Origin of the sequence: Gordonia sp. UCD-TK1 (genome assembly GCF_001691435.1) — a bacterium.
Lineage (GTDB): Bacteria > Actinomycetota > Actinomycetes > Mycobacteriales > Mycobacteriaceae > Gordonia > Gordonia hongkongensis.
Window position 1 is genome coordinate 1 of the sequence record NZ_LZMP01000028.1, and the last position, 49118, is coordinate 49118.

Below are 49118 nucleotides of genomic sequence, written 5' to 3' on the forward strand. Positions count from 1 at the left end.
CATCGACCCATGGTCGAACGGACGATTGCCTGGCTCACCCGCGGTAACCGGCGGGTGCCCTACCGTGGAATCGAACGCAACAACAACTGGCTGCACCACCGCGCCGCCGCGATCAACCTACGCCGCCTGATCACCCTCGGACTGACTACCACCAACGGCACCTGGACACTGGCCACCGCCTGAACCGCGGCACCGCCGCCCCACCTAGATCGATCACCACGACCACACCCCGGAACCGACACATCCCCGCAGCAGGAACCTCAACCCAGGCTGGACCCTAATTCAGCAGGCTCCTAATCCGAAAGGAGCGACCCCATTGCTCCCTGAGGTGTGAGGAGCGATAGCGACGAGCCACGAAGGGCCTGGTGAGACACGTTGCGGAGCCCTTCGTGGCTCGCTTCGCTCGCACCTCAGGGAGCAGGGGTAGCAGGCACTCCGACGTCAGCGAGCCGGAGTGAGGTGGCGGAGAGCTACAGGATCGGCGCCGGCGAGTAGCCCGCGGCGTCGGGGTACTGCCCGATGATCTTCTCCGCGGCCGCGATGACGTCGGCGACCTGCTGTTCGGCGGCACCGACGAAGGCCGTCTTGTCGGCCAGCAACGCGTCGAGCTGCGCGCGGTCGAGCGGGATACGGTCGTCGGCGGCGAGCCGGTCGAGGAGGTCGGGTTCGCGTCCCTCCTCCCGCATGGCGAGCGCGACCGCGACCGCGTTCTCCTTGATCGCCTCGTGCGCGGTCTCCCGCCCGACGCCGGCGCGCACCGCGGCCATCAGGACCTTGGTGGTCGCGAGGAACGGCAGATAACGGTCGAGCTCGTTGGCGATCACCGCCGGGTAGGCGCCGAACTCGTCGAGCACGGTCAAGAAGGTCTCCATCAGTCCGTCGATCGCGAAGAACGCGTCGGGCAGGGCCACGCGACGGACGACCGAGCAGAAGACGTCGCCCTCGTTCCACTGCGCGCCCGCCAGTTCGGCGGCCATCGAGCCGTATCCGCGGAGTACGACCGCGAGCCCGTTGACGCGTTCGCAGCTGCGGGTGTTCATCTTGTGCGGCATCGCCGAGCTGCCGACCTGACCGGGCTGGAAGCCCTCGGTGACCAGCTCGTGGCCCGCCATCAGCCGGATGGTGTGGGCCAGCGACRACGGCGCGGCCGCCAGCTGCACGAGTGCCGACACCACGTCGTGGTCGAGCGACCGCGGATAGATCTGGCCGACCGAGGTGAACGAGCGGGCGAACCCGAGGTGGTCGGCGACCCGGCCCTCGAGGTCGGCGAGCTTCACCGCGTCGCCACCGAGGAGGTCGAGCATGTCCTGCGAGGTGCCCATCGGCCCCTTGATCCCGCGCAGCGGGTAGCGGTCGATGAGTTCGCGCAACCGGGTGAGCGCGATCATCAGCTCGTCGGCCGCCGAGGCGAACCGCTTGCCGAGCGTGGTGGCCTGGGCGGCGACGTTGTGACTGCGTCCGGCCATCACCGTCGACGAGTAGTCGGCGGCGCGCGCGACGATGCGCGCGAGCACGGCCACCCCGTGGGCGTGGACGTGTTCGAGCGAACGCAGGATCTGCAGCTGCTCGACGTTCTCGGTGAGGTCGCGGCTGGTCATGCCCTTGTGGATCTGCTCGTGGCCGGCCAGGGCGTTGAACTCCTCGATCCGGGCCTTCACATCGTGGCGGGTGACCCGTTCACGCTCCGCGATGGATGCGAGATCGACCTGGTCGACGACGCGTTCGTAGTCGGCGATGGCGTCGGCCGGTACATCGATGCCGAGGTCGCGCTGCGCCTTGAGGACCGCGATCCACAGTCGCCGTTCGAGCTCGATCTTGGTGCTCGCCGACCACAGTTCGGCGAGATCGGCGGAGGCATAGCGGCTGGCCAGGACGTTGGCGATGACGGGCTTCGACACCCGGTCAGTGTAGGTCGCGGCCGTCGCGATCCTCAAAACCCGGAGAGGGCCGCGCACGCGCGGTCAGAATGCGATGCACGCTCCATTGGACCCGTAACCCTGTCGCACGCGGACGAACGTCGGCGCCGACACCTTCCCGTTCTGCACGGCATACAGATACTTGTCACCGGTCCGGTGTGGGACCCACGTGGTCGAGGCGAGAGCCCCCTGAGGCAGGTCGCGGCCGACGAAACGCGGCGGCAGACCCGCCTTGACCTCGAAGAACTCGACCCAGCCGGACGAGTTGACCGCCACGGTCAGCGGATAGGTGCAGCCGGTGCCGTAGACCGCCGAGGAGAACGGGATCGACGCATCGACCCGCCCGGCCGGCGCCGCCTGCGCCGTCGGGGCGACGAACGCCGTGGCCCCCATGACCGCCGCGCCGAGCGCGGCCCCGACTCCCACCATCCATCGTCTCGCTGACACGCGATCCCCTTCCCCGTCGGTGACCTGACGCCCCATCGTGTCATCGCCGCGTCCACCGCGCGGTGAGTTCGCGAGGTTCGGCCCGGGCGCTCCGTCCGGTCACTCCCGCGGGGCGAGGACGTCGACGACGTCGAGCAGCGCGTCGCGCACCGCGTCGACCGGTCGCACCGCCGTCTGGGACAACGCTCCCACGATGGCTCCGTCCTCGATGCCGATCAGTTGCGCAATGTGCGCCGGATCGGCGACCCGGTGCGACTTCACCAGGACCTCGCAGTGGTGGAACGCCAGCGATTGTCCCCGACTCGCGACGACCTCGCGCAGAAGCGGATACCGCGCCGCGAGCGCGATCATCTCGTACCGCGCGGACAGCTGCTGGAGGGTGGTGTCGGAGCCGACGAAGACGTCGGCGAGGGCACCCGCCGTCGCCGTGCTGCCCCGGTGCCGGCGCGGAAGGGCGTTGCAGCGGGCGGCGACTGCGGTCTCGTCGTGCGCGCACAGATTGGCGGCGGCCTCGGCCATCAGGTCGTCGAGGGAACCGAAGTAATAGGTGGTCGACGCCAGCGGTAGTTGCGCGCGCTCGGCCACCGCGCGATGACGCACTGCATCGAAGCCTCCTTCGAGCAGCAACTCGCCGGCAGCCTCGATCAGTCGAGACCGCCGCCGCGCACCCTTCGGTGTCGCCGCCGAGGTCATCATGGGAGTCAATGCTGCCAAAGGGCCGGTACCGTCGTATCGCTTTCACCAAAGCGATACACGCCCAGGCGGATTCCCGTATAAGCCCGCTGACCTCGGCGGAATGCCCGACGGCGGTCGACCGTCAGTCGGACGTCGGACAGAGGGGTACGACGACCACACCCGCGGTTACCGTGACCTCATGCAGTTCGACGGCCTCCATGCTGTCGCCGATTACGCGGCGCTCTACACCTGTCTGCGGCAGGTCGCGTTCGCCGACTTCCTGCGCGAACGGCTCGGTAGCTTCGAGTCGCGCTGCGACCCGGCGGAGCGGTCCGTCGTCTTCACCTCGACGGCCTCGTCCGACCCGGACGGGCAGCGCGACTGTGTCCGTTCACGTGCCACCCTGATCGCGGTCATCGAATCGGACGCGATCGTGTGGGGGTGGGCCCATCCCCGCGGCGAACCGGCGGGTCCAGCCGCCGCGCTGCGCGACGTCGGCGCCCGATTCGGCGTCGATGATTTCGCCGTTCCCCGGGTGTCGTTGCCGCCCAGCCTGTCTCGCGACCAGATCGCCGACTACCGGACAGAGGCGATCGACATCGTGGCCGCGGCCGCGGTCGAGAGCACCGGGATCAGTCCGTACTGGACGGCACAGCACGACGACGGGGATCTCGCGGTGTACCTCCTCGACGACGTCGCGCTGCCCGAACCGACCTTCGCCGACTTCGCCACCACGATGCCGACGGTGATGAGATCACTTGCGGTCAACGATCATCGGGTGGCGATCCACGGGATGGCCGCCCGCCGCGGCTGGCACATCAGCTGGCGCACCGGCTCCGACGGCGGCCGGTCGCCGATCTGCGACGTCACCGACGGCGAGTCGGTGGCGCACGTCGAGTTCGACCGGCGCGCGCGGCCCGTCGACTTCAGCTGTGAACTCGTCGGGCAGGCCTGAGACACTCGCCGTTCGCCCCACGCCGGCGTGCGGAACCGTGCGACGATCGGGACATGTCCCCCGACAGTCACGAGGACCCCGACATCACCCATCTCCGGCAGGCGATCGACCTCGCCGCCCGGGCCCGGACGCGCGGCGACCACCCGTTCGGCTCACTGCTCGTGGCGCCGGACGGCAGCGTGGTCGCCGAAGCGATAAATTCCGTGGACACCGCGGGTGACCCGACCGGGCATGCCGAGACGAACGTCGTCCGCGCGGTCGGGCACCTCGATCTCGACACGCGCGCCGAGCTGACGCTGTACACCAGCACCGAGCCGTGCGCCATGTGCGCCGGCGCGATCTACTGGGCCGGGGTCGGGACGGTCGTCTACGCGCTCGGCGAGGACGACCTGCGGGAGATGACCGGCGACGATCCCGCCAATCCCACGCTGGCGATGCCGTGCCGACGGATCTTCGAGGCGGGCAGTCGGCCGATCGTGGTACGCGGTCCGTTCGCGATCGACGCCGCACACGAGGTCCACGCCGGTTTCTGGCAGCACAGCTGAGAGGAATTCCTCACAACGGTGCGCGTCGGGAGCCATTCCGTTGCGGCGGGACGGGGGTCGGCCATTACCCTGTTGACTCGATGACCCGAGTGCCAGACCTCCCCAGCAATCCCGACGAACACGCCCGTGCGTTCGTCGGGCGTCGTGCTGTCCTGGCCGCCGGCCTCGGCGCCGCCGCCCTGGGGGTCGCCGCGTGCTCGGGGTCGACCCCGCCGACGTCGGTGGAGCCGCGCAAGCTCGAGGGCCGGGCCGACGACGAACTACCGGTCGAGGCGTCACCGCCACCGGTCACCGGCGGCCCGCCGCTGATCACCGGCAGCTTCCGCTCGGCGCGCATGGCCGGGCGTGACACGCGCTGGGCCGTCGCCCGGCCCAACGGGGTGACGGGCACCCTCCCCGTCGTCGTCGTGCTGCACGCACTCAACACCAACGAGAAGTCGATCTTCGGGCCGAAGCTCGAGATGCAGTCGGTGATGCAGCAGTACGTCGACGCCGGGAACGCGCCGTTCGCGCTGGCCGCCGCCGACATCGGGCGCAACTACTATCACCGACGCACCGACGGCGCCGACGGGGGCGCGATGATCCTCGACGAGTTCCTGCCGATGCTCGCGAGCAATCCGGACCTGGACCTGTCCACCGAACGCATCGGCCTGTTCGGATGGTCGATGGGCGGGTACGGCGCGTTGCGCCTGGCGGCCATGCTGGGTTCGCCGCGGGTCGCCGCGGTCGCGGTCAGCTCCCCCGCGATGTGGGCCGACCCGCGCAACTTCCCGCCGCGCGCCTTCGACGGCCTCGCCGACTACCAGGCGAACTCGCTGTTCGGGGCCCAGCCGAAGTTCGCGAAGATCCCGCTGCTGATCAACATCGGCTCGAGCGACCAGTTCTACACCTACACGCGGCAGTGGGCCGCCGGACTCCGGCCACCGGCGGCGTTCGGGACCGCGGCGGGTGGTCACACCAATCGCTACTGGCGCAGCGTCCTGCCCGAGCAGGTCGAGTTCCTCGGGCGGAACCTGGCGGTCTGAGTCGACCGTCGTTCCCTATTTCGTTCTCGCACAACCGATTTCGGTGATCGGGAATGGGACGAGGGAGCGAGACTCAGATGCTGATCCGGCCCTCGAGGGCGTTGCGGCCGATGTCGCGGCGGAAGTGCGAACCGGGGAGCTTGATGTTCGCGATCCGCGCGTAGGCCTGCTCGCGAGCTTCGGCAAGATCGGCGCCGGTGCCCACCACCGCGAGCACCCGCCCACCCGAGGAGACGACGGCTCCGTCGGCGTTGCGCGCGGTGCCGGCGTGCAGCACCCCGTCGGTGTCGGCACCGGTGATGAGGTCGCCGGTGCGCGGCTTGCCGGGGTAGTTCTCCGCGGCGACCACGACGGTGACCGCGGCCCCGTCGCGCCACTGCAGCGGCGGTAGGTCGGCGAGGGTGCCGGTGGCGGTCGCGTGCAGCGCCTGCCCGAGCGGCGATTCGAGCAGGGCCAGCACCGCCTGGGTCTCCGGATCGCCGAAGCGACAGTTGAATTCGACGACGGCGGGCCCGTCCGACCCGATCGCCAGACCGGCGTACAGCAGGCCGGAGAACGGGATGCCTCGTCGAACCATCTCGGCGGCAACGGGTTTGACGACCTCGTCGACGATGCGCGTGGTCATCTCGGCGGGCAGCCAGGGCAACGGCGTGTAGGCACCCATCCCGCCGGTGTTCGGTCCGGCGTCGTCGTCCCCGACGCGCTTGTGGTCCTGGGCGGGCAGCAGGGGCACCACGGTCTCGCCGTCGACGAGGCAGAACAGCGACACCTCCGGCCCGTCGAGGAAGCTCTCCAGCAGGACGGGGTGGCCGCTCTCGAGGCACTCGGCCGCGTGATCGCGGGCGACGTCACGGTCCGCGGTGACGACGACGCCCTTGCCCGCGGCCAGACCGTCGTCCTTGACGACCCAGGTCGGGCCGAACCGGTCGAGTGCGGCGTCGAGCCGGGCGGGATTGTCGACGATCTCGGCGTGGGCGGTCGTGACCCCCGCGGCCTTCATGACGTCCTTCGCGAAGGCCTTCGACCCCTCGATCTGCGCGGCCTCAGCACTCGGACCGAAGGTCGCGATGCCGGCCGCGCGCAGGGCGTCGGCGACCCCGAGGACCAGGGGCACCTCGGGACCGATGACCACGAGGTCGGCGCCGATCTCGCGTGCCAGCGCGACGACCGCGTCGCCGGAGACGGCGTCGACGGGATGGTTCGTGGCGATCGACGAGGTGCCGGCGTTGCCCGGGGCGACGTGCAGGTCGGTGACCGCCGGATCGTTCGCCAGACCGATGAGGAGGGCATGTTCGCGGCCGCCCGAGCCGATCACGAGTACGCGCACGTCCATGACTCTAAACGCCGGTACCCGTGACCGCCCAAACGGTGTCGGCGCCGGTCAGCTCGTGGGCTGGGTGAGGTCGTACAGGGTCACGCCGTCGACGGTGACGGCGGTGAAGTTCTCCTGCACCCAGGTGCTGATCTGCGACGACGGTTGCGACGAGTTGCCGCCCATGCCGCCCCCCATACCGGGACCAGAACCGCCACCGATGAAGTAGTGGATCTTCTTCGCGGCCACGAGCTGCTGGAATTCGGCCAGGGTCGGCGACGGATCGCTGCCGTTGAATCCGCCGATCGGCATCACCGAGTGTCCGGTCTCGAGCTGGTAGCCCGACGCCGACATCGAGCCCACGGCAGCTGCGACCCACGTGTACTCGTCGGCGTCGGCGGTGAGCCTGTCCACGAGCGCCGCCGACGGCGTCGAACCGCGGAGCAGTCCTCCGGCGCCGTCGCCACCGCGACCGCCCCCATCCTGTTGACCCATACCGGGCATCCCCTGCCCGGGTGCTCCCAATCCCTGCGGTGGCATGCCGGGCATGCCCCGTCCGCCGGGTCCACCCGGGCCACCTCGTCCACCCGGTCCACCGCCACCGGGACCGAATTCGCCCTCGACGCGCGGTCCGGCGGTGATGATGGATCCGCTCTTCTCGGTCGCGATCGTGTCGACGGTGTAGGCGACCGGCCCGGCCAGGCCGGCCATGATGGCCCCGATGAGCGCTGCGGTCGCCAAGCTCCGACGCTGGGCGAAGACCATGGCCACCGCGGCGAGCAGCCCCACGACGAGGACCGCGTATCGCAGCCACGGCACGAAGTCGGGTGTGCGAGCGAGCAGGACGAAGCCCCAGATCGCGGCGGCCGCGACGGAGATCCCGAGCGCGATCCGCACCCACAGCCGGTCCCGGTGCGACCAGCACACCGCGGCGCCGCCCGCGACGACCGCGGCGACCGCGGGAGCCAGTGCCGCCGTGTAGTACTGGTGGAAGATGCCGGCCATGAAGCTGAAGACGCCCATCGTGACCAGCAGCCAGAGCGACCAGACGGCCAGATACGCACGGCGCGGGCCGGTTCGGCGGGCCCTGCCGATCAGTACGAGCGCCACGGCGGCGAGGATCAGGCCGGTCGGGATGAGTGAGGCGATCTGACCGCCCTGCGCGGGTTCGAACATCCGCAGCCAGCCGGTCTCGCCCCACGCGCCGCCCCCGCCTCCGGGGCCACCCGGTCCACCGCCCATGCCCTCCATCGCGTTTCCCCCACCACCGGGGACGACGGCGCCGGTCTCGTTGCCGTTGAGCCGGCCCAGGCCGTTGTAGCCGAGGGTCAACTCGAGGATCGAGTTGTTCTGCGAGCCACCGATGTACGGACGCGACGACGCGGGCCACAGCTCGACGGCGAGAATCCACCAGCCGGCGCTGACGATCATCGCGCCGAGCGCGGCGAACAGTTGTCCGATCCGGCGCAACCAACCGCGCGGCCCGAAGGCGAGGTAGGTGACCGCCAGCGGCGGCACGATCAGCATGACCTGGAGTTGCTTGGTGAGGAATCCGAATCCGACGAACACGCCGGTCAGAACCAGCCATCGCCACCGTCCGTCCTCGAGTCCCTTCATCATCGACCAGACCGCGGCGATCATCAGCAGGATGAGCAGCGCCTCGGGGTTGTCGAAGCGGAACATCATCGCCGCGACCGGTGTCACCGCGAGGGTCACCCCCGCGACGATGCCGGCCCAGTGGCCGAAGTACTTCCGGGTGATCACGTAGAGCAGCGCCACCGAGGCGACGCCCATCAGCGCCTCGGGCACCAGGATCGACCACGAGTTGACCCCGAAGATCCGGGCGCTGAGCCCCGGAATCCACAGCGAGGCAGGCGGTTTGTCGACCGTGATGGAGTTCGCCATGTCCGACGACCCGAAGAACCAGGCCTTCCACGACTGGGAGCCGGCCTGGATGGCAGCCGAGTAGAAGGAGTTGGCCCACCCGTTGATCGACAGGTTCCACAGGTAGGCCACCGTGGTGCCGACCAGTAGCGCCGCCAGCGAGAGACGTTCCCAGATGGCACTTTTCGCCGGGGATCGCGTCACTCCTGACGAGTCCGCGGGCGCAACGGAGCCCACCGGGGAGACGAGGGTGGTACTCATGCGGCAACCTCCGTGTGGTGAGCGGGTGCCTTGCGGAACACCCAGCGGAGACCGACGAACCGGGTGAGCGTCGCCACCAGGTTCGCGATCACCAGGATCATCAGTTCGATGTGTTTCGTCGCGTCGGGGGCGACGGTGTGGAGAACGAACAGCGCACCCGAGGTGACGACCCAGCCGAAGAGGAAGACGCCGAGGCCGAAGAGCTGGTGGCGCAGGGCGTTGTCGCGTCCGCGGATGCCGAAGCTGAAGCGCCGGTTGGCGGCGGTGTTGAGGACCGCGGTGATCGCGAGCGCGACCACGTTGGAGACCTGGGCGCCCAGGAACGAGTGCAGCGCCAGGAACAGGACCGCGTAGGCGAGCGTCGAGGCCACGCCCACCACGCAGAAGCGGGCGAGCTGACCGACCATGCCCGCCGGCACGCCGTCGAGCTGCGGTCCCGCAGCCCGGTCCCGGCCGATCGAGGCGCGTAACTGGGCGATCGGGAGTCGACCCATCGCGAGCGCGAGACCCACGCGCGCACAGCCTTTCAGATCCGCGATCGCGGTCGGCACGATGTCGACGGTGCTGTCGGGGTCGTCGACCCAGTCCACCGGCACCTCGGCGATGCGCAGACCGATCTGTTCGGCGAGGACCAGGAGTTCGGTGTCGAAGAACCAGCCGGTGTCGGCGACGAACGGCAGCAGTTCGCGGGCGATCTCGGTGCGCATGGCCTTGAATCCGCATTGCGCATCGGAGAACCGGGCGCCCATCGCGGTGCGCAGCATCAGGTTGTACGAGCGGGAGATGAACTCGCGCTTGGGCCCTCGGACCACGCGTGCGGAGCGGTTGAGCCGCGTCCCGATCGCGATGTCGGAGTGCCGCGACACCAGCGGGGCGATGAGCGGCATCAGGGCGTTGAGGTCGGTCGAGAGGTCGACGTCGCAGTACGCGACGATCTCGGCGTCACTGTGCTGCCACACCGCGCTCAGCGCGCGTCCGCGGCCCTTCTGCTCGAGATGGACGACCCGAACGCCCTCGAGTTCACCGGCCAGCGCGACGGCGATCTCGAGGGTGTCGTCGGTGCTGGCGTTGTCGGCGACGGTGATCCGCGACGCGTACGGCACATGCGCGCGCAGGTGGTCGGCCAGGCGTCGCACCGACGAGGCGATGTCGTCCTGCTCGTTGTAGACGGGGACCACGATGTCGAGTACTGGATTGGACGTGGAGGTGTCGGCGAGGGTGTACATCTGCGCCGTGGCGCCCGGCGGTGCTTCTGGGATCATGCGGGCAACTCTCGGTTCCCAGCCTCGCGTCACCCTGCATGTGAACTGCCAGGTTCCTGTGAGCGTTTGGCCGCGCGCACGCCGCGGTGTGGACGGAGGGCGTCGGCGTGTCCGAGGGCGCCACTACATTGGGGCGCATGGCCGCAACCCTCGCCCCGGACCAGCTGACCGCCGCCAACCGCGTCATCACCAGCCTGGCCGGTGAGGGCGCCGCGCTGCGCGACGACCAGCTCCGGGCCGTGACCGCACTGGCCGGCCGGCCCGCCGATCCCACCGAGCACGGCGCACGCGTGCTGGTCGTCCAGGCGACGGGGTGGGGCAAGTCGGCGGTCTACTGGTCGGCGACCGCGATCATCCGGGCGGGTGGCGGGGGGCCGACGCTCATCGTGTCGCCGCTGCTGTCGCTCATGCGCGACCAGGTGGCAGCCGCCGCTCGCGGTGGGTTGTCGGCGGCGACGCTCAACTCGTCCAATGTCGACGAGTGGTCCATGATCGAGGCCCAGCTGCGCGCAGGCGACCTCGACGTGCTGCTCGTGTCACCGGAACGGCTCGCCAATCCGGGCTTCGGTCGCCGGGTTCTCGACGCCTTGGCCGGCAACCTCGGCCTGCTCGTCATCGACGAAGCACATGCGGTCTCCGACTGGGGCCACGACTTCCGCCCGGACTACCGCCGCGTCGCCGACGTGCTGCGTACCGTCAACCCGACGACGCCCGTGCTGGCCACCACCGCGACCGCCAACGCCCGTGTCACCGAGGACGTGGCGGCTCAGCTTGACGCCGGGGCCGGTGGTGAGCCCACGCTCGTCCTCCGCGGGCCGCTGGCACGAAAGTCGCTGCACCTCAACGTCCTCGACGGCCTGTCCCCGGTCCAGCGGTACGGGTGGGTCGCGCAGTCGCTGCCTTCGCTGCCGGGGTCGGGCATCGTCTACGTGCTGACCGTCGCCGACGCCGACCGCCTGGTCGAGGCGATCCGGGCCGTCCATGGCGACGCCGTCGCGGTGGCGGCCTACACCGGCCAGCTCGACGCCGACCGCCGCCATGAGCTCGAGGACGCGTTGCTGCGCAACGAGGTCAAGGCGCTGGTCGCGACGTCGGCGCTCGGAATGGGTTACGACAAGCCAGATCTCGGCTTCGTGGTGCATGTCGGGTCACCGCCGTCGCCGGTCTCCTACTATCAGCAGGTCGGCCGTGCCGGACGCGCCCTCGACGACGCCGTCGTGATGCTGCTGGCGTCGCAGACCGACGACCGGATCTGGGACCATTTTGCGACCGCGACCATCCCCGATCCCGACAAGATGCGTGACCTGCTCGCCGCCCTGGAATCCGCGGCGGAGCCGCAGTCGGTGGTGCAGCTCGAGGCCGCCACCCGCTTCCGGCGCACGCGTATCGAGTTGATGCTCAAGCAACTGGCGGTCGACGGCGTCACCGACCGGACCGCCGACGGGTGGGTCGTCACCGGCAAGCCCTGGACCTACGACGCCGAGCACTACGACGGCATCCTCGCCGTGCGCCGTCGGGAGGCCGACATCATGCGCGCCTACATCGCGGGCCGCACGTGCCTCATGCGGTTGCTGACCGAATCCCTCGACGACCCGCAGGCCGCGGACTGCGGACGCTGCTCGGTCTGCCGGGGCGCCCTCAGCGAAGGACTCCCCGATTCGGTCGACGCCGAGATCGTCCGCACCGTGACCTCGACGCTGCGTCGCAAGGCCCAGACCCTGGACCCCCGCAAGATGTGGCCCGGTGGCGAATTCGGGCGTCGCGGAAGAATTTCCGCCGATCTCCTGGCCGAGCCGGGTCGTGTCCTGGCCCATGCCGACGCCCCGGAGTGGGTCGAGGTGCTGGCCGCGGCCCGCAACGGCGACGAGCGCGCGCTCGCAGAGTTGGGCGACGCCGCGGTCGCGACGCTGGCCGCGTGGGTGCGCGACCCCGGCATCCGGGCCGACGTCATCGTGTCGCTCCGGCTGACCGGCACCGTCCTGGCCGAGACCCTGGCCGACCACCTGCGGAAGGTCGGGAAACGCGAGGGCGGCAGTTTTCCCGTGCGCATGGGCGATCCGCCCACCGACGCGACCGGCGCGGTCGAGGCCGCGTACTGGCGGGACCACCTCGGCGACCCACCCGACGTCGCGGGCCGCGCCGTGCTGCTCGTGGTCGACGCCAACGGCTCGGGCTGGCCGATCACCCTGGCCGCCGCCGCCCTCCGCGAGGCCGGCGCCACCGCGGTGCTACCGCTGCTGATCCACCGGACGGTGTGAGCCCTACGCAAACCCACCCCTTTTCGGCATACCCAGCACCCTGACGAGGGGTGGGTTCGCCGAAAAGCGGTGGGTTTGCCGACGGTCGGGTCAGTCGGCGACGTACTCGCCGTACCCGAGCGAGCGAAGGCTCGCGCGGATCTTCTCGGCCGCGGCGTCGAGGTCCTCGGGACGGGCGTTCTTGTTCGCGTGCGCGAGGTCGAAGGTCTGCATCGAGAGTGCCGGGAACACGTGGACGTGCACGTGCGGGACTTCGAGGCCGGCGATGAGCAGGCCCATCCGCGGCGCGTCGAAGGCGTCTTTCACCGCGCGACCCACGTTCTGCGCGACCGCGCTGAGGTGCGCGAACGCGGCGGTGTCCATCTGCTCCCAGTGGTCGACCTCGGCGCGGGGAACCACCAGGACGTGACCGGGCGTGACCGGTTCGATCGTGAGGAACGCGACCGCCTCGCCGTCCTTCCAGACGAATCGACCCGGGAGATCGCCATTGATGATCATGCTGAAGACCGATGCCATGGGCCGAGTCTAGGGGGTGCGGGCGTCGCCACGGTGACGCCGCCGGCGACGGCGAGTGTTGTCCCGGGATGTCAGGGGTCCATGACATTCTTTTCGGTGTGAGTGGGCCAGAATCATCCCGGGCAGGACGCACGTCCCGAGCCCTCGTCGGATCCAGCGACGTCCTGGCCCGCGCCCAACGGTTCCCCCGCCTCCGGTACATGGGCTCCAAATACCGGCTGCTGCCCCACCTCGAACGCACCTTCGCCGACATCGGCGGATCCACCGCGGTCGACGCCTTCTCGGGTTCCGGGGTGGTGTCCTATCTGCTGAAGGCGCAGGGCTTCGAGGTCGTCAGCAACGACTTCCTCAACTTCCCGCACATCATCACCCGCGCGTCGGTGGCCAATTCGAGTGTCCGGCTCGGGCCGGAACTGATCGAGGCCATCTGCGGTCCGCCCGCCGACGATCGGGACTACATCTCGCGGACGTTCGACGGGTTGTACTTCACCACCGAGGACCGTGCGTTCCTGGACTCCGCGTGGTCGCACATCGACGCACTGCGCGGTTACCGACGCGATCTCGCGATCGCCGCCCTCGTCCTCTCGGCTGCGCGCAAACAACCCCGTGGCGTGTTCACCTTCACCGACTCGACGCGTTACGCCGACGGTCGTCGCGACCTGACGATGTCGCTGCGCGACCACTTCCGTCTGCGGGCGGCCGCGGACTACAACGCCACCGTGTTCAGCAACGGACGCAACAGCCGGAGCGTGCAGGGCGACATCTTCGACCTCGAATTACCCTGGGCAGCACCGGACCTCGTGTACCTCGATCCTCCGTACGCCCCGCCGACCGACGACAACGACTACATCAAGCGTTACCACTTCCTCGAAGGCCTGTCGGCCTACTGGCGCGGCATGAGCATCATGGAGAACACGAAGACCAAGAAGCTGCCGAAACGCTTCACCCCCTTCGCCTACAAGCGGACCATCGAGGACGCGCTGCTGCGCACCTTCGAGCATTTCGAGGACGCCGGCGCCATCGTGCTGTCGTACTCGTCGAATGCGTTGCCCGGCAAGGACCGCATCGTCGACCTGCTCGGTAAGGTCAAGCCGTCGGTGGAGGTCATCGCGATCGACCACAAGTACAGCTTCGGCACCCACGCCGCCGCGACCCGCCGCGACGTGAGCGAGTACCTGTTCATCGGCCGGGACTGAGTGGACGACTCTCCACGATGAGCACCGCGGGCGACTTCGACGACTACCTGCAATCGTTGGGACGGTTGACGTCTCACGTCGACCCGACCGCGTCGACGCCGGAGGCCGAGCGGATCACGCAGGCCACGGCGCGTCTCGGCGAACTCCTCGACACCGACATCGCGGGACTGGCGGCGTGGGTGCGCGACAACCCCACCGATGTCCCTGTACTGGGGCTCGCCGTCGGGCTGTCCCAGGAGAAGCTGAAGAACGCCCTGCGCGACCGGTTCGACACCAGCGGCTGGCATGCATTGGCGCGCGCACAACCGGTCGAGCTAGTGACCTGGCTCGACACCGAGTTCGACCTGGTCCGCATGCTGCGCACCCAGCTGTCCCGCACGTTCACCTTCGCCGACATTCTCGTGGCCCGCGCCGGCACCCGCGCCACCGCCACCCGCGCGGGCGCATCGGGCCGGCGTATCGAGGACGAGATCGAGGACATCGCCCGCGACATCGGCCTCGACTACGTCACCCGCTCGCGGTTCGCGGGACGCAACGGCCGGACCGCGCCCGCCGACCTCATCGTCGGCGACCCGTCGTCGGCCGACATCGTGGTCGCGGCCAAGGGCTTCGACTCGACCGGTTCCAAACTCACCGACGCGGTCCGTGAGATCGAGGAGATGGCCGAGGTGCGGTTGCCGACCCAGCTCGTCCTCGCGGTGATCGACGGGATCGGCTGGAAGTCACGGCAATCCGACCTACGCCGCATCCACCAGCTGTGGGCCAACCGGCAGATCGACGGGATGTACACGCTCGTCGGACTCGACCGGTTCCGCGACGACGTCACCGAGTTCGCCACGTTGCGCCGGTTGATCTAATCGGCCTCCGCGAGCGGTAGGCGCACCCAGAACGTCGCTCCCACACCGGGGCTCGCGTCCACGCCGACGCGGCCGCCGTGCGCGGCGACCAGTGCCGCGACGATCGAGAGGCCGAGGCCGCTACCGCCGCCGGAGCCGCGATGTCGGGACGAGTCCCCGCGGTAGAAGCGCTCGAAGACGCGCTCGGCGTCCTCCGGCGAGAGCCCCGGCCCGGTGTCGGCGACGGTCAGCACCGCCTCCCCGGGGCTCGCGGCGTCGTCGACGCTCACCCCGACCGTGATCGAGGCGTCCGCCGGGGTGTGGTTCACGGCGTTGCCGATGAGGTTGCGCAGCACCTGGACCAGGCGGGGCCCGTCGCCGAGGACGACCGGCGGCCGATCGCCCGGGACGACGTCGAGCCGGATCTCGCGCTCGGCTGCGGCGACACGGGCGCTCTGCACGGCATCGGCGGCCAGACCGAGGAGGTCGACAGGAGTCGAATCCAGCGGCCGCTGCGCGTCGAGTCGCGCGAGCATCAGCAGATCCTCCACCAGCAGGTTCATCCGGCCGGCCTCGTCGTCGATGCGCCGCATCGCGTCGGTCACGTCGGGGACGCCGCCCTGTGAATAGAGTTCGGCGAATCCCTTGATGGACGTGAGCGGGGTCCGTAGTTCGTGGCTGGCGTCGGCGACGAAACGGCGCATCCGCTCCTCGGAGGCGCGGGCCTGCTGTTCGGACGCGGCCGTCGAGGCGAACGCATGCTGGATCTGGCCGAGCATCCGGTTCAGCGAGTCCGACAGACTGCCGACCTCGGTGTTCGGCGGCGCCGGCGGCACCCGCCGCGTCAGATTGCCCTCCGCGATCTCGTGCGCGGTCTCCTCGACCCGGCGGAGCGGGCGCAGACTCGTGCGCACCAGGACGTAGCTCAGCACCCCGATGAGCAGGACGACCAGCGCGCCGATCGCGAGCTGCAGCCAGATCAGCCTGCTGACCGTGTCGTCGATGTCGGACATCGGGGTGGCCACGATGGATCTGCCGAAGCTGTTGCTGTGCTTGATGACCCGCCACTGCGGACCGTCCCCGTCGACGGACGGGACGGTGACGGGTCCGGCGTTGTCACCGGTCAGTCCACTGAGGTCGGGCGCGTCGTCGAACTGGTTGTAGACGTTGTCGGCCGACATCCCGCCGGGTCCGTAGACGACGGACTCGACGTAGTAGGGCGACGGCGGCCGGCGGGGCCCGGGTGGGCCGGGGCCGTCGCCGAGGAGGCCACGGGGTTCGGCCCACGTGCGTACCGCGTTCTCCAGCCCCTCGTCGGCGCGGGAGATGAGGTCCTGCCGCATCGACGAGGTCACCGCGACACCGGAGGCGAGGAGTCCGATGGCGACGAGCAGCACCGTCAGCGCCACCATCGAGATCCGCAGTGGGACACCGCGCTTCCGCGTGCCGCGGCCGGTACTCGTCACCGTCGCATCAGTCACGGGGCTCACGCATCACGTAGCCGACGCCGCGGAGGGTGTGGATGAGTCGCTTGTCCCCGGTGTCGAGCTTGCGCCGAAGGTACGACACATAGGATTCGACGACGTTCACTTCGCCGCCGAAGTCGTAGTTCCAGACATGGTCGAGGATGCGCGGCTTCGACAACACCGTGCCCGCGTTCACCATGAAGTAGCGCAACAGCGTGAACTCTGTCGGCGAGAGGGCCACCAGCTCGCCCGCCTTGAACACCTCGTGGGTCTCGTCGTCGAGTTCGATGTCGGCGAAGGTGATCTTCGACGACGCGCGCTTCTGGTCGTCGAAACCGCTGCGGCGCAGCAACACCTGTAACCGGGCGACGACCTCTTCGAGACTGAACGGTTTGGTGACGTAGTCGTCCCCGCCGATGGTGAGGCCGTTGATCTTGTCCTCCACCGTATCGCGCGCCGACAGGAACAGGGCCGGCGCCTCGACCCCGTCGGCACGCAGCCGGCGCAGCAGCCCGAACCCGTCCATCCCCGGCATCATCACGTCGAGCACGAGAACGTCGGGTTTCGCGACGCGGCATCGGTCGAGGGCCGCCGGACCGTCGGCGGCGGTCTCGACCTCGTAGCCCTGGAACTTCAGCGACACCGACAGCAATTGACGGATGTTCTCCTCGTCGTCGACCACGGGGACCTTCGCGCCGCGCGTCCTGTTCTGTTTCGCCACTTCACTCACACGACCAGAGTCCCAGTCGGCCCTGGAACCTCACTGTAGGCACGCTGGGAGATTCCTGTGAACGCTGACCAGCGGGTTCTGCGCGGCCGGGGGTCACGCGTCGGGGTCACCGTACGCGGCGGCCATCTCCTCCGAACCGCGCCAGCGCGAGTAGGTCGGGCTCTGCGGCCAGCCGTCGGGCGAATCCTGCCACTCCTCCTGCCGTCCGTAGGGCAGGACGTCGAGGAGTCCGAAGGTGAATCCGAGTTGTTCCGTACCACGACCGGTCGAGTGCCAGGTGCGATACACGGTGTCACCGTCGCGGAGGAAGACGTTGAGGGCGAAGCCTTCGCCCGGGGCGGCGTCGACGTCTGCGGAGAAGGTCGTACCCGCCGACGAGTACCAGTCCATGCGGTTACCGACGCGCCGCTTGTAGGCCAGGATCTCGTCCATCGGCCCGTGCGTGATGATGACGAACCGCGCGTCGTAGTCGGCGAGGTAGTCGAGCCGAGAGAACTGGGTGGTGAACCCGGTACAACCCGGGCACTGGAACCGGGCGCCGTCGGTCCACATGTGGTTGTAGACGATCAGCTGTGAGCGTCCGTCGAAGACGTCGACGAGTCGGATCGGCCCGTCGGGCCCGGTGAGGACGTAATCGTCCATCTCGACCATCGGGAGTCGACGCCGCTGTGCCGCCACCGCGTCGAGCTCGCGGGTGGCCGCCTTCTCGCGGCGGCGTAGGTCGGCCAGCGCAGCCGCCCAGGTCTCGCGGTCGGCTACGGGTGGGAGTGCCCCGGTCATGACGATGCCTTTCGCTCGGTGGTGAGAACAGTCCACCGGGTCTGACCCGCGCCCGTGGCGGAATTCATCGGAAGGCAGCGCACACCGCTACGGAGCGGAGAGGGCGTATGTGCTCTGGAGCCGTCGGACGTGCTCGCGGACCTCGTACAACTCCCGACGCGCTGCTCGCTGCGCCTTCTCGCCACCGGCACCGGCCTGCAGCCGGTCCACGAGGGAGTCCGCGACGCGTTCCAGCTCTTCGACCAGCACCCGCGCCTGCGCCTGCGCGGCCGGGTCGATGGGTCGCCGTGACGGAACCATGGGTGTCATCGTAGGTTCTCCGATCGTTAACCGCCTACCGCCACCATTTCTGCCCATGGGGGAATCGAAGTTCGAGGCGGCCGGCCGGGCGCAGGCTGCGATGCTGCTCCGGGAGTTGGAGAGGCACGCTCACTTCCTCGCGGCGCGGATAGCGCAGGCGGGGCGTCGCAGCCGTGACATCACCGGCGAGATCACCGAGTTGAACGAGACCTACGAGATGATCGGGGCACTCAGATCGCACTATGGAGACCTGCGCTCACCGGCGACGACCGTTGACGTGGGCCGACGAGGAGCTCGAGATCGCCCCCGGCCGACCAGACGCTTGGCCGTCGACCGAGATTGAGTGTCGGTGGCGGCGAGATGAACTGTCAGTGAATCCATCCGTCGTGACAGTCGATGTTGTCGCATTCGCACTAAATTGTGTGCATGGATGCTAATGACGAGCGGCGTCAGATCAGCGAAGTACAGGACCGGCTGATCGGCCTCTACTCGCACCGACGACCCGAAGACGTCGCCGCCGCGGTCGAGCAGGCCTACGAGCACTTCAGCGGGACCGAAGTCCGCGACTTCGTGCCGCTGCTGGTGGAACGCCGCGCGAACAAGGCGCTCGGCGGCACCGACGTGATGGCCGACCCCACCACTGTTCCGCCGCACGTCGGGGAGTGATCCGGGCCGGGGTCGCGTCCGTGGGCGGTCCCTGTGGTCAGCAGCACCCGGTGGTCGCATTGAGTACCTGGCGCAGCGCTTCCAAAGACTCTGGCCTCGGGCGGTAATAGACATTCATCCCGCGACGTTCGGGGGAGACCATCCCGGCCTTACGTAGTTGACCCAGGTGATGGCTCGTCGTTGCTTCGGTGAGCCCGACCACGGTCGCGAGATCGCAGGTGCAGATCCCGTCACCGCCGTCGGCGAGCAGGATCGAGACCAGCCTGATCCGCACCGGATCGGCAAGAGCCTTGAGCCGCAACGCGATCTCGAGAGCCGTGGCGTCGTCGAGTGGTGCCGCCGATACAGGCGCACAGCAGATCGGTGCGCTGATGTCGACCATCGGCAGGGTCTTGGGCATGGTCCGATCCTACCGGCTGTATTGACATATGTCGAAAAGGTGGAATTCTGCAGGAACGTCATTATTCGACATATGTCTCACAGGTGAAGGTGGTTCCCCTCATGTCCCGCATGCAACTCGCACTCAATGTCGATGACCTCGATACCGCGATCGAGTTCTACTCCAAGCTGTTCGACACCCCGCCGGCCAAGCGAAAGCCCGGATACGCGAACTTCGCGATCGTCGAACCCCCGCTGAAATTGGTGCTCCTGGAGAATCCGGGTCAGGGCGGCACGATCAACCATCTCGGGGTGGAGGTCGAATCGAGCGAGACGGTGCATGCCGAGATCGCCCGACTGTCCGGCGAGGGCCTGTTCACACAGCAGGAGATCAACTCCACCTGTTGTTTCGCAACGCAAGACAAGGTGTGGGTCACCGGCCCGAGCGACGAAAAGTGGGAGATCTACACCGTGCTCGCGGATTCCGACACCTTCGGAACCAGCCCGAAGCTGTTGGCCGAGAGCGGTGTCGACGAATCCGCCGAGGGTTCGGTGTGCTGCGGCGGTAGCGCCACCGACCCCGCCGACGCTCGCACAGCCTGCTGCTGACCGAGCGTCGTCGTTCTTGTCGGTGGGTGGAACGCCACCGACCCACCACCGTTCTGAGACGCTCACCGCTCCAAGCGGTCGGCGAGGTCGCGGATGCGGGTGGTGATGTCGTCGCGGATCAACCGCATCCGTTCGAGGCCGTCGATGCCTCGATCGGAGGGTTCGTCGGTGTTCCACACCTCGACACTCACCCCGTCGGGCGGGGTGACCTCGGCGGTGCCGACCACCACGACCAGATCCGCGGCTCGCATCAGGTCATCCGTCAGCTGCCGCGGCTGATGTCCGACGGCGTCGGCGCCGACCTCGGCGAGCACCTGCGCGGACAAGTCATTGACCTGCCCGCCGATCTTCGCGTTGGTTCCGGCGGACGACGCCGCGATCCGGTCGGTGACCGTCACCGAGAGACGTTCGGCCATCACGGATTTGCCACGGTTGCTGACGCACACGAACAGCACATTGAGGGGGTCAGACATGGCGCGCGGGCTCCCCAGTCGAGTCGGGTGTTGCAGAGAACCGCTTCCGCAGTGCCAGGGACACATAGACCAGGGCGACGAGGACCGGCACTTCGATGAGCGGTCCGATGACCCCGGCGAGCGCTTGGCCGGAGGTCGCACCGTAGGTGGCGATCGCGACGGCGATGGCGAGTTCGAAGTTGTTGCCGGCGGCGGTGAACGCGAGCGTGGTGGTGCGCGCATACCCCAGACCCATCGCGGCGCCGAGCACGAACCCACCGCCCCACATCACCGCGAAGTAGATCAGCAGCGGCAGAGCGATACGCGCGACGTCCCAGGGCTGCGACATGATCTGCTCACCCTGCAATGCGAACAGGATGACGATGGTGAACAACAAACCGTAGAGGGCCCACGGCCCGAGACGCGGCAGGAACGCGGACTCGTACCACTCGCGGCCCTTGGCGCGCTCTCCGATACGACGGGTGAGGTATCCGGCCACCAGCGGGATGCCGAGGAAGATCAGCACCGACTTCGCGATCTGCCACGGCGAGGCGTCGATGGTCGTCTGTTCGAGGCCGAGCCAGCCGGGCAACACGGAGAGGTAGAACCAACCCAGCACGGCGAACATGATCACCTGGAATACCGAGTTCAGCGCGACCAGGACGGCAGCGGCTTCGCGGTCGCCACATGCCAGGTCGTTCCAGATGATGACCATCGCGATGCAGCGGGCGAGCCCGACGATGATCAGTCCGGTCCGGTACTCCGGCAGGTCCGGCAGCAAGAGCCAGGCCAGCGCGAACATCAACGCCGGGCCGATGATCCAGTTCAAAGCCAGCGACCCGAGCAGCAGGCGACGGTCGGCGGTGACCGAGTCGAGCCGGTCATAGCGCACCTTGGCCAGCACCGGATACATCATGATCAGCAACCCGAGTGCGATCGGCAGCGAGATGCCGTCGAGCTCGACGGCCGCCAGCGCGTTGCCCACTCCGGGAACACTGCGGCCCAGCAGCAGACCCACCACCATCGCGGCGCCGATCCACACCGGCAGGAACCGGTCGAGCATCGACAGCCTGCCCGCGACGGCGGTTTCCGTGACGTTCATCGTCCGGCCTCACACGAACGTGCTTCCCCCAGAACTGTGGCGAGACAGCCGAGCAGCCCCGACAGTTCTTGTAACGCACCAGTGTTCACGCGGTAGTACACCCAGGTCGCGCGTCGCTCGCTCGTCACCAGATCGGCTTCGCGAAGCACTCTCAGATGGTGCGAGATCGTCGGCTGCGAGAGGTCGAACGGTCCGGAGATGTCGCACACGCACGCCTCACCTCCCGGATGCGCGGCGATCTCGGACAACAACCGCAACCGGACCGGGTCCGCGAGTGCCTTCAACGCCGGAGCGACGGTCTCCGCCTCGTCGGTCGTCATGCCGCGGGAGACCGTCGCCAGCAGGTTCTGGTTCGACATTCATCAATATTGACAGATGTCGAACCAAGCGAAAGCGTCGACCTACAACCCTTTCGCATACGGCGCGGTGTAGCCGGTCTTCAGCGGTTCGTCCCCCAGCCACGCCGCGAGCTCCTCGGCCCGGGCATCGAGAGCCCGACGCGCTTCGGAGGACAACGGTTCGAGCGGGACGACGTCGATCGTCGAGTCGGCGCGGCGATACCAGCCACCGACGATGCGACCATCCCACCAGGCGGTCTGGCCACCGTTGCCCGCGGAGTCGAAGACCTGCGGCGCGTGGCCGCCGAGATAGAAGCCGCGCTCCTTGTAGCCCATGGTGGTCGGGTCGAGTTCCGGCAGGAGCACGGCCTGCGGTTCGACCGGCTCGTCCCCCATGCCGTCGGCTCCGGTGCCCTCGGGTAGATCGTCGGGCAGGACGTGGCCGACTCCGCCACCCTCCAGGTCGACCTGGACGGTCTCGAGTTCGGCCAGCGCCGCGCGCACCGCGGTCTTGGTCGACCCCAGCCACCACACCAGGTCCGTCTCGGTGCCGGGTCCGTAGGTCCGCAGCCAGCGTCCGATCAGCGCGCAGTGCCCGTCGTGAACGCTCATCGACGGCAGGTCCTCGCCGAGCCAGAGCGGCATGGACGTCCACGCCGGCCGCGACAGATGCCAGCGCAGCCGGTTGGGTCCGCGGACGATCGCCCCCTCGGCGTCGAGCATGTTGAGCACGCGCGGCCCCATCGGGGCGCGGCCCGCCCACGTGGTGCCCGCGCCGTGACTGATGTAGCCGTCGAGCGCGGGCAGACGCTCGCGGAGTTCGGTGGAGGTCAGCGACTCGCCACCGGCGAGTTCGGCCAGGACCGCCCGCCGCGCGGTCTCGATCCAGCCCTCCGGGTCGTCGAAGTCGGGACTGCGCCGGAGGTCGCGCAACATGTTGGTGCGTTCCGACGCCGAGATCCGCGGCCCGAGGGCTCCGACGGACTCGGCCAGGATGTCCCGCGGGAAGACGAACAACGTGCGACGCATCGCGAGGTGCTTGACGAGCGTCCGGTCGTCGTAGAGGGCGGCGTCGACCGACTCGCGCGAGAGCTCCGGATCGACCCGGGCCCATGCGGCGAGGTGGACGCTCGACGGTGTGGTCGCGTGCAGACCGACCATCGTGGCAGCGGCTTCTACGGAGTCGGCGGCTCGAGACGAGACATCGAGGTGTTGCCGGCGCATGAGGCGAGTGCGGCGTTGCGAGTCGGAGATCAACAGGCGGCTCATCGCACGGGCACCCGGGGTGGTCGCATGGACAGATCGTAGTGATCGACGCCGACAGCACGGGTGACCCGGCAGGCGAGGAGGGGACGCGGGTGCCGGAGACCGCCGACCCCCGTCGACCCGGTGTCCGGCACCCGCGCGGTCGTGTGGGCCGAACGACACACAGCCCCCGACGGGCAGTGTTTCGCGACACTTTCGGTGTGTCCTTCGACCGACGCAACCTGTACGCTTCCCGACCCCCGTCGAGTTGCGCCCCACCAGCAGACCCCACGAACGCGACCCACTCCACCCCCGTTCCGGAACCCGGCACATAAGCGCAGATCAAGCCGCTAACGGACTATCCGGACCGGACAGAACCGGTTCCGGATCCGGTGGCACGCCCGGTGATCCGCGGTCCGCGGTGTGGCCGTCACCACATCGGATCGCCGATGGTGGCGCGGCGGGATCGGCTATCGCATGATGGTGCGGTCGATCTGTCGGGGCGAGCACAAGGACAGCTGAGTGGATTTCGGTCAGGCACTCACGCGACTGTTCGTGCAAGCCGGCCGGCCCACGCTGCGCGCCGCGGCGACACGGGCCCGGGTCTCGGCGCAGCGGATCAGTGACTGGCGCAACGGCCGTCATCTCCCCCGCGACTTCGCGACCGTCGAACCGCTGCTCGTCTGGCTGACCGCACGCGCCGTCGCCGCCGGGGCCGACGACGTCCTGACCATCCCGCAGTGGCGGGAGATGTGGGACCGCCGGACGCCCGACGAGACCCCCACCGCCGAGCCGCCCGCACCGCAGCATGCCCGGCCGTTCCCCGGCCTCGCCACCCTGACCGCTGCCGACAGTCAGATGTACTTCGGCCGGGACGACGTCGTCAGCACCCTCGTCGATGCGATCCTGTCGGCCCGCTCCGGACCGCCGCCGCTGTCCCCCGCGTCGCGACTGGTGGTGGTCACCGGGGTCTCGGGATCGGGCAAATCGTCGCTGCTCCGTGCCGGCCTCGCCCGGGACGCACGATTGTCGTCGCCCCGACTCGGCGAGATCACCCCGAGCGGGCTCGTCATCGCCGACCCGGACGAGCCGGGAGCCACCGATGCACCGGCCGCGACGACCGGGGAAGCGGTCATCGTCATCGACCAGTTCGAGAACGTCTTCTCGCTCGAGGACCCGCTGCGGACCGAGACGCTGCGCGAGGTCCAAGAGCTGGCGTCCGACGTCGTGGTCGTGGTCGGCGTGCGAGCCGACTTCTTCAGTCAGTGCGTCGAGCATCCGTTCCTCGCCGATGCGTGGCAGCACCGCTGCGTGATCGTCTCGGAGATGACCCGCACGCAGTTGCGCGAGGTGATCACCGCGCCCGTCCGACTCGCCGGCGGCCGCATCGAGACCGGACTCGCCGACGTGATGATCACCGAGCTGTACGAGGCGTCGACCGGCGGTGACCGCGCCGGCCGCCTCCCGCTGCTGGCGCACGTTCTCCAGGCGACCTGGGCACGCCGCACCGGCAACCGCATGACCTTGTCCGGGTACCGGGCCACCGGCGGTATCGCCCGCGCGGTCGCCGACACCGCCGAGACGGCCTGGGCGGCGATCGATCCGCGTCATCGGGATCTCGCACACGCGGTCCTCCTCGCCCTGGTGCACGTCGGCCCGGCCGGCATCGCGCTGCGCGTGCCGCTCTCCACGTCGACCATCGCGAACCGGTTCCCGCCCGAGGTCGCGACCGTCATCGATGAATTCGCCCAGGCCAGGCTGCTCACGGTGTCCACCGACTCAGTGATGCTCGTGCACGACGTGGTGCTCACCGCCTGGCCACGTCTGGCCGAGTGGATCGCCGACGACACCGACAACCACCTCTGGCGACAGCAGGTCGACGCCGACACCGCGGCGTGGCTGGCCAACGGGCGCGGCCGGTCGTTCCTCTACACCGGGTCGCGCCTCGAGGACGCCAAGCGCCGGCGACGAACCCTGCGCAGCGATTACCTGCATCTGCTGAACAACGAGAACGACGCCTTCCTCGACGCGGCGGTCGCCATGCAGCAGCGGCGTCGCATCACGCGCGTCGGCGCGGTGTCGGTGATCGTCGTGCTGGCCATCGCGGCGTCCATCACCGCCGCCATCGGCTTCCGACAGGCCCACGAACTGCGCGAACAGCGCAACGCCGCCGAACGCTCGGCTCTGTTGTCGCACATCGACAGCATCCAGTACTCCAACCCGTCGCTGGCCGCGCGACTGTTGCTCGTCGCCCACGAGGTCTATCCCGACGACCCGACCGTCCAGAGCCGTCTGCGCGGCGCCGCGACGACGCCCCTGGTGGTCCCGCTGACCGGCCACACCGGCCCGGTCTACGACCTGTCGTTCAACCGGACGGGCACGCAGCTCGCGTCGGCGAGCGGCGACAGGACCGTGCGCGTCTGGGCCCGGTCCGGCTCGTCGGACTATCGGGAGGTCGCGGTCCTGCGCGGCTTCGGCAACTACGTCACCAGCACCGACTTCCACCCGACCCGGCAACTGCTGGCGAGCAGCAGCGGGGACGGTTCCGTCCGGATGTGGGACCTGACCGACGCACCGAACCCGCGGCTGGCGACGACGGTGTCCCCGGGCCACGGCACCGTCTACATGGTGCGGTTCGCCGCCGACGGGCGGACCCTGGCCGCATCGTCCGACGACGGCACGATCACGATGTACGCCGTCTCACCGACCGGAGCGATCCGGGAGACGGCCGTCCTGCGCGGCCACACCGCCGCGGCGCGCACCCTCTCCTTCAGCCCCGACGGACGCGTTCTGGCCAGCGGCGGCGACGACCGGACCGTCCGGCTGTGGACGACCGGCGAATCGCCGCAGCCGCTGGGCGGGCCGCTGACCGGCTTCCCCAGCATCACCCATGCCGTCGCGTTCAGCCCGGACAGCCGCTCGCTGGCGATCACCGGCGACAGTCCGAACACCCAACTCTGGGACGTGGCCGACCCGCTCGCACCCCGCCCGCTGAGCACGTCGCTGCCCAACAGCACGGCCGGGTCGTGGTCGATCGCCTTCGACGGTTCGGGTGCGCAGTTGGCCTCCGCCCGGGCCGACGGCCTGGTCCGGGTGTGGAACACCGCGAACCCGGCCTCGCCGATCCTGCAGTGGGCGCTGCAGACGACCTCCGAACAGGGCTCGGTGCGGACCTTCGCGGCCCGGTTCGACCCCAGCGGCCGCCAACTCGTCTCCGGCCGCTCCGACGGCACGATCGACGTCTGGAGCCTGCCCGGCCGAACCGAACCCGACCGGGGCGGGACCCTCACCGGCGTGGACACCGACGACGCGCAACGAGTCCTGGCGACGGTCGGCGCCGACACCACCCTGAACCTGTGGACGATGTCCGACGGCCTCACGCTGCGGTCGCGCACGCCCATCCAGCGCCGGGTCAACGACCATCCGCGGGTCAGCCTCAATGGCCCCGGCACCCTCGCCGCGACCGCGAACAACAACGGCGGGCTCGTCGAGCTGTGGGACATCACCGACACCGCTGCCCCGCGACGCGCCGCGGCCCTCGACGTCGCCACCCGCTATTCGTTCCCGGTCGCCTTCGCGCCGTCGGGCCATCTGCTCGCGACCGGAGACACCGACACCACCGTGGCGCTGTGGGACACCTCGGTGCCCGGCTCCCCGCGACGCGTGGGCGCACCGCTGCGCGGGCCGACCGACGTCATCCGCAATATCGCCTTCAGCTCCGACGGCTCGCGGCTCGCGGTCACCTCCGACGACAAACGCGTCTACCTGTACGACCTGACGTCGCCGGGCGCGGACCCGGTCGACGTCATCACAGCCGAGGCGCCGGCCGCCCAGGCCGTATTCGACGGCGATGTGCTGGTGGTCGCCTCCCGCGACCTCTCCACGTGGCGGCTCCCGCCGGCCGGCACGGACGCCGAACCCGAACTGATCGACCGGGAGGAGGACATGTTCGCCTCGACGGTGTCCGTCGCGCCGAACCGCCTCACGGTGGGTACCGCGACGCACGAGCTGATCAGTTTCGCCCTCGACGACGACGGCCGGCTCACCGACCCGCAACCGGTCGGGACGCTGCTCGCGACCACCGACACGACCACCACCTGGCAACTACCCGCCCGACTCCCCACCGACGAGGACATCATCTCCGGCGGCGACACCACCGGGAACGTCTACCTGCACACGCTCGATCTCGACGAGGCCCGCGACTGGATCTGCGCCAGCACCGCTCCCGTCACCGACGCCCAGCGCGACGCCTATCTCCCGCACATCGACGTTCGCGCGGACTGCCGTCGGGACTGAAGCTTGTTGCGAGACAGGTGACCTCGACACGCGGCGTCCTCGCTGCGCTCGGTCGACGCTGCTCGGCCAGCGGAGGGGCCCGACCCCGCTCCGCCTTTGAAAGCCCCCACCCGCTGGTTGAGCCGGCACCGAGCGCAGCCGCCGGGCCGAGCAAGCGACGAAGGAGCGCGTCGAGGTCGAGGAGCCGTGTCGAAGCCACTTGGTGACATCGACGACGCTACTCGGCCAGCAGGGGACCCTTCAGCGGAAGCCGAGCACCTCGTCGCCCCACGCCTCCCAGATGTCGCCGTCGAGGTTCTGCACGACCCGGTCCTCGGCGTCGATGCGCAACACCGGGCGATGGCCGGTGTCGTAGGTCGGCCAGGGATCCCCGAGCGCCCCGGCGTCCGGCTCCTGACCGTGTGCGAATGCGGTCCACCGTCGGATCATCCTCTCCGACACCGCTTCTCCCTGCTTACGTCCGCCGAGCAAGAACGTGATGTCCTTCGGCCCGTTGCCCAGATTCCCCCACACGTAGGGGACCTCGGTCGCATGGGCGGCCCCCAGACCGAGCAGCCGGAACATCCGCGTCGTCCAGTCGTAGCGGTACACGTAGACCGGCGCCGAACGCGCATGCGCCTCCGCGAGCCACAGCGTGGGCATGCGGAACGCCACGTCACGGGCCACGCCGAGTCCGGTGACCTTCGGGCGCAGACCGGAATACGCGGAGAGCACCTGCGCACGTTCGGGCAGGACGACGTCCGGATACTCCTTCGCCATCCCGGCGAACATGCGCTCGATGTCGGCGGTGGTGATCGGCATCAGCGGCGACTTCATGTACTTGAAGAGATTCGCCTCGTCGCGGTTGGTCCCGATGATCAGCGGCACCGGATGCGCCCGACCCGCGCGATAGACGTCGAGGGGATGTTCGGGCAGCAGATCGCCGTCGATGACCGGTGCGAACGCGATGGTCCCCGGCACCTCGGTGGGGACCTTCTCGAACAGGGTGGTGGTGATCGCCGAACAGGTCATGCCGTCGAGTTGTTCGAGACGCCCGACGATCTCGCCGGTGTCGAGTCCACCGGCGTCGATGCCGGCGGCCTCGAGCAGTTGGTCGGCGACCCGCGCGGCCCGGTCGGCGCCGTACATCGACGTCACGGGCGAACTCTGCGCGATGGCCCGGCCGAAGAGCCCGGCCGCGGCCGGCATGGTGAGCAGCGCGGTGACCAGTCCCGCGCCCGCCGACTCGCCGAACACCGTCACCTTGTCGGGATCACCGCCGAAGGCGGCGATGTGGTCGCGGACCCAGCCCAACGCCGTGAGCACATCACTGAGGCCGGCATTCGACTCGAACCGCGGGTCGATCGACGACAGGTCGGCGAACCCGAGCACACCGAGCCGATAGTTCAGCGTCACGACGACCACGTCGCCGGTGGCGGCGAGGTTCGAGCCCTCGTAGAACGGCTGGGCCCCCGACCCCAGGACGTAGGCGCCGCCGTGCAGCCACACCATGACCGGGAGTCCGACGGCGTCGTCGGCGTGCTCCGCGGCCCCCGGCGGGGTCCAGACGTTGAGGAACAGGCAGTCCTCGTCCATGACCACATCGGGACCGAGACGTACGGCGGGGTTGAGTTGTTGCGGGCAGACCGCGCCGAAGGTCGAGGCATCCACCACGTCCTCGGGCGCATCGGCCTCCTCGAGGGGAATCGCACGGCGCCAGCGCAACTCCCCCACGGGCGGGCGGGCGTACCGGATGCCCCGCCACACGTCGGCCCGTTCCCCGGCGACCCCGCGGAAGGTGCCGACCCGGGTCTGGGCCGTTGGGCGGGTCCCGTCCGGAGCCACGCCGTCGGTCGGGGACGTCGAGTTGGCGGAGGTGCCCGGTTCGTCGTGCTTCATCCGTCCATCGTGCACCGTGAACCCGTTCTCGTAATCCAGAACTCGGCCGTGTCTGCTGGGTATGGTGACCGCATGGAGCTACTACGCAACGTCGTAATCTTCCTGCACATCATCGGCTTCGCCGTGACCTTCGGCGGCTGGGTCACCCAACTCGTGGCTCGCGAGTTCCGGTTCACCCGCGTGATGGACTACGGACTGCTGCTGTCCCTGCTGACCGGGCTCGCGCTCGCGGCGCCGTGGCCGGCCGGTATCGAGCTGAACTACCCGAAGATCGGCATCAAGCTGGTGATCCTGCTCGTCCTCGGCGGAATCCTCGGCATGGGCAGCGCTCGGCAGAAGCGCACCGGCGAACCCGTACCGCGCGCCCTGTTCTGGTCCGTCGGCGCCCTGTCCCTGCTGGCCGCGGGCCTCGCCGTCATCTGGTAGCCCGGGCCCGCGAGCCGAACCGCGAGACGAACCCGCGAGACGACAGACGCCGCGCACCGGAACAGGTGCGCGGCGTTCGTGCGTGGAGCCCCCTGTCGGGATTGAACCGACGACCGCTCGCTTACAAGGCGAGTGCTCTACCACTGAGCTAAGGAGGCGCGCGGGGCGAGTATATCCGCCGGACCTCTTCCGCTTCATCCGCACCCGGCGGATCAGCGGCCGCCGATCAGCCCCGAATGGCCGCGACCGCTTCGATCTCCACCAGCTGATCGTCGTAGGCGAGGACCGAGACGCCCAGCAGGCTGCCGGCCGGCTTGTGATCGCCGAAGGCCTCGGTCACCGCGTCCCACGCGACCACCAGATCGGCCTGCAGGTGTTCGGCGACGAAGACGGTGACCTTCGCGACGTCGCGCAGCGTCGCGCCGGACTCGATCAGCGCGGCCTCGAGGTTTCTCATGCACTGCGCGGCCTGTTCGCGAACGTTCCCGGGTGCGACGGTGGCGCCGTCGTCGTCGATGGGGGCCGCACCGGCGGTGAAGACGAGACTCCCGGGACTCACCGTGGCACTGCGGGTGTGGCCGTCTCGCGGACCGTTGATCTGCACCGAGGACATGCCGCGATCGTAGACGAGTGGTCGCCGTCGTCACCCCGGTCACCGGCGCTCACCGCCGCTCCCGGCTCCTCCGCCGACCCTGCCGGAGTCGTCCGGACGGACGAGGTGTATCCAGTCTCCTGTCAGGGTTGAACCGGCCGGGTGTCGGTTACCCCGCGAGCACTCCACCATCGACCCGAGGAGGCCTGCTGTGCGCGAACAGATCGGCCGTGCTCTACGTCGTCTCACGGGCAGCCGTCAGGCGACGATCGACACGATCGAACCCGGCAGCATCATGGTGTCGCCGCGCAGGCCGATCGAACCGTTCGACGTCGCGGCGATCACCGAGGTCCTCGATCTCGCCACGAAGATCGGGGCGGTGCTGCTCGACTCGGGCACCGGGGCCATCGACACCCAGACGCAGATCAAGTTCGTCGCCGGCGTGTACGGCCTCGAGGACGTCGACGTCGACGTCACCTACAACACGATCGTCGTCAGCGCGCGGCGCGGCGCGACGCTCCCGCCGATCACGACCATGGAGCAGGTCTACTACCGGTCGATGGACTTCACCCGGCTCGCGCAGATCGACCGGCTCGTCCGCCGCATCCGCGATTCGTTCATCAGCCCGTCCACCGCCCACCAGATGGTCGACGAGATCATCACCGCGCCGCACCCCTATCCGCACTGGCTGGCCACGACCGCCTGGGGGATCATGGCGTCGGGCATCGCGGTGCTCCTCGGCGGCGAATACCTCGTCGCCGCGCTCGCCTTCCTGACAACCGTGGTGACGGTCACCGTCAACCGCTGGCTCAACCGCATCGGGACACCGGTCTTCTTCCAGCAGCTGACCGGCGGTTTCATCGCGGTGGTCCCGGCCGCCCTGGTCTTCGCCGCGGCCGAACGACTCGGTGTGCAGATCGCGCCGTCGCAGGTCATCGCGGCCGGCATCGTCGTGTTGCTCTCGGGGTTGTCCCTCGTCGGCTCGGTCCAGGACGCGATCACCGGCGCACCGATCACCGGTGTCGCCCGGTTCTTCGAGTTGCTGCTGATGACCGGCGGCATCATCGCCGGTGTCGGCGTCGCGATCCGAATCCTGGAGGCGGGCGGCATCTTCCTGCCCACGATCACCACGACCACCAGCTTCGAGGTCGTCGAACTGCCGATCCGGGTGGTCGCCGGCGCGGTCGCCGCCTGCGCCTACGCGCTGGCCAGCTACGCCGAGACGCGCGCCCTCGGCGTGGCGTTCCTCGGCGGTTTCATCGGCACCGCGGTCGCGGCGGCCTCGACGTTCACCGACATCGGCGACGTCATCGCCAACGGTCTCGCGGCGGCGTTCGTCGGACTGATCGGCGGCCTGCTGGCACGCCGCGCGTTGACCCCGCCGCTGGTCGTCGCGGTGGCCGGCATCACCCCGCTGCTACCCGGTCTCGCGGTGTATCGCGGCCTCTACGGCATCCTCGGCGACCAGACCCTCGACGGATTCACCTGGATCGCGAACGCGCTGGCCATCGGCTGCGCCCTCGCTGCGGGGGTCACGCTGGGCGAGTTCGTCGCCCGGTCGCTGCGTCGCCCTCAGCTGCCACCCCGTCCGGACTGGCGTCTCCGCCGCCGGATCGCCCTGCGCGAAGCCCGTGAGGCGCGGCAGGCCGACGCGGCCGCACGCCGGGTCCGGGCGAACCGGTGGCGGCCGCCACCGCCACGACGCTGACGCCGGACGGGTGGCCGTGAGCACCACCGATGTCCGGGTAGAATGCGGAGTCGGGCGTGTCATCGGACGGCCGCTCCAGTCAGCAACGGACCGAGACACCGCACGGCTGCGCCTCGTCACCGCGCACCGAACCGCACACCATGCCGCACAACGAGGGGACTCACATGCCCGCGAAGACCACCGACGCGACCGACATCACCGACGACGAACTGGAGCCGGTGGCCGACGAGACCGCCAACTCGGCGCGCCGAGTCGTCGCCGCGTACGCCACCGACGCCGACGAGTGCCGGATGCTGTTCGCCATGCTGGGGATCGCGCCGGGCGAGAACGCCTGAGCAGGTGGCTCCGCGAGCAGGAGAAACCAACCCCGACACCGGCGGAGTGACCGGCACCGACCGGTCCACCCATGACGGGGCCGAGTTCGTGGTCGTCGCGAACCGCCTGCCCGTCGACAAAGAGGTCCTTCCCGACGGCACCGTCAACTGGAAGCAGAGCCCCGGCGGACTCGTGACCGCGCTCGAGCCGATCCTGCGCGCCAACACCGGGGCCTGGGTCGGCTGGTCGGGCATCCCCGACTCCGATGACAACCCCGACATCGAGGGCATCGACATCCACGCGGTCCCGCTGTCGGCGCAAGAGATCGCCGAATACTACGAGGGCTTCTCCAACGCCACCCTGTGGCCGCTCTACCACGACGTCATCGTCAAGCCCGAGTACCACCGCGAATGGTGGAACACCTACGTCGAGGTGAACCGGCGCTTCGCCGAGGCGGCCTCGCGAGCCGCGGGCGAGGGGGCCGTCGTCTGGGTGCAGGACTACCAGCTCCAACTGGTGCCGAAGATGCTGCGCATGCTGCGGCCCGACGTCAAGATCGGCTTCTTCCTGCACATCCCGTTCCCGCCGGTCGAGCTGTTCATGCAGATGCCGTGGCGGACCGAGATCGTCGAAGGCCTGCTCGGCGCCGATCTCATCGGCTTCCACCTGCCGGGTGGCGCACAGAACTTCCTCTTCCTCGCCCGACGCCTCGCCGGGCAGGCCACCAGCAAGGGCACCGTTGGGGTGCGGTCGCGCTTCGGCGTGGTGCAGGTCGGATTCCGCACCGTGCGCGTCGGCGCGTTCCCCATCTCGATCGACTCCGGGGAGCTCGACGCACTGTCCAAGACCCGCAAGATCCGGGAGCGCGCCGCCGAGATCCGCCGCGAGCTGGGCAATCCGAAGACGATCATGCTCGGCGTCGACCGGCTCGACTACACCAAGGGCATCGACGTCCGGCTCAAGGCCATCTCCGAGTTGCTGGCCGAGAAGCGACTCGATCCCGCCGACACGGTGATGCTGCAACTCGCGACGCCGAGCCGCGAGCGCGTCGAGAGCTACAAGCAGATGCGCGCCGGTATCGAGCAACTCGTCGGGAATATCAACGGCACCCACGCGACCGTGGGCCAGCCGGTGGTGCAGTACCTGCACCGACCGGTGCCGCGTGAGGAACTCGTCGCCTTCTTCGTCGCGGCCGACGTCATGCTGGTCACGCCCCTGCGCGACGGCATGAACCTCGTCGCCAAGGAGTACGTGGCCTGCCGGGGCGACCTGGGCGGCGCACTCGTCCTCAGCGAGTTCACCGGCGCGGCAGCCGAACTGCGCTCGGCGTACCAGGCCAACCCGTACGACCTCGACGGCGTCAAGGACGCGATCGAGGCCGCGGTCGAACAGAGCGAACACGAGGGCAGGCGGCGCATGCGCGCGCTGCGCAGGCAGGTCCTCGCCCACGACGTCGCGAAGTGGGCGGAAAGCTTCCTCGGCACCCTCGGCGCCGACTCCGACACCGAACTGTCGCCCAACCGGGGTGTTCATCTGGTGGACGAGCCCGAGTGAACCACACCGGGATTCCCGCCGAACTCACCGACGCGCTGGTCCGGGCCGCCGGCGTAGGGGTGCTGCTCGTGGCCAGCGATTACGACGGATGTGTCTCGCCGATCGTCGCGCGTCCCGAGGACGCCGTCCCCGAACCCGCGTCGATCGACGCGCTCGTCGCCGCCGCGGCACTTCCCGACACCGTCGTCGCCGTGGTGTCCGGCCGCGAACGGGCCGTGCTCGCGGAACTGTCCGGCCTCACCGCCCCAGTCGTGCTGGTAGGTAGTCACGGCAGTGAGTTCGAGTCCGGGTTCGCGGTCGAGGTCACCGACGAAGCGCGCGCGCTGTTGACCCGCCTGATCGACGAGTTGCGCGCCATCGCCGCGGAATTCCCGGGCAGCACCGTCGAGGTCAAACCGGCGAGCACGGTGTTGCACGTGCGCAACGCGTCGGCGTCCGACGCCGTCGCCGCGCTCGATCGCGCCCGCACCGGTCCGGCCTCCTGGCCGGGGGTGCACACCACCGAGGGCAAGGCCGTCCTCGAACTCGCGGTGATCGAGACCAGCAAGGGCCACGCCCTCGACACCTTGCGCGCGGCCGTCGGCGCCGACGCGGTCATCTATCTCGGCGACGACGTGACCGACGAGAAGGCCTTCGCGCACCTGCGTCCCCAGACCGGTGACATCGGCATCAAGGTCGGCGAAGGTGACACCGCCGCCGACTATCGCATCGCCGACACCGACGATGTGGCAACGGTTCTCGCGTTCGTGGCCGAGCAGCGGGCGCGGACGGCCTCGGCCGGTTAGGCCGGCTGCGCCGGGGCCGCGACGAGCGGGTCCGTCGTCACCGCCCGCCGGGCGCTCTCCCGAATCACCTCGTGCACGAAGCCGAGTTTGCGCACGACGGGTTCGGGGATGGTGAACGGATAGAGCGGGCGGCGTCCCATGGCCACGTTCACCCGGTTCAGCATGAGCGACAACCACTTCCAGTCGTACAGCAGCCGTTCGATCGGCTCGTCGGCGTACGACCGGAGCGGCACGATGTCACGGTCCATGGTGAACCGGACCTGCTGCGCGTCGAGATTCAGCCCGGATTCCCGGGCGGTGTCGATGGTCCCGGTGATGTGGAGGTAGTGCGCGAAGCACTCCGCGAAGTCCTCCCACGGATGCATCGTGGCGTACTCGGAGATGTACGACTCGCGCCAGTTCTCCGGTGCCCCGAACCGATAGTGGCGGTTGATCGCGTCGGCGTAGCTCGCGCGTTCGTCGCCGAACAGGTCCCGACACCGGTCGAGGTAGCGTTCCGCGCCCGGGCCGGTCTCGACGAGGACGTGTTCGTAGTAGTGCCCGGTCTCGTGGCGGAAGTGACCGAGCATGGTGCGGTACTGCTCGCCGAGGTCGACCCGGAGGCGCTCCCGATAGGCGTCCTGGGTCTCGGCGAGGTCGATGGTCACCACCCCGCCCGCGTGCCCGATCATCACCGGCCGGCCGAGGGTCTGACTCGACAACAGGTCGAAGGCCAAGCCGCCCTCGATGCGCCAGAACGGCTCCACCGGCAGACCCAGATCGACGAGTTGGTACACCAGCAGCCGCAGATCGAACGAGGCCGGCGCGAGCTTCTCGAGCGCGATGGTGTCCTCGGCGTCGGGCTGACGCCGGATCAGCGACTCGGGGAAACACCGACCCCGCAGGCCGATGCTGCCCTCGGTGACCTCGGCGAGCGTCAACCAGTTGCATTGCGTCCGGTCACGATTCGCACACCACACCCACAGGCGCTTCTCACTCGGCCCGCTCGCTCCGCTCCCGGCGCCGGCGTCGATCTCGACACCCTCCGGCCCGACCGCGTACAGCGACCGCGACGGCAGGTGCACGCCCATGGTCGTCGCACAGTTCGGGCAGGTCTGACGATCGAAGCCCGACAACGCATTGCAGACCGGACAGGTGAGCGCATGCACGCGCTCACCCTATCCGGACGCGCGCATTCCCGTCGTCGATCGGAAGCTCGCCGCGCACCGTCGCCGTCACCTCGTAGGAGTTGAGGTTGATCGACCCGCGATGGTTGTCGAGGAACGCGGTGTCGGCGGCATCGCGGCCGGTCGAGATCCGCACGAGGCTCTGACGTGGGGCGAGCCCGGTCGCGTCGACCACCACCCACTCACCGTCGACGATCGCCTCGGCGACGGCGTGGAAATCCATCGGCGAACACCCTGGGGCGTACACCGCGACGAGGCGGGCCGGGATGTTCAGGGCCCGCAGCAGCGCGACGACGAGATGCGCGTAGTCGCGGCAGACCCCGGCACCGGCGAGCAGGGTGTCGGCGGCGCCGTCGATGGGGTCGGAAGTCCCGGGGATGTAGCTGAGGCGGTCCGAGACGTATGCGGCGACCTGGTTCAGGATCTCCCCGTCGGGCAGCGATGCGTCGAACTGACCCGCGGCGAAGCCGAAGAACTTGTCGCACTCGGCATATCTGCTGGGCCGCAGGTACGTCGAGCGGTCGGTGATGTCGACGGGCAGCGGATCGGCGGGCGTGAGGACCGACGCCCGGTAGTCGATGGTCAGCAGACCCCGCTCGAGCTGCAGCCGATGGATCCGGGAACCGTGCGGCCCGATGATCTCCTCGGGCGTCACCGACTGTCCGTCGAATTCGACCTCGAGTTCTTCTTCCAACTGGAGGCCGGGCAGTCGGGCTACGGTGATCTGCATCTCCAGTTCGGTGGGGTCGTCGACCCGCACCTCGAGCCGTGCGGATACATCGCGGGGCAGCGTCATGGACACACCGTAGGGGATGCGTGCGACGACGGCAGAGGCAGGCGGGCCGACGGCCTGTCTACAGCGTCGCCATCGCCGCGATCGGATCCGCGTAGATGACGCTGAGCGCCACCACGACCGCCGCGCTCTCCTGCACGCGCACACCGAATCTCGACGGCGCGATCTCCAGCGGCCAGGTCAGCGTGGTCGCCTCGTCGAAGGCCGCCTGCACCGGCGCGAGCCCGTGCGGGTGTGCGGCGAACGCGTCGCCGGCCACGACGATGGCATCGGGGTTGATCACATCCCGGATGAGCGCGACCGACTCTCCCAGCACCCGGGCCCGCTCGTCGGCGATCCGAGCGGCCGTGGGGCTGATCCTCAGCCGACGCGCCGCGACCTCCGCGGCGTCGTTGCCGATGACGTTCTGCAACCGGACCCGGGTGAGCCCGGGGGCGAGCACCGGAGCCGTGACCGGCAGATGCGCGATGGTGCCCGCGCCACGCTCCGGTACGTGCACGCGGCCGTCGAGAGTCATTGCCATCCCGGCCGTTTCGCGGGCGTAGAAGAACAGCCCGGAACCCCCGTCGTCGCGCGGATGCGACAGGAGCAACTCGGCGGCCGCCATCGCCTCGACGTGCTCACAGACCGACACCGGCGTGTCGAGGCTCCCGGCAAGTGTTGCGCCCACGGCGAGTTGATGCCAGCCCAGGACCCGGTGGTTCACCACCCCGGTCTCGGCATCGACCGCGCCACCGACCGCGACACCTCCCCACAGCACCCGCCGCCCGCTGAACCGGGCGGCGAGTTCGGCGAGCAGTCCGCTGAGGTGCGCGAGCGCGTCCTCCTGATCGCCGGTCGGCGTCAGCACGGCGTGACTGTGCAGTGTGCGGCCGCCGAGGTCGGCGATGACGAGCACGGTCCGGCGGGCGCCGATGTGCATACCCGCGACGCACAGCGAGTCGCGGTCGATGGTCAGCGGATTCTTGGGCCGGCCAATCGCTTTCGGCCCGGCGAGATCGGGGCGTTCGACGACCAGACCGTGAGCGGCCAGCGCGTGCACCTGACGGTTGATGGTGGCCGGCGACAGACCCGTCGTCGCGGCGAGCTGATCCCGCGTCACCGGTCCGCCGACCCGGATCGCATGCAGTACCGCCGCCGCCGGGGTGGAGGTCAGTTGCAGCGCCGCCGGGATCACTCCCCCACTCATGCGACGAATGTAGCAGCGCGGTCCGTAAGGTTGAGCCCATGAGCACCGACACCGCCTCCCAGTCGACGGACAACCGACCGATCGCCGTGGTCACCGGCGCCAGTTCGGGGATCGGCGCGGCCACCGCGCGTCAGCTCGCCTCGCAGGGCTTCCACGTGGTGCTGGGGGCGCGCCGGATCGATCGGGTGACCGCACTGGCCGACGAGATCGGCGGCACCGGAAGGCAACTCGACGTCACCGACGAGCAGTCCGTGGCCGCCTTCGTCGACGGCCTCGACACGGTGCACGTGCTGGTGAACAACGCCGGTGGCGCCAAGGGTCTCGACCCGGTGTCAACCGCCGACCTCGACGACTGGCGCTGGATGTGGGAGACCAACGTGCTGGGGAGCCTGCGGGTCACCAAGGCGTTGCTTCCCGCGCTCATCGCGTCGGGTGACGGCCTGATCGTCTCCGTCACCTCGATCGCGGCGTTCGAGGCCTACGACAACGGCGCCGGGTACACCTCGGCGAAGCACGCGCAGGGTGTCACCCACCGGACCCTGCGCTATGAACTCCTCGGGAAGCCGGTCCGGCTCACCGAGATCGCGCCGGGCATGGTCGAGACCGACTTCTCCCTCGTCCGCTTCGAGGGCGACCAGGAACGCGCCGACAAGGTCTATGAGGGCCTGACCCCGCTCGTCGCCGAGGACGTGGCCGAGGTCATCGGGTTCGTCGCGTCCCGGCCGCCGCACGTGAACCTGGACCAGATCATCCTCAAGCCGCGCGATCAGGCCTCGGCCCGGCGGAACATCAAGACCGGCTAGCGGCTAGCGCGGGGCCGGGGCGTTCGAGGTGGGCGCCCCGCTGGGCGTGGCCGGGACCGAGGTCTCGCGGACCTCGCCTTTGATGGCCGACATGCCCTGCCAGGTCTCCCAGTCGTAGATCCAGTCGTAGATGTCGCCGTCGGCCTCCGACAACGCGATCCGCGTCCCGGTCACCTCCACCGGGTCGCCGTAGACCGCGACCCGGAAGTAGCGTTCGGCGTCGGCCTCCGACAGGTTGATGCATCCGTTGGTGACGTTTGCCGATCCCTGCACGTTCACGGTCGCCGGGTTCGCGTGGATGAACTCGCCGTTGTTGGAGATCCGCACGGCCCAGCGTTCCCGGATGTTGAAGTAACCCGCGGCCGGGTTGCTCATGAAGAACTCTTCGTACTTCTCGGTGACCACGTGGATGCCCGAGCGCGTGACGTTCCGGTCGAGGTCGCCGCCGCCGTAGCTGCACGGCAGCGCCATGAGTTCGACACCGTCGCGGAGCACCACGATCCGGTGCGAGGACTCCTCGGCCTTCACCACCTGGGCCCGCCCGATGGCGAAGTCGCTGGTCACGTCGGCCGCGCCGTACGCGCCGCCGCCGTGGTCGAGGCCGTACAGCTTGGCTGTCATGCTGACCTTCGTGCCGGGTGCGTAGTACTCGCGGGGGCGCCAGTGCACGCGGGAGCCGTTGTCCTCGCCGAGCCACGCCCACGACCCCTCGGTGGGTGGTGTGGTGGTGACGGTCAGCGCCCGCTCCACGGCCTCCTTGTCCTCGACCGTCCCGTTGAACTTCAGAATGATCGGCGCCGCTATGCCGACCTCCTGACCGTCGCCGATGTTGACGACGACGTTCACCTGACTCGACGGCTGCAGCGTGGTGAACGTCCCGGCGACCGGCACGACCTTGCGATCGAGACCCACCGCCGTTCCGCTCCAGGTGTATTCGGTGCCGTAACCGAGGGGCTCGCTGATCGTGTAGGTCGTGCGGTCCTCTGACAACTGACCCTTCACCACGACGCCGCGCGGGTTGGTCAGCTTCACGTCGGGGTTGAGGGAACCGTCGGTCGCCTTGACCGAGAACTCGGCGGTCGGGGTGGCCGGCTCGGCATCGAGGGCCGGGGTGAAGGTCAGGGTGACCGGCGGGTCGGCCGGTGTGTCGTCTCCGGGGCCGAGGCCGGAGCCGGAGCAGGCCGCCACCGCGACCCCGAGCGCTCCGACCCCGGCCGCGGCGAGCACGGAGCGTCGGTTCACCGAGGTCTGGGGAGTCATCACCGCAACAACAGTACCGATGCGCCGCCGCGCATCGGTGGTGTGCGGCCGCGGGGCAGGTGGTCAGACGTCCGGGGCGTCGTCGTCGCGCGCCGCGGGTCCGGTTCGCACGGACGGCAGGTGCGCGCGCTCGCCGGCGTGGTCCATCATCGACAGCACCTCCGCCGGGCCCTGATACGCGCAGATGGCGTGCGGGATCATCGTCGAGAATTCCGCGGCGTCACCCTCGGGCACGAGGATCGTGCGGTCGCCCAGCCACAGCCTCACGGTTCCCGACAGCACCGTGAACCATTCGTAGCCCGGATGGACGCGCAGGTCACCGACGGGTTGCTCGCGGTCGAACCGCATCTTCGCCACGGTGACACCCTGTGGGGCATTCTCCCGCGAGAGCAGCCACATCGTCATGCCCTCCACCTCGTGCGGCTGGGGCCGGATCACGACATCGGTGTCGTCCGCCGGTTCGACCAGCTGATCCAGGGTCGTGCCCAGCGCGCGGGCGATCGGCACGAGCTGGTCGAGCGCCACCCGCCGATGCCCGGTCTCGATCCGACTCAGTGTGGACGGCGACAGATAGCACCGGGCGGCGAGCGCGTCGAGCGTCCAGCCCCTGGCGATGCGGAGGCCGCGGATGCGCTGGCGGACCACCGCGTCGAGTTCTTGCGTCATTGGCAAGATGCTATGCCATCCAGGCATGGCGGCGCTACCGTGAGGTCATGACCAGCACGCACCATCCCCATCCGACCGGCGGACATCACGAGCACGCGAACCACACCGACCACCACAACCACGCCCGGCTCGCCGCGGTCCTCGACCTCGACGCCGAGCTCATGGCCGACTACCTCGAGGACGCCTCCCGTCTCGTCGAGGAGACCCTGGGGCGCGTACCCGCGCGCATCGCCGATCTCGGGGCGGGGACCGGCACCGGCACCGAGGCGCTCGCCCGCCGCTTCCCACAGGCCTCGATCCTGGCGGTCGACGGGTCGTCAGACATGGTCGCGCTCGTCGAACGACGCGCACGGGAGGGCGGTTTCGACGATCGGGTGACCGCCGTCGTCGCCGATCTCGACGACGGACTGCCGCCGCTCGGAACGCCCGACGTCGTGTGGGCGGCGATGTCGCTGCATCACGTCGCCGATCCGCAGCGCCTGTTGCGGGAGGCCGCCACCTCGCTCGGACCGGACGGCATCGTCGTGATCACCGAGATGGCGGGCGTCCCGCGTTTCGTCCCTGCTCACGAGGACGCCGAACTGCTCGGGCTGCAGGACCGCTGTCAGACCGCGGCCGCCGGGGCCGGGTGGGAGGCGCTCGTGGACTGGACCGACGCGTTTCACGACGTCGACTACGAGGTACTCCGCGCGGAGACCGTCCACGTCCGGCGCAGCGACCCGAGCCAGTCGGTCGCGCGGTACGCCCGGCACTGGTTCGCCCAGTTCCGGCATCGCTTGGCCGACACCCTCGATCCCGCCGACCTCGCCCTGCTCGACGACTTGACCGAGGCAGACGCGCGGAATCGTCTCGATGACCTGACCCTCGCCGCCGGACGACTCCTCTGGATCGCCCGGCCGCGCACCTCCCCCATTCCCACCCCCGAGAGCGAGCAACGATGACCAACTCCTCATCCGCCCAGAAAGACTCCCTCACAACCGAATACGACGTGGCCATCGTCGGCGGCGGAGCTGCCGGACTCAGCGCCGCGACCGTCCTCGCGCGATCACTGCGCAAGGTCGTGGTCATCGACGCGGGGCAACCGCGCAACGCACCGGCGGCCGGCGCCCACAATGTGCTGGGGCAGGACGGGATCGCACCCCTGGAGCTACTCGCCCGCGGCCGGGCGGAGGCGACGGGATACGGCGCCGAGATCCGTTCCGGCACAGTCGTCGACGCGGCCGGCACCGTCGACGACTTCACCCTGCGGCTGTCCTCCGGCGAGGTCGTCGCGGCCCGTCGCCTCATCCTGGCGACCGGCCTGGTCGACGAACTCCCCGACCTCCCCGGCGTCGCGGAGTTGTGGGGACACGATGTGCTGCACTGCCCGTACTGCCACGGCTACGAGGTCCGCGGAACACGCATCGTGCAGATCGCGACGAGCCCGATGTCGGCGCATCAGGCACTGATGTTCCGCCAGCTCAGCGACCGGGTGACCGTGGTCGCGCACGATCCCGACGCCCTGTCGGACGACGACCGGTCGCACTTCGCCGCGGTCGGCATCGACATCGTCGACGCCCGCGTCGAGCGCGTCCGGACGCGCGCGGAGAACGGTTCTGCCCACCTCGACGGCGTGCTCCTGACCGACGGCACCGTGGTCGAGGCCGACGCGGTGGTCGTCTCGCCGCGATTCATCGTCCGCGGCGACCTCTACGAGCGACTCGGCGGCACCCTCGACGACGGCCCGATGGGCGGGTTGGTCGGGACCGGCCCGATGGGCGAGACCGCGTTGCCGGGCGTGTGGGCAGTGGGCAACACCACCACCGTGCATGCGATGGTGACCGTCGCCATGGGCGAGGGCGTGTCCGCCGGTGCCGCGGTCAACGCCAGCCTGGTCATGGCCGACCTCGACGCCAAGGTCTCCGCCCTGGCGTGACCGATGCCGGTCCGCAGATCCGCGGCCGGCCGCCTACTCGGGGAATCCGTCGAGCACGGCGGCCGACGCGGACAGCCCGAGCCGGGTCGCCCCCCCGGCGATGAGCTCAGCGGCCGCCTCGGCGGTCCGAATGCCACCGCTCGCCTTGACTCCCACCCGGTCGCTCACCGCGGCGCGCATCAGTCGCACCGCCTCGACGCTCGCGCCGCCCGCCGGATGGAACCCGGTCGACGTCTTCACCATCGACGCACCGGCCCGCTCGGCGCGGCGGCACACCTCGGTGACGGTGTCAGGCCCGGCGAACTGCAACAGCGCGGCCGATTCGATGATCACCTTCAGGAGGGTGTCGTCGCCGACGGCCTCCCGGACGGTCAGGACGTCGGCGAACACCTCGTCGAACCGGCCGTCGACGGCCGCACCCACATCGATCACCATGTCGATCTCGTCGGCCCCGGAGTCGACGGCCAGACGCGCCTCGGCCGCCTTGACCAGCGAGTGATGTTTCCCTGACGGGAACCCGGCCACGACACAGGTCCGCAGTTCCCCGGTGTCGATCGGCAACATCGACGGCGAGAGGCAGACGGCGAGCACCCCGAGTCGTGCGGCCTCGGCGACCGTGGCCTCCGCGTCGGCCCGGGTCGCCTCGGGTTTGAGCAAGGTGTGGTCGATGATGGCGGCGACGTCGCGGCGTCGCAGGTCCTTGTTCGTCACACCGACGAGCTTGGCACACTGACTGTCGTGGCCCCCGCACAGACGATCCCGACAGACCAGACCGAGCGCCGCTACGTGCTGACGCTCGGCTGCCCCGACCGCACCGGCATCGTGGCGCGGATCTCGACCTTCCTCACCGATGTCGGGGGCTGGATCACCGAGGCGGCCTATCACTCCGACGAGGAGACCGGGTGGTTCTTCACCCGCCAGGCCATCCGCGCGGATTCGGTGTCGTCGACCGCGGACGAACTTCGCGTGCGCTTCGCATCGGAGGTGGCCGCCGAACTCGGACCCGAAACGGATTGGCGCCTCACCGATTCGCGGGAGACGAAGTCCGTGGTCCTCCTGGTGAGCAAGGAGACCCACTGTCTCATCGACCTGCTCGGACGTGCACATCGTGGAGAACTGCCGGCGGCCATCCGGGCGGTCGTCGGCAACCACCGCGAACTGGAAGACCTGGCCACTCGGTTCGGCATCCCGTTCCACCATGTGCCGTTCGCGAGCGAGCGCAAGGCCGAGGCCTTCGGCGAGCTGGGGCGGATCGTCGAGGGTTATGACCCCGACGCCGTGGTGCTCGCGCGCTTCATGCAGATCCTGCCGCCTCAGCTGTGCGATGCGTGGGCCGGGCGGGCCATCAACATCCACCACAGCTTCCTGCCCAGCTTCGTTGGTGCGCGGCCCTACCACCAGGCCTTCGCGCGCGGGGTCAAGCTGATCGGAGCCACCTGCCACTACGTCACCGCCGACCTGGACGCCGGACCCATCATCGAACAAGACGTGGTCCGCGTGGACCACAGCGACTCGGTCGCCGACATGGTCCGCCAGGGTCGCGACATCGAGACGCTGGTGCTCAGCCGAGGCCTGCGCTGGCATCTCGAGGACCGGGTACTGGTCCACGGGCGCAAGACCGTCGTCTTCACCTGAGGTCCCCACACAGCACACCGCCCCGCGACGTGGCGTCGCGGGGCGGTGTGAAGTCTATGTCGTAGGCGACTACTCGACGGTTCCGCCGTCGTCGCCGCCGAGCGAACCGGTGGCCAGGTTGCCGATGATCTCCGTGATGGCTTCCGAGATGCCGGCTTCGATTGCGTCTGACATGCTCTACTCCTTCGTCATTGGCGAGATTGTTCGTCGATCACCGTCCGCTCTCACCCGTGCGTCGGCTCGTCGCCGACGTTACATATTCATTTCGGGAATGTCTCCCCTATCGGAGAAACCTGCGTTCGACTCTCGCAACAATCGGACCCACGAAACAGCGTTTTCCCAGCGGAAAGCGCAACGTTGCCCGAATTGAAATCATCGGAAATCGAATGTGAACACCCGTGTAATGCATCGAAAATGCAACGTCCGGACGCCTGCGTCAAATACTGACTCGGCCCAGAAACAGTTCAGCAGTTGATGCCGTCGGGGCCATCAACTGCTGAACCGGTGGTGAGTCGGGTCAATTCAGGTCTCCGAATCGCTGCCGCCGAGCGAACCGCCGCCGAGCGAACCCGCGTCACCGAGCCCGCCGATGATCGCCTCGACCGCGCCTCCGATCGCACCCGCGAGACCGCCCTCGACTATGCCTGCCATATCCGTCTCCTCTGATGATGGTGAGATGCCTGAGTGTCGGTCGCGCGTCTCACCTGGTCACACGACTCGGGGGCGACGTTACAGACCGATCACGGAATAGTCCTGCGATATGAATAATTCTTGGTTTGGATTCTCAAATGCCGTTCTAAACAACACATGAATCTCGTGCCATCGACCGCGGAATTCACCCGACCGGAAACATTCGCGGGGATTTCATGGTGGCATGGAACAATGGTCAGCATTCACGCGACCGGGACTCGATCACGGTCGTTGACGGCCGCCGACCGCCCGCTCGCACTCGACCTTCTCGCGGCGGGAATGCAGGAGGTCCCGGTCTATCGATGGCTCCTGGGCGAGAACTCCCCGCCCGAAGTGTTCCGGTGGTATGGCGACGTCCTCTTCACCGATCTCCTACCGGGCCTGCGCGGCCTGTTCGCCACCACCGGGGAATTGACCGGACTGATCGCGGCGGCGGGCCCCGATCATCGGACCCAACCGGTCGACGACGAACTCGCGACCCGTACACGCCATTTCGTGACCGCCCTGGATGGTCTGATCCCACGATTCCGCGAACTCCAGGAGAAATCGCGTGGGCTCTCGATCGATTCCGCGCACAGCATCGTGTTCGCGCTCGTCCACCCGGCCCATCGAAGGAACGGCACTCTCGCGGCGATGCTCGAACCCGTCCTGCAGGAGGCCCTCGGCGCGGGGTCGCCGGTCACCGCCAGCACGGCCGACGCCCACATGGTCGACGTGTACGCACGGAAGTGGGGCGGCCGGGTCTACGGAGAGTTCACGCTGACCGACGGACCGACGGTCTGGTTCCTGACCGTCGACCCGCCGGTGTCGGTCTGAGTCCCGGTCAGACCGAGCAACCGCCCGACTGGCTCTGCGACGACGTGCCGGTCATCTCGCTGGTCAGCTGCACGTCCGAGCCGCTGATGGCGAACTCGAGCCCGCTGTCGGTCACCTCGAGCGAGTCGACCTGCACCTCATCGAAGAACGGGCCGAGCGACGACGTGGTGACCTGGTCGACGATCTGCTGGGCGAAGTCCGGCGGGATACCGAAGACCAGGGCGCTGGCCTTCACGACCTCGAAGTCGACTCGACCGTCGGTCAGCACAGGTTTGATCGTCGCCGAGACCGGCACCTGGAAAACCATGACGGGGAAGGCTGCCTGCACCTCGAAGGTGCCGTCGGCAGCGTTGCCGGTGATCTGCTCGACCGCACCGACGCCGCCCGCCCCGGTTCCGGTGCCCTGACCGCCACCGGTCGCCTGCTCCTTGCTCAGTTCGACGATCCGCTCGTAGGGGATGAAGCCCGTCCCGTTGAGGCTCTTGATGTCGGTGGAGTTCTCGGTGCCCGAGATACCGTCGGCGCGCATGTGCAGGCGGACGCCGCCTGCACTGTCGTCGGTGTCGACCTGCACGAAGGGGATGTCGCCACTGCCCTGCAAGATGATCGGTTTGCGACTCAGGGAGACCTCGGTCGGCACGCCGGTGAGCCCACCGAAGGATTCTTCGAGACAGTTGGTGACCTTGTTGCGCAGGTACAGTTCACTGCCGACCGCGCCGATGACCACGAGGAGCAGCACACCGACGAGGCTGAAGGCCACGATCTTTCCCGTGCTGCGCTTCTTGCGCGGCGACGTCATGACCGGACCACCGCCGGTCGGGCCGCCGGTTTCCGGCGCGATCGGTCCCGACGCGGTGCCGGGCCCGTAGGGATCTTCGCCGGGCGGGAACTGCGACGTGGGGGGCTTGGTTCCGCCGATGTCGGCCGTGTCCGCGTCGGACGGGGGGATGGCGGAGTAGGCCTGCGCTCCCGGGACGATCGGTTCGGTCGCGAACTGCTCGGTCGCGGGCGGATCGCCCTGTTCGGCGCCGGACACCGAACGCCATTCACCGCCCTGGCCCGTCGAGGTCGGCTCACCGGTCGCGGGATCGGGATCGCCGGGGTTGTTCGTGTTCGGATCGTGCTTGCCGGTTGCGTCGGCGTTGTCCCCGGATGAGGAATCGGGGCGGGGCGTGTTGCTGTCGCTCATGGGTTCCGTCCTGGGTCGTCTGACTCGCGGAGCCGCGTGTGGGCCGGCGTCACGTCGTTGTCCGTCTCGCCGCTGGCCGGCAGACGTCGCTCGTTGGCGAGGACTGCCAGTTGCGTACGGGCCTTCTCGACCAGTGCTAGGTCGAGGTCGTGCACGTCCACCCGGATGCTATCCGGATACGCGGCGACCAACGTACCGAATGGGTCTGTGATTTGGCTGTGTCCGATTCCGGTCGGCGCGCTCGACGACGCGGCCGCGTCGTCGGTGGGAAACGCCTGGTCGACGGCCACGACGAAGGTCGTCGAGTCCAGCGCCCGGGCCGAGGCGAGCACCTCCCACTGACGCAGTTTGCCCGGTCCGGAACCCCACGACGTGGGTACCACGATCACCTGGGCGCCCTTCCGTGCGAGGTGGGTGAACAATGCGGGGAATCGGATGTCGTAGCAGGTGGCCACGCCGACGGTGACGTCGCCGACCGCGAAGGTCAGCGGCTCCGCTCCGGCGGCCACGTTCTTCGACTCGGTGAATCCGAAGGCGTCGTAGAGATGGATCTTGTGGTACCCGCGGCGTGTCCCGTCCGGGTGTGCGACGACGACTGTGTTGCGGACCCGGCCGTCGCCGGCGGGCGTGAACATACCGGCCACCACCGTGACTTCCGACGCCGCGGCGACCTCGGACACGCCGCGCGCCCACGGACCGTCGAGATCCTCGGCGACCGGCTTCAGCGGCACCCCGAACCGGCACATCGTGGCCTCCGGGAAGACGACGAGCTCGGCACCGCGCGACGCCGCGTCCGCGGTGGCCGCACGCACCGTCTCGAGATTGGCGGTGGGGTCGTCGGTCGAACTGATCTGGGCCATCGCGACACGCATGACGGCCACACTATCCAGCCGGTGCGACCGTCTCCCAGGGAACCGTGAGCACGTTGTCGGACAGGCGGCGCCGCGGCACCTCGCAGTCGACCCCACGGTCGCGCAGCAGACCCAGTGCATGCACCCACCGGGCGCGCGGGCCGTACGGCGCCAGCGGCGCGGCGATGTCCCAGCACTGATCGGCCAGGGCCAGCAGCGTGTGGATCCGCTCGCCCGGCACGTTGCGATGGATCAGCGCCTTGGGCAGTCGCTCGGCCAGTTCCGACGGACGGCCCGAGTGCTCCGGCGCCCAGCTGAGGGTCAGGCTCACCGGCCCGTCGGCGTCGAGCAGCACCCAGCTGCACCGTCGGCCGATCTCGTCGCACGTCCCCTCGACGATCACTCCGCCCGGCGAGAGTGCACCGCGGATCCGGGCCCACGCGTCGTCGACCTCGTTCTCGTCATACTGGCGCAGCACGTTGAACGCGCGCACCACCCGGGGTCGCAGGCCGCCCAGCTCGAAGCCGCCGAGACCGAACCGCACGCCGGCACGGGGCTCGACCACGCGGGCGGGGTCGATCTCGAGACCGACCATCTCCAGATCCGGGGCGACCGCGCGGAGCCGTTCGGCCATCTCGACGGTCGTGTCCGGACGCGCACCGTAGCCGAGGTCGACGACGAGCGGCCGGGGCACGTCCAGGGCGGCACGCACCCGCGGGGAGTGGACCATCCACCGGTCCACGCGCCGGAGCCGGTTGATGTTCGTCGTGCCCCGGGTGACCCGGCCCTGCGGTCTGTGCTCGATGCGCTCGGACCTGACGGACGGGCGGCCGGCTCGGATCACAAGTTCTTGTCGACCCAGTCCTTGGCGTACTCGGCCTCGGCGCGGAACAGGTCGACGAGGTTGATCAGGATCATCTGCTCGAGCTTGCCGTTGACGAACGGGACGAAGACCTTCGCCTCACTGGTCCGGCGGATCGTGCAGCCACCGTTCTCGGTGGGGAAGAGTTCCTGCCAGCCGTTGAGGCTGCCCGGACCCGCCGGGATCGAGGCGTTGTAGGTGCCCTTGGTGTTGTCCGGGTCGAACGGACCCAGGGTCTCCTCGCGGGTGATGACCATGTCCTTCTTCATCACCGTCTGCGCGAGCGCGGGCAGCTGGTCGCGCCCGATCGTCTGCTTGAGGACCACCCGGATACCCGTCTCGTCGGAGACGAAGGAATCGACCTCGCAGTGCGGGGAGATCATCTGGAAGCCCGCCATCATGTCGTCCCAGTACTGCTTGATGCTCTGGGCCTGGTAGAGCTTCTCCGCGGACTGCGTGTACCGAGCGGAGTAGCTGAGCCGTCGTGCCATGCAGACCAGGCTACGTCAGCGGATTCTCGGTCTCCCACTCGACGGTGTGTCCGCGCTCGGCGTCGAGCAGCGCCGACAGCTCGC

General features: G+C 69.2%; 50 protein-coding genes and 1 tRNA gene. 21 read left to right on the forward strand and 30 right to left on the reverse strand.

Annotated features, from left to right (window positions below; translation table 11 throughout):
- The coding region (locus tag A9310_RS16080; protein WP_175401127.1) for a transposase at window positions 1-183 on the forward strand (183 nt) is incomplete at its 5' end.
- A gap of 287 nt (window positions 184-470) precedes the next feature.
- Here A9310_RS16080 and purB read toward each other — a convergent pair.
- The 3 genes from purB to A9310_RS16095 all read right to left on the reverse strand — a co-directional run bounded on the left by purB (window position 471) and on the right by A9310_RS16095 (window position 3056).
- Window positions 471-1898, reverse strand: a complete 1428-nt coding sequence (gene purB, locus A9310_RS16085) for an adenylosuccinate lyase (RefSeq protein WP_065631489.1) — start codon at window positions 1896-1898, stop codon at window positions 471-473.
- A 63-nt stretch (window positions 1899-1961) separates the two neighbouring features.
- Complete coding sequence (locus A9310_RS16090) at window positions 1962-2363, reverse strand: hypothetical protein (RefSeq protein ID WP_065631490.1); 402 nt, start codon at window positions 2361-2363, stop codon at window positions 1962-1964.
- 99 nt (window positions 2364-2462) lie between these two features.
- A complete protein-coding gene (locus A9310_RS16095; RefSeq protein ID WP_171011670.1) occupies window positions 2463-3056 on the reverse strand; it encodes a TetR/AcrR family transcriptional regulator in 594 nt (197 codons plus the stop codon).
- Window positions 3057-3237: 181 nt separating this feature from the next.
- Between A9310_RS16095 and A9310_RS16100 the strand changes: the two genes are divergently transcribed.
- From A9310_RS16100 to A9310_RS16110, 3 genes are all read left to right on the forward strand, one after another.
- Entirely contained in the window at window positions 3238-3993 is a 756-nt protein-coding gene (locus A9310_RS16100; RefSeq protein ID WP_065631528.1) for a DUF6882 domain-containing protein, read from the forward strand.
- A 53-nt stretch (window positions 3994-4046) separates the two neighbouring features.
- Window positions 4047-4538 carry a nucleoside deaminase gene (locus A9310_RS16105; RefSeq protein ID WP_065631491.1) on the forward strand — a complete coding sequence of 164 codons (492 nt, stop codon included), beginning with the start codon at window positions 4047-4049 and terminating at the stop codon, window positions 4536-4538.
- An 80-nt stretch (window positions 4539-4618) separates the two neighbouring features.
- Complete coding sequence (locus A9310_RS16110) at window positions 4619-5563, forward strand: alpha/beta hydrolase family protein (RefSeq protein WP_065631492.1); 945 nt, start codon at window positions 4619-4621, stop codon at window positions 5561-5563.
- Window positions 5564-5636: 73 nt separating this feature from the next.
- Here A9310_RS16110 and purD read toward each other — a convergent pair whose 3' ends face one another.
- Genes purD through A9310_RS16125 form a run of 3 tightly spaced genes read right to left on the reverse strand, consistent with a single transcriptional unit; the run spans window position 5637 to window position 10282 of the window.
- Entirely contained in the window at window positions 5637-6890 is a 1254-nt protein-coding gene (gene purD / locus A9310_RS16115; protein WP_175401151.1) for a phosphoribosylamine--glycine ligase, read from the reverse strand.
- Window positions 6891-6944: 54 nt separating this feature from the next.
- Window positions 6945-9020: a glycosyltransferase family 39 protein gene (locus A9310_RS16120; protein WP_065631494.1), complete on the reverse strand. Its 2076-nt coding sequence runs from the start codon at window positions 9018-9020 to the stop codon at window positions 6945-6947.
- Window positions 9017-10282 (reverse strand): bifunctional glycosyltransferase family 2/GtrA family protein, encoded by a 1266-nt coding sequence (locus tag A9310_RS16125; RefSeq protein WP_065631495.1) that lies wholly within the window; start codon window positions 10280-10282, stop codon window positions 9017-9019. The genes A9310_RS16120 and A9310_RS16125 overlap by 4 nt, the downstream gene beginning before the upstream one ends.
- A 137-nt stretch (window positions 10283-10419) precedes the next feature.
- Between A9310_RS16125 and A9310_RS16130 the strand changes: the two genes are divergently transcribed.
- On the forward strand, window positions 10420-12540 hold the full coding sequence (locus A9310_RS16130; RefSeq protein WP_065631496.1) for a RecQ family ATP-dependent DNA helicase: 2121 nt from the start codon (window positions 10420-10422) through the stop codon (window positions 12538-12540).
- A gap of 90 nt (window positions 12541-12630) precedes the next feature.
- On the opposite strand, the gene A9310_RS16135 is transcribed toward A9310_RS16130, so the two are convergent.
- The gene (locus tag A9310_RS16135; protein ID WP_065631497.1) at window positions 12631-13056 is read right to left on the reverse strand and encodes an HIT family protein; all 426 of its coding nucleotides are present in this window, start codon (window positions 13054-13056) and stop codon (window positions 12631-12633) included.
- A gap of 200 nt (window positions 13057-13256) precedes the next feature.
- Here A9310_RS16135 and A9310_RS16140 point away from each other — a divergent pair, with 200 nt between their 5' ends.
- Window positions 13257-14252: a DNA adenine methylase gene (locus A9310_RS16140; protein WP_065631498.1), complete on the forward strand. Its 996-nt coding sequence runs from the start codon at window positions 13257-13259 to the stop codon at window positions 14250-14252.
- 17 nt (window positions 14253-14269) lie between these two features.
- On the forward strand, window positions 14270-15109 hold the full coding sequence (locus A9310_RS16145) for a hypothetical protein (protein WP_065631499.1): 840 nt from the start codon (window positions 14270-14272) through the stop codon (window positions 15107-15109).
- Here A9310_RS16145 and A9310_RS16150 read toward each other — a convergent pair.
- From A9310_RS16150 to A9310_RS16165, 4 genes are all read right to left on the reverse strand, one after another.
- A complete protein-coding gene (locus A9310_RS16150) occupies window positions 15106-16500 on the reverse strand; it encodes a cell wall metabolism sensor histidine kinase WalK (RefSeq protein WP_175401154.1) in 1395 nt (464 codons plus the stop codon). The genes A9310_RS16145 and A9310_RS16150 overlap by 4 nt on opposite strands.
- A gap of 61 nt (window positions 16501-16561) precedes the next feature.
- Complete coding sequence (locus tag A9310_RS16155; RefSeq protein ID WP_065631501.1) at window positions 16562-17284, reverse strand: response regulator transcription factor; 723 nt, start codon at window positions 17282-17284, stop codon at window positions 16562-16564.
- A 93-nt stretch (window positions 17285-17377) separates the two neighbouring features.
- Window positions 17378-18064, reverse strand: coding sequence for a DUF899 family protein (locus A9310_RS16160; protein ID WP_065631502.1), 687 nt, complete (start codon window positions 18062-18064; stop codon window positions 17378-17380).
- A gap of 87 nt (window positions 18065-18151) precedes the next feature.
- Window positions 18152-18364 carry a hypothetical protein gene (locus A9310_RS16165; protein WP_065631503.1) on the reverse strand — a complete coding sequence of 71 codons (213 nt, stop codon included), beginning with the start codon at window positions 18362-18364 and terminating at the stop codon, window positions 18152-18154.
- Window positions 18365-18419: 55 nt separating this feature from the next.
- On the opposite strand from A9310_RS16165, the gene A9310_RS16170 reads away from it, so the two are divergent.
- Window positions 18420-18707 (forward strand): hypothetical protein, encoded by a 288-nt coding sequence (locus tag A9310_RS16170; protein WP_065631504.1) that lies wholly within the window; start codon window positions 18420-18422, stop codon window positions 18705-18707.
- An 83-nt stretch (window positions 18708-18790) separates the two neighbouring features.
- On the forward strand, window positions 18791-19030 hold the full coding sequence (locus A9310_RS16175) for a three-helix bundle dimerization domain-containing protein (RefSeq protein ID WP_065631505.1): 240 nt from the start codon (window positions 18791-18793) through the stop codon (window positions 19028-19030).
- Between the two features lie 37 nt (window positions 19031-19067).
- Here A9310_RS16175 and A9310_RS16180 read toward each other — a convergent pair whose 3' ends face one another.
- Complete coding sequence (locus A9310_RS16180; RefSeq protein WP_065631506.1) at window positions 19068-19430, reverse strand: Rv2640c family ArsR-like transcriptional regulator; 363 nt, start codon at window positions 19428-19430, stop codon at window positions 19068-19070.
- 101 nt (window positions 19431-19531) lie between these two features.
- On the opposite strand from A9310_RS16180, the gene A9310_RS16185 reads away from it, so the two are divergent.
- The gene (locus tag A9310_RS16185; protein WP_065631529.1) at window positions 19532-20017 is read left to right on the forward strand and encodes an ArsI/CadI family heavy metal resistance metalloenzyme; all 486 of its coding nucleotides are present in this window, start codon (window positions 19532-19534) and stop codon (window positions 20015-20017) included.
- A gap of 62 nt (window positions 20018-20079) precedes the next feature.
- On the opposite strand, the gene A9310_RS16190 is transcribed toward A9310_RS16185, so the two are convergent.
- Genes A9310_RS16190 through A9310_RS16205 form a run of 4 tightly spaced genes read right to left on the reverse strand, consistent with a single transcriptional unit; the run spans window position 20080 to window position 23178 of the window.
- A complete protein-coding gene (locus A9310_RS16190) occupies window positions 20080-20490 on the reverse strand; it encodes a low molecular weight phosphatase family protein (protein WP_065631507.1) in 411 nt (136 codons plus the stop codon).
- The gene (gene arsB / locus A9310_RS16195; protein ID WP_065631508.1) at window positions 20483-21571 is read right to left on the reverse strand and encodes an ACR3 family arsenite efflux transporter; all 1089 of its coding nucleotides are present in this window, start codon (window positions 21569-21571) and stop codon (window positions 20483-20485) included. The genes A9310_RS16190 and arsB overlap by 8 nt, the downstream gene beginning before the upstream one ends.
- Complete coding sequence (locus tag A9310_RS16200) at window positions 21568-21930, reverse strand: helix-turn-helix transcriptional regulator (RefSeq protein WP_065631509.1); 363 nt, start codon at window positions 21928-21930, stop codon at window positions 21568-21570. Before A9310_RS16200 ends, arsB begins: the two co-directional genes overlap by 4 nt.
- Window positions 21931-21972: 42 nt before the next feature.
- On the reverse strand, window positions 21973-23178 hold the full coding sequence (locus A9310_RS16205; protein WP_065631510.1) for a winged helix DNA-binding domain-containing protein: 1206 nt from the start codon (window positions 23176-23178) through the stop codon (window positions 21973-21975).
- 498 nt (window positions 23179-23676) lie between these two features.
- Between A9310_RS16205 and A9310_RS16210 the strand changes: the two genes are divergently transcribed.
- Complete coding sequence (locus tag A9310_RS16210; protein ID WP_065631511.1) at window positions 23677-27450, forward strand: PD40 domain-containing protein; 3774 nt, start codon at window positions 23677-23679, stop codon at window positions 27448-27450.
- Window positions 27451-27690: 240 nt separating this feature from the next.
- Here the strand turns inward: A9310_RS16210 and A9310_RS16215 are convergent, their stop codons facing one another.
- Complete coding sequence (locus A9310_RS16215) at window positions 27691-29328, reverse strand: carboxylesterase/lipase family protein (RefSeq protein WP_175401152.1); 1638 nt, start codon at window positions 29326-29328, stop codon at window positions 27691-27693.
- A gap of 72 nt (window positions 29329-29400) precedes the next feature.
- Here A9310_RS16215 and A9310_RS16220 point away from each other — a divergent pair, with 72 nt between their 5' ends.
- Entirely contained in the window at window positions 29401-29754 is a 354-nt protein-coding gene (locus A9310_RS16220) for a Fe-S protein (RefSeq protein WP_065631513.1), read from the forward strand.
- An 83-nt stretch (window positions 29755-29837) separates the two neighbouring features.
- Here the strand turns inward: A9310_RS16220 and A9310_RS16225 are convergent.
- Together A9310_RS16225 and A9310_RS16230 are read right to left on the reverse strand one after the other, a co-directional pair.
- Window positions 29838-29912 (reverse strand) — tRNA-Thr (locus tag A9310_RS16225).
- 68 nt (window positions 29913-29980) lie between these two features.
- Complete coding sequence (locus A9310_RS16230; RefSeq protein WP_065631514.1) at window positions 29981-30367, reverse strand: RidA family protein; 387 nt, start codon at window positions 30365-30367, stop codon at window positions 29981-29983.
- Window positions 30368-30557: 190 nt separating this feature from the next.
- Between A9310_RS16230 and A9310_RS16235 the strand changes: the two genes are divergently transcribed.
- The 4 genes from A9310_RS16235 to otsB all read left to right on the forward strand — a co-directional run bounded on the left by A9310_RS16235 (window position 30558) and on the right by otsB (window position 34708).
- Complete coding sequence (locus A9310_RS16235; protein WP_065631515.1) at window positions 30558-32054, forward strand: threonine/serine exporter ThrE family protein; 1497 nt, start codon at window positions 30558-30560, stop codon at window positions 32052-32054.
- A gap of 164 nt (window positions 32055-32218) precedes the next feature.
- Window positions 32219-32389 (forward strand): hypothetical protein, encoded by a 171-nt coding sequence (locus tag A9310_RS25950; protein ID WP_165630609.1) that lies wholly within the window; start codon window positions 32219-32221, stop codon window positions 32387-32389.
- A 46-nt stretch (window positions 32390-32435) separates the two neighbouring features.
- The gene (locus tag A9310_RS16245) at window positions 32436-33923 is read left to right on the forward strand and encodes a trehalose-6-phosphate synthase (RefSeq protein WP_058251252.1); all 1488 of its coding nucleotides are present in this window, start codon (window positions 32436-32438) and stop codon (window positions 33921-33923) included.
- On the forward strand, window positions 33920-34708 hold the full coding sequence (otsB, locus tag A9310_RS16250) for a trehalose-phosphatase (RefSeq protein WP_058251253.1): 789 nt from the start codon (window positions 33920-33922) through the stop codon (window positions 34706-34708). Before A9310_RS16245 ends, otsB begins: the two co-directional genes overlap by 4 nt.
- Here the strand turns inward: otsB and A9310_RS16255 are convergent.
- From A9310_RS16255 to A9310_RS16265, 3 genes are read right to left on the reverse strand one after another with little or no spacing between them, the layout of a single operon-like run.
- Window positions 34705-35856, reverse strand: a complete 1152-nt coding sequence (locus tag A9310_RS16255; protein WP_065631516.1) for a putative zinc-binding metallopeptidase — start codon at window positions 35854-35856, stop codon at window positions 34705-34707. The two genes, otsB and A9310_RS16255, sit on opposite strands and share 4 nt — an antisense overlap.
- Window positions 35857-35860: 4 nt before the next feature.
- Window positions 35861-36670, reverse strand: coding sequence for a transglutaminase family protein (locus A9310_RS16260; protein WP_065631517.1), 810 nt, complete (start codon window positions 36668-36670; stop codon window positions 35861-35863).
- A gap of 58 nt (window positions 36671-36728) precedes the next feature.
- Window positions 36729-37856: an ROK family transcriptional regulator gene (locus A9310_RS16265; RefSeq protein ID WP_065631518.1), complete on the reverse strand. Its 1128-nt coding sequence runs from the start codon at window positions 37854-37856 to the stop codon at window positions 36729-36731.
- 38 nt (window positions 37857-37894) lie between these two features.
- Here A9310_RS16265 and A9310_RS16270 point away from each other — a divergent pair, with 38 nt between their 5' ends.
- Window positions 37895-38659 carry an SDR family NAD(P)-dependent oxidoreductase gene (locus A9310_RS16270; protein ID WP_065631519.1) on the forward strand — a complete coding sequence of 255 codons (765 nt, stop codon included), beginning with the start codon at window positions 37895-37897 and terminating at the stop codon, window positions 38657-38659.
- 3 nt (window positions 38660-38662) lie between these two features.
- Here A9310_RS16270 and A9310_RS16275 read toward each other — a convergent pair whose 3' ends face one another.
- The gene (locus A9310_RS16275; RefSeq protein ID WP_065631520.1) at window positions 38663-39919 is read right to left on the reverse strand and encodes an Ig-like domain-containing protein; all 1257 of its coding nucleotides are present in this window, start codon (window positions 39917-39919) and stop codon (window positions 38663-38665) included.
- Between the two features lie 63 nt (window positions 39920-39982).
- Window positions 39983-40585 carry a helix-turn-helix domain-containing protein gene (locus tag A9310_RS16280; RefSeq protein WP_065631521.1) on the reverse strand — a complete coding sequence of 201 codons (603 nt, stop codon included), beginning with the start codon at window positions 40583-40585 and terminating at the stop codon, window positions 39983-39985.
- A gap of 47 nt (window positions 40586-40632) precedes the next feature.
- Between A9310_RS16280 and A9310_RS16285 the strand changes: the two genes are divergently transcribed.
- Entirely contained in the window at window positions 40633-41526 is an 894-nt protein-coding gene (locus A9310_RS16285; protein WP_065631522.1) for a trans-aconitate 2-methyltransferase, read from the forward strand.
- A complete protein-coding gene (locus tag A9310_RS16290; protein WP_065631523.1) occupies window positions 41523-42500 on the forward strand; it encodes an NAD(P)/FAD-dependent oxidoreductase in 978 nt (325 codons plus the stop codon). The genes A9310_RS16285 and A9310_RS16290 overlap by 4 nt, the downstream gene beginning before the upstream one ends.
- A gap of 33 nt (window positions 42501-42533) precedes the next feature.
- Here the strand turns inward: A9310_RS16290 and deoC are convergent, their stop codons facing one another.
- Window positions 42534-43211 (reverse strand): deoxyribose-phosphate aldolase, encoded by a 678-nt coding sequence (gene deoC, locus A9310_RS16295; protein WP_175401153.1) that lies wholly within the window; start codon window positions 43209-43211, stop codon window positions 42534-42536.
- Window positions 43212-43238: 27 nt separating this feature from the next.
- Between deoC and purU the strand changes: the two genes are divergently transcribed.
- The gene (gene purU / locus A9310_RS16300) at window positions 43239-44135 is read left to right on the forward strand and encodes a formyltetrahydrofolate deformylase (protein WP_065631524.1); all 897 of its coding nucleotides are present in this window, start codon (window positions 43239-43241) and stop codon (window positions 44133-44135) included.
- Between the two features lie 522 nt (window positions 44136-44657).
- Here purU and A9310_RS26490 read toward each other — a convergent pair.
- On the reverse strand, window positions 44658-44786 hold the full coding sequence (locus A9310_RS26490; RefSeq protein ID WP_259935821.1) for a hypothetical protein: 129 nt from the start codon (window positions 44784-44786) through the stop codon (window positions 44658-44660).
- A gap of 231 nt (window positions 44787-45017) precedes the next feature.
- Here A9310_RS26490 and A9310_RS16305 point away from each other — a divergent pair, with 231 nt between their 5' ends.
- The gene (locus tag A9310_RS16305) at window positions 45018-45641 is read left to right on the forward strand and encodes a hypothetical protein (protein WP_065631525.1); all 624 of its coding nucleotides are present in this window, start codon (window positions 45018-45020) and stop codon (window positions 45639-45641) included.
- Between the two features lie 7 nt (window positions 45642-45648).
- On the opposite strand, the gene A9310_RS16310 is transcribed toward A9310_RS16305, so the two are convergent.
- From A9310_RS16310 to A9310_RS16325, 4 genes are all read right to left on the reverse strand, one after another.
- Window positions 45649-46830, reverse strand: a complete 1182-nt coding sequence (locus tag A9310_RS16310) for a hypothetical protein (protein ID WP_065631526.1) — start codon at window positions 46828-46830, stop codon at window positions 45649-45651.
- Window positions 46827-47702 carry a carbon-nitrogen hydrolase family protein gene (locus tag A9310_RS16315; protein WP_065631531.1) on the reverse strand — a complete coding sequence of 292 codons (876 nt, stop codon included), beginning with the start codon at window positions 47700-47702 and terminating at the stop codon, window positions 46827-46829. The genes A9310_RS16310 and A9310_RS16315 overlap by 4 nt, the downstream gene beginning before the upstream one ends.
- Before the next feature lie 10 nt (window positions 47703-47712).
- Window positions 47713-48411: a methylase gene (locus A9310_RS16320; RefSeq protein WP_065631532.1), complete on the reverse strand. Its 699-nt coding sequence runs from the start codon at window positions 48409-48411 to the stop codon at window positions 47713-47715.
- Window positions 48412-48521: 110 nt separating this feature from the next.
- The gene (locus A9310_RS16325) at window positions 48522-49034 is read right to left on the reverse strand and encodes a DUF2505 domain-containing protein (protein ID WP_058251265.1); all 513 of its coding nucleotides are present in this window, start codon (window positions 49032-49034) and stop codon (window positions 48522-48524) included.
- Between the last annotated feature and the right edge of the window lie 84 nt (window positions 49035-49118).

Excerpts from the sequence above, each read along its gene's own strand:
- A9310_RS16095 (WP_171011670.1), bottom strand. The coding sequence starts at position 3,056 with ATGACCTCGGCGGCGACACCGAAGGGTGCGCGGCGGCGGTCTCGACTG.
- A9310_RS16100 (WP_065631528.1), top strand. The coding sequence starts at position 3,238 with ATGCAGTTCGACGGCCTCCATGCTGTCGCCGATTACGCGGCGCTCTAC.
- A9310_RS16105 (WP_065631491.1), top strand. The coding sequence starts at position 4,047 with ATGTCCCCCGACAGTCACGAGGACCCCGACATCACCCATCTCCGGCAG.
- A9310_RS16110 (WP_065631492.1), top strand. The coding sequence starts at position 4,619 with ATGACCCGAGTGCCAGACCTCCCCAGCAATCCCGACGAACACGCCCGT.
- A9310_RS16120 (WP_065631494.1), bottom strand. The coding sequence starts at position 9,020 with ATGAGTACCACCCTCGTCTCCCCGGTGGGCTCCGTTGCGCCCGCGGAC.
- A9310_RS16125 (WP_065631495.1), bottom strand. The coding sequence starts at position 10,282 with ATGATCCCAGAAGCACCGCCGGGCGCCACGGCGCAGATGTACACCCTC.
- A9310_RS16130 (WP_065631496.1), top strand. The coding sequence starts at position 10,420 with ATGGCCGCAACCCTCGCCCCGGACCAGCTGACCGCCGCCAACCGCGTC.
- A9310_RS16135 (WP_065631497.1), bottom strand. The coding sequence starts at position 13,056 with ATGGCATCGGTCTTCAGCATGATCATCAATGGCGATCTCCCGGGTCGA.
- A9310_RS16140 (WP_065631498.1), top strand. The coding sequence starts at position 13,257 with ATGGGCTCCAAATACCGGCTGCTGCCCCACCTCGAACGCACCTTCGCC.
- A9310_RS16145 (WP_065631499.1), top strand. The coding sequence starts at position 14,270 with ATGAGCACCGCGGGCGACTTCGACGACTACCTGCAATCGTTGGGACGG.
- A9310_RS16150 (WP_175401154.1), bottom strand. The coding sequence starts at position 16,500 with ATGGTGGCGCTGACGGTGCTGCTCGTCGCCATCGGACTCCTCGCCTCC.
- A9310_RS16160 (WP_065631502.1), bottom strand. The coding sequence starts at position 18,064 with ATGACCGGGGCACTCCCACCCGTAGCCGACCGCGAGACCTGGGCGGCT.
- A9310_RS16165 (WP_065631503.1), bottom strand. The coding sequence starts at position 18,364 with ATGGTTCCGTCACGGCGACCCATCGACCCGGCCGCGCAGGCGCAGGCG.
- A9310_RS16170 (WP_065631504.1), top strand. The coding sequence starts at position 18,420 with ATGGGGGAATCGAAGTTCGAGGCGGCCGGCCGGGCGCAGGCTGCGATG.
- A9310_RS16175 (WP_065631505.1), top strand. The coding sequence starts at position 18,791 with ATGGATGCTAATGACGAGCGGCGTCAGATCAGCGAAGTACAGGACCGG.
- A9310_RS16180 (WP_065631506.1), bottom strand. The coding sequence starts at position 19,430 with ATGCCCAAGACCCTGCCGATGGTCGACATCAGCGCACCGATCTGCTGT.
- A9310_RS16185 (WP_065631529.1), top strand. The coding sequence starts at position 19,532 with ATGTCCCGCATGCAACTCGCACTCAATGTCGATGACCTCGATACCGCG.
- A9310_RS16190 (WP_065631507.1), bottom strand. The coding sequence starts at position 20,490 with ATGTCTGACCCCCTCAATGTGCTGTTCGTGTGCGTCAGCAACCGTGGC.
- arsB (WP_065631508.1), bottom strand. The coding sequence starts at position 21,571 with ATGAACGTCACGGAAACCGCCGTCGCGGGCAGGCTGTCGATGCTCGAC.
- A9310_RS16200 (WP_065631509.1), bottom strand. The coding sequence starts at position 21,930 with ATGTCGAACCAGAACCTGCTGGCGACGGTCTCCCGCGGCATGACGACC.
- A9310_RS16205 (WP_065631510.1), bottom strand. The coding sequence starts at position 23,178 with ATGAGCCGCCTGTTGATCTCCGACTCGCAACGCCGCACTCGCCTCATG.
- A9310_RS16215 (WP_175401152.1), bottom strand. The coding sequence starts at position 29,328 with ATGAAGCACGACGAACCGGGCACCTCCGCCAACTCGACGTCCCCGACC.
- A9310_RS16220 (WP_065631513.1), top strand. The coding sequence starts at position 29,401 with ATGGAGCTACTACGCAACGTCGTAATCTTCCTGCACATCATCGGCTTC.
- A9310_RS16230 (WP_065631514.1), bottom strand. The coding sequence starts at position 30,367 with ATGTCCTCGGTGCAGATCAACGGTCCGCGAGACGGCCACACCCGCAGT.
- A9310_RS25950 (WP_165630609.1), top strand. The coding sequence starts at position 32,219 with ATGCCCGCGAAGACCACCGACGCGACCGACATCACCGACGACGAACTG.
- A9310_RS16260 (WP_065631517.1), bottom strand. The coding sequence starts at position 36,670 with ATGACGCTGCCCCGCGATGTATCCGCACGGCTCGAGGTGCGGGTCGAC.
- A9310_RS16265 (WP_065631518.1), bottom strand. The coding sequence starts at position 37,856 with ATGAGTGGGGGAGTGATCCCGGCGGCGCTGCAACTGACCTCCACCCCG.
- A9310_RS16270 (WP_065631519.1), top strand. The coding sequence starts at position 37,895 with ATGAGCACCGACACCGCCTCCCAGTCGACGGACAACCGACCGATCGCC.
- A9310_RS16275 (WP_065631520.1), bottom strand. The coding sequence starts at position 39,919 with ATGACTCCCCAGACCTCGGTGAACCGACGCTCCGTGCTCGCCGCGGCC.
- A9310_RS16280 (WP_065631521.1), bottom strand. The coding sequence starts at position 40,585 with ATGACGCAAGAACTCGACGCGGTGGTCCGCCAGCGCATCCGCGGCCTC.
- A9310_RS16285 (WP_065631522.1), top strand. The coding sequence starts at position 40,633 with ATGACCAGCACGCACCATCCCCATCCGACCGGCGGACATCACGAGCAC.
- A9310_RS16290 (WP_065631523.1), top strand. The coding sequence starts at position 41,523 with ATGACCAACTCCTCATCCGCCCAGAAAGACTCCCTCACAACCGAATAC.
- A9310_RS26490 (WP_259935821.1), bottom strand. The coding sequence starts at position 44,786 with ATGGCAGGCATAGTCGAGGGCGGTCTCGCGGGTGCGATCGGAGGCGCG.
- A9310_RS16305 (WP_065631525.1), top strand. The coding sequence starts at position 45,018 with ATGGTCAGCATTCACGCGACCGGGACTCGATCACGGTCGTTGACGGCC.
- A9310_RS16310 (WP_065631526.1), bottom strand. The coding sequence starts at position 46,830 with ATGAGCGACAGCAACACGCCCCGCCCCGATTCCTCATCCGGGGACAAC.
- A9310_RS16315 (WP_065631531.1), bottom strand. The coding sequence starts at position 47,702 with ATGCGTGTCGCGATGGCCCAGATCAGTTCGACCGACGACCCCACCGCC.
- A9310_RS16320 (WP_065631532.1), bottom strand. The coding sequence starts at position 48,411 with ATGGTCCACTCCCCGCGGGTGCGTGCCGCCCTGGACGTGCCCCGGCCG.
- A9310_RS16325 (WP_058251265.1), bottom strand. The coding sequence starts at position 49,034 with ATGGCACGACGGCTCAGCTACTCCGCTCGGTACACGCAGTCCGCGGAG.